General features: G+C 57.2%; 48 protein-coding genes, 2 tRNA genes and 1 pseudogene (2 of these 51 only partly in view). 11 read left to right on the top strand and 40 right to left on the bottom strand.

The genetic code is table 11. From position 1 onward, the window contains the following. Both RBR41_RS04225 and RBR41_RS04220 read right to left on the bottom strand, forming a co-directional pair. On the bottom strand, positions 1-137 hold the 5' portion of the coding sequence (locus RBR41_RS04225) for a hypothetical protein (RefSeq protein ID WP_320351340.1). It extends 319 nt beyond the left edge of the window; 137 of the gene's 456 nt are visible here — the first part of the coding sequence; the start codon lies at positions 135-137; the stop codon falls past the left edge of the window. Between the two features lie 332 nt (positions 138-469). After that, complete coding sequence (locus RBR41_RS04220) at positions 470-1,759, bottom strand: O-acetylhomoserine aminocarboxypropyltransferase/cysteine synthase family protein (protein ID WP_320351338.1); 1,290 nt, start codon at positions 1,757-1,759, stop codon at positions 470-472. Positions 1,760-2,158: 399 nt separating this feature from the next. Here RBR41_RS04220 and RBR41_RS04215 point away from each other — a divergent pair, with 399 nt between their 5' ends. Then, positions 2,159-3,430 carry a competence/damage-inducible protein A gene (locus RBR41_RS04215; protein WP_320351336.1) on the top strand — a complete coding sequence of 424 codons (1,272 nt, stop codon included), beginning with the start codon at positions 2,159-2,161 and terminating at the stop codon, positions 3,428-3,430. Positions 3,431-3,770: 340 nt separating this feature from the next. On the opposite strand, the gene RBR41_RS04210 is transcribed toward RBR41_RS04215, so the two are convergent. The 7 genes from RBR41_RS04210 to RBR41_RS04180 form a co-directional block, all read right to left on the bottom strand. After that, positions 3,771-4,445 (bottom strand): P-II family nitrogen regulator, encoded by a 675-nt coding sequence (locus RBR41_RS04210; RefSeq protein ID WP_320351335.1) that lies wholly within the window; start codon positions 4,443-4,445, stop codon positions 3,771-3,773. A gap of 38 nt (positions 4,446-4,483) precedes the next feature. After that, a complete protein-coding gene (locus RBR41_RS04205; RefSeq protein WP_320351333.1) occupies positions 4,484-5,941 on the bottom strand; it encodes an SLC13 family permease in 1,458 nt (485 codons plus the stop codon). A 404-nt stretch (positions 5,942-6,345) separates the two neighbouring features. Further along, the gene (locus RBR41_RS04200; protein ID WP_320351331.1) at positions 6,346-7,041 is read right to left on the bottom strand and encodes a Crp/Fnr family transcriptional regulator; all 696 of its coding nucleotides are present in this window, start codon (positions 7,039-7,041) and stop codon (positions 6,346-6,348) included. Positions 7,042-7,209: 168 nt separating this feature from the next. After that, the gene (locus RBR41_RS04195; protein WP_320351330.1) at positions 7,210-7,539 is read right to left on the bottom strand and encodes a 4Fe-4S dicluster domain-containing protein; all 330 of its coding nucleotides are present in this window, start codon (positions 7,537-7,539) and stop codon (positions 7,210-7,212) included. A gap of 15 nt (positions 7,540-7,554) precedes the next feature. Next, positions 7,555-9,327 carry an adenylyl-sulfate reductase subunit alpha gene (locus RBR41_RS04190; protein ID WP_320351328.1) on the bottom strand — a complete coding sequence of 591 codons (1,773 nt, stop codon included), beginning with the start codon at positions 9,325-9,327 and terminating at the stop codon, positions 7,555-7,557. A 414-nt stretch (positions 9,328-9,741) separates the two neighbouring features. Continuing rightward, on the bottom strand, positions 9,742-11,289 hold the full coding sequence (locus RBR41_RS04185) for an SLC13 family permease (protein WP_320351325.1): 1,548 nt from the start codon (positions 11,287-11,289) through the stop codon (positions 9,742-9,744). A 491-nt stretch (positions 11,290-11,780) separates the two neighbouring features. Then, on the bottom strand, positions 11,781-12,815 hold the full coding sequence (locus RBR41_RS04180) for a methyltransferase (RefSeq protein ID WP_320351323.1): 1,035 nt from the start codon (positions 12,813-12,815) through the stop codon (positions 11,781-11,783). A 731-nt stretch (positions 12,816-13,546) separates the two neighbouring features. Here RBR41_RS04180 and RBR41_RS04175 point away from each other — a divergent pair. After that, complete coding sequence (locus tag RBR41_RS04175; protein WP_320351321.1) at positions 13,547-14,695, top strand: metallophosphoesterase; 1,149 nt, start codon at positions 13,547-13,549, stop codon at positions 14,693-14,695. A gap of 722 nt (positions 14,696-15,417) precedes the next feature. Then, positions 15,418-17,742, top strand: a complete 2,325-nt coding sequence (locus RBR41_RS04170) for a methyl-accepting chemotaxis protein (protein WP_320351318.1) — start codon at positions 15,418-15,420, stop codon at positions 17,740-17,742. Positions 17,743-18,229: 487 nt separating this feature from the next. Here RBR41_RS04170 and RBR41_RS04165 read toward each other — a convergent pair whose 3' ends face one another. The 31 genes and pseudogenes from RBR41_RS04165 to RBR41_RS04015 all read right to left on the bottom strand — a co-directional run bounded on the left by RBR41_RS04165 (position 18,230) and on the right by RBR41_RS04015 (position 48,994). Then, on the bottom strand, positions 18,230-19,654 hold the full coding sequence (locus RBR41_RS04165; protein ID WP_320351317.1) for an NADH-quinone oxidoreductase subunit N: 1,425 nt from the start codon (positions 19,652-19,654) through the stop codon (positions 18,230-18,232). A 27-nt stretch (positions 19,655-19,681) separates the two neighbouring features. Beyond that, positions 19,682-21,205 (bottom strand): NADH-quinone oxidoreductase subunit M, encoded by a 1,524-nt coding sequence (locus RBR41_RS04160; RefSeq protein WP_320351315.1) that lies wholly within the window; start codon positions 21,203-21,205, stop codon positions 19,682-19,684. Between the two features lie 23 nt (positions 21,206-21,228). Continuing rightward, a complete protein-coding gene (locus RBR41_RS04155; RefSeq protein WP_320351314.1) occupies positions 21,229-23,025 on the bottom strand; it encodes a Na(+)/H(+) antiporter subunit D in 1,797 nt (598 codons plus the stop codon). Further along, a complete protein-coding gene (locus RBR41_RS04150) occupies positions 23,015-23,266 on the bottom strand; it encodes a hypothetical protein (RefSeq protein WP_320351313.1) in 252 nt (83 codons plus the stop codon). Before RBR41_RS04150 ends, RBR41_RS04155 begins: the two co-directional genes overlap by 11 nt. Next, a complete protein-coding gene (locus RBR41_RS04145; protein WP_320351312.1) occupies positions 23,263-24,759 on the bottom strand; it encodes a monovalent cation/H+ antiporter subunit D family protein in 1,497 nt (498 codons plus the stop codon). Before RBR41_RS04145 ends, RBR41_RS04150 begins: the two co-directional genes overlap by 4 nt. Before the next feature lie 63 nt (positions 24,760-24,822). Then, the gene (gene nuoK / locus RBR41_RS04140) at positions 24,823-25,149 is read right to left on the bottom strand and encodes an NADH-quinone oxidoreductase subunit NuoK (RefSeq protein WP_320351310.1); all 327 of its coding nucleotides are present in this window, start codon (positions 25,147-25,149) and stop codon (positions 24,823-24,825) included. Continuing rightward, positions 25,146-25,673: an NADH-quinone oxidoreductase subunit J gene (locus RBR41_RS04135; protein ID WP_320351308.1), complete on the bottom strand. Its 528-nt coding sequence runs from the start codon at positions 25,671-25,673 to the stop codon at positions 25,146-25,148. Before RBR41_RS04135 ends, nuoK begins: the two co-directional genes overlap by 4 nt. Next, complete coding sequence (locus RBR41_RS04130) at positions 25,673-26,113, bottom strand: NADH-quinone oxidoreductase subunit I (protein ID WP_320351306.1); 441 nt, start codon at positions 26,111-26,113, stop codon at positions 25,673-25,675. The genes RBR41_RS04135 and RBR41_RS04130 overlap by 1 nt, the downstream gene beginning before the upstream one ends. 2 nt (positions 26,114-26,115) lie before the next feature. Further along, complete coding sequence (gene nuoH / locus RBR41_RS04125; protein ID WP_320351305.1) at positions 26,116-27,111, bottom strand: NADH-quinone oxidoreductase subunit NuoH; 996 nt, start codon at positions 27,109-27,111, stop codon at positions 26,116-26,118. A 7-nt stretch (positions 27,112-27,118) separates the two neighbouring features. Beyond that, a complete protein-coding gene (locus tag RBR41_RS04120) occupies positions 27,119-28,237 on the bottom strand; it encodes an NADH-quinone oxidoreductase subunit D (RefSeq protein WP_320351303.1) in 1,119 nt (372 codons plus the stop codon). Further along, entirely contained in the window at positions 28,234-28,893 is a 660-nt protein-coding gene (locus RBR41_RS04115) for an NADH-quinone oxidoreductase subunit C (RefSeq protein ID WP_320351302.1), read from the bottom strand. Before RBR41_RS04115 ends, RBR41_RS04120 begins: the two co-directional genes overlap by 4 nt. Before the next feature lie 161 nt (positions 28,894-29,054). After that, positions 29,055-29,555 (bottom strand): annotated as a pseudogene (locus tag RBR41_RS04110) (NADH-quinone oxidoreductase subunit B); the annotation flags it as partial. Then, positions 29,504-29,914 carry an NADH-quinone oxidoreductase subunit A gene (locus tag RBR41_RS04105; protein ID WP_197957526.1) on the bottom strand — a complete coding sequence of 137 codons (411 nt, stop codon included), beginning with the start codon at positions 29,912-29,914 and terminating at the stop codon, positions 29,504-29,506. The pseudogene RBR41_RS04110 and the gene RBR41_RS04105, both read right to left, overlap by 52 nt. A 1,461-nt stretch (positions 29,915-31,375) precedes the next feature. Continuing rightward, positions 31,376-32,293, bottom strand: coding sequence for a hypothetical protein (locus tag RBR41_RS04100; RefSeq protein ID WP_320351299.1), 918 nt, complete (start codon positions 32,291-32,293; stop codon positions 31,376-31,378). A 537-nt stretch (positions 32,294-32,830) separates the two neighbouring features. After that, positions 32,831-32,906, bottom strand: a tRNA-Val gene (locus RBR41_RS04095). Positions 32,907-33,482: 576 nt separating this feature from the next. Continuing rightward, a complete protein-coding gene (locus tag RBR41_RS04090; RefSeq protein WP_320351296.1) occupies positions 33,483-33,800 on the bottom strand; it encodes a c-type cytochrome in 318 nt (105 codons plus the stop codon). A 205-nt stretch (positions 33,801-34,005) separates the two neighbouring features. After that, positions 34,006-35,301: a transcription termination factor Rho gene (gene rho / locus RBR41_RS04085; protein ID WP_291303157.1), complete on the bottom strand. Its 1,296-nt coding sequence runs from the start codon at positions 35,299-35,301 to the stop codon at positions 34,006-34,008. A gap of 335 nt (positions 35,302-35,636) precedes the next feature. Beyond that, positions 35,637-36,155 carry a CarD family transcriptional regulator gene (locus RBR41_RS04080; protein ID WP_179979457.1) on the bottom strand — a complete coding sequence of 173 codons (519 nt, stop codon included), beginning with the start codon at positions 36,153-36,155 and terminating at the stop codon, positions 35,637-35,639. Positions 36,156-36,460: 305 nt separating this feature from the next. After that, positions 36,461-37,111 (bottom strand): aminoacyl-tRNA hydrolase, encoded by a 651-nt coding sequence (gene pth, locus RBR41_RS04075; RefSeq protein ID WP_320351289.1) that lies wholly within the window; start codon positions 37,109-37,111, stop codon positions 36,461-36,463. Next, a complete protein-coding gene (locus tag RBR41_RS04070) occupies positions 37,101-37,985 on the bottom strand; it encodes an alpha/beta hydrolase (protein ID WP_320351287.1) in 885 nt (294 codons plus the stop codon). Before RBR41_RS04070 ends, pth begins: the two co-directional genes overlap by 11 nt. Before the next feature lie 247 nt (positions 37,986-38,232). Further along, positions 38,233-38,829: a 50S ribosomal protein L25/general stress protein Ctc gene (locus RBR41_RS04065; RefSeq protein ID WP_320351285.1), complete on the bottom strand. Its 597-nt coding sequence runs from the start codon at positions 38,827-38,829 to the stop codon at positions 38,233-38,235. Between the two features lie 124 nt (positions 38,830-38,953). Continuing rightward, positions 38,954-39,901 (bottom strand): ribose-phosphate pyrophosphokinase, encoded by a 948-nt coding sequence (locus tag RBR41_RS04060; protein WP_320351283.1) that lies wholly within the window; start codon positions 39,899-39,901, stop codon positions 38,954-38,956. A gap of 193 nt (positions 39,902-40,094) precedes the next feature. Then, a tRNA-Gln gene (locus RBR41_RS04055) sits at positions 40,095-40,169 on the bottom strand. Between the two features lie 6 nt (positions 40,170-40,175). After that, entirely contained in the window at positions 40,176-41,063 is an 888-nt protein-coding gene (ispE, locus tag RBR41_RS04050; RefSeq protein WP_320351281.1) for a 4-(cytidine 5'-diphospho)-2-C-methyl-D-erythritol kinase, read from the bottom strand. A gap of 3 nt (positions 41,064-41,066) precedes the next feature. Then, positions 41,067-41,627, bottom strand: coding sequence for an ATP-dependent protease subunit HslV (gene hslV, locus RBR41_RS04045; protein WP_320351460.1), 561 nt, complete (start codon positions 41,625-41,627; stop codon positions 41,067-41,069). Further along, on the bottom strand, positions 41,627-43,036 hold the full coding sequence (locus RBR41_RS04040; RefSeq protein WP_320351279.1) for a M48 family metalloprotease: 1,410 nt from the start codon (positions 43,034-43,036) through the stop codon (positions 41,627-41,629). Before RBR41_RS04040 ends, hslV begins: the two co-directional genes overlap by 1 nt. Before the next feature lie 27 nt (positions 43,037-43,063). After that, positions 43,064-44,515, bottom strand: a complete 1,452-nt coding sequence (gene cysS / locus RBR41_RS04035; RefSeq protein ID WP_320351277.1) for a cysteine--tRNA ligase — start codon at positions 44,513-44,515, stop codon at positions 43,064-43,066. A gap of 10 nt (positions 44,516-44,525) precedes the next feature. Continuing rightward, positions 44,526-44,960, bottom strand: coding sequence for a ribose 5-phosphate isomerase B (gene rpiB, locus RBR41_RS04030; protein ID WP_320351275.1), 435 nt, complete (start codon positions 44,958-44,960; stop codon positions 44,526-44,528). A gap of 417 nt (positions 44,961-45,377) precedes the next feature. After that, complete coding sequence (locus RBR41_RS04025) at positions 45,378-46,172, bottom strand: hypothetical protein (RefSeq protein ID WP_320351273.1); 795 nt, start codon at positions 46,170-46,172, stop codon at positions 45,378-45,380. Further along, entirely contained in the window at positions 46,169-47,920 is a 1,752-nt protein-coding gene (locus RBR41_RS04020; RefSeq protein ID WP_320351271.1) for a tetratricopeptide repeat protein, read from the bottom strand. Before RBR41_RS04020 ends, RBR41_RS04025 begins: the two co-directional genes overlap by 4 nt. A 21-nt stretch (positions 47,921-47,941) precedes the next feature. Next, positions 47,942-48,994: an RNA polymerase factor sigma-32 gene (locus RBR41_RS04015; RefSeq protein ID WP_413785129.1), complete on the bottom strand. Its 1,053-nt coding sequence runs from the start codon at positions 48,992-48,994 to the stop codon at positions 47,942-47,944. 633 nt (positions 48,995-49,627) lie between these two features. On the opposite strand from RBR41_RS04015, the gene RBR41_RS04010 reads away from it, so the two are divergent. From RBR41_RS04010 to clpA, 8 genes are all read left to right on the top strand, one after another. Continuing rightward, complete coding sequence (locus RBR41_RS04010; protein WP_320351267.1) at positions 49,628-52,036, top strand: homocysteine S-methyltransferase family protein; 2,409 nt, start codon at positions 49,628-49,630, stop codon at positions 52,034-52,036. A 106-nt stretch (positions 52,037-52,142) separates the two neighbouring features. Next, positions 52,143-52,634: a TlpA disulfide reductase family protein gene (locus tag RBR41_RS04005; RefSeq protein ID WP_320351265.1), complete on the top strand. Its 492-nt coding sequence runs from the start codon at positions 52,143-52,145 to the stop codon at positions 52,632-52,634. Between the two features lie 225 nt (positions 52,635-52,859). Continuing rightward, the gene (gene hpt, locus RBR41_RS04000) at positions 52,860-53,411 is read left to right on the top strand and encodes a hypoxanthine phosphoribosyltransferase (protein WP_320351263.1); all 552 of its coding nucleotides are present in this window, start codon (positions 52,860-52,862) and stop codon (positions 53,409-53,411) included. Between the two features lie 46 nt (positions 53,412-53,457). Then, positions 53,458-54,171: a DUF3426 domain-containing protein gene (locus tag RBR41_RS03995; RefSeq protein WP_320351261.1), complete on the top strand. Its 714-nt coding sequence runs from the start codon at positions 53,458-53,460 to the stop codon at positions 54,169-54,171. Between the two features lie 226 nt (positions 54,172-54,397). Further along, positions 54,398-55,774: a DNA repair protein RadA gene (radA, locus tag RBR41_RS03990; protein WP_320351259.1), complete on the top strand. Its 1,377-nt coding sequence runs from the start codon at positions 54,398-54,400 to the stop codon at positions 55,772-55,774. Positions 55,775-55,776: 2 nt separating this feature from the next. Continuing rightward, on the top strand, positions 55,777-56,421 hold the full coding sequence (locus tag RBR41_RS03985; RefSeq protein ID WP_320351257.1) for a class IV adenylate cyclase: 645 nt from the start codon (positions 55,777-55,779) through the stop codon (positions 56,419-56,421). Between the two features lie 24 nt (positions 56,422-56,445). After that, entirely contained in the window at positions 56,446-56,766 is a 321-nt protein-coding gene (clpS, locus tag RBR41_RS03980) for an ATP-dependent Clp protease adapter ClpS (protein ID WP_320351255.1), read from the top strand. A gap of 7 nt (positions 56,767-56,773) precedes the next feature. Beyond that, on the top strand, positions 56,774-57,671 hold the 5' end (the start) of the coding sequence (gene clpA / locus RBR41_RS03975) for an ATP-dependent Clp protease ATP-binding subunit ClpA (RefSeq protein ID WP_320351253.1). It continues 1,733 nt past the right edge of the window; 898 of the gene's 2,631 nt are visible here — the first part of the coding sequence; its start codon is at positions 56,774-56,776; its stop codon lies off the right edge, out of view.

Below are 57,671 nucleotides of genomic sequence, written 5' to 3'. Positions count from 1 at the left end.
TGCTTTTCGGCGGGAGGCATGACGGTCTTCCATCCTTCGGGAACAGAGACAGTAAAATATTTGGTGTTCAGCTCTTCCGCCAGAGCTGGCATGGCCAGAAGCATGACAAACACAAAGGCCACAAACTTTTTCAACATGAAAATTCTCCTCAGAGGGGTGCGCAGTATACGCTGCGGCGCGCCGCGTCTGCGGGAAAACATTTTGCCCGCGCGGACGTGACGCCGCCTCAGGCACTCTATGCAATGCCCTTGTAAAATACAATGGATTTTGCCGTGGCCCGCACGAGGTGGCGATTTTTTTACGTAAAACCGATATATGGCAGCAATAAAAGTTCGCTTGCGGCTCAGCGCGGCAGAAAAATCCATGCGGCGCGGCAGAGGAGCAGGCCAGAACGCCAGGGATAGCGCAAACGTAAAAAGCCCCCACACGCGTGGCATGGGAGCTTTTGGGAGGAGGCTTTGTGCAGTGATTACAGGGAGGCCAATGCCTGATCCAGGTCAGCCAGGATGTCGTCAATGTGTTCGATGCCTATGGAGAGGCGCACGGTATTGGGCCAGATTCCCGTAAGCGCCAGTTCGTCTTCGGTCATTTGCGAGTGCGTGGTGGACGCAGGGTGGATTACCAGCGATTTGGCGTCAGCCACGTTGGCCAGCAGCGAGAATATGCGCAGTTTGTCAATAAAGGCTCTGGCTTCGGCCGCGCCGCCCTTGACCTCAATGGTAAAGATGCTGCCGCCCCCGTTGGGGAAATAGCGCTTGTACAGGGCGTGGCTGGGGCTGTGGGGCAGGCTTGGGTGATTGACGGTCTGCACCTTGGGGTGGTTGTCCAGATGGCGCACCACGGCCAGGGCGTTCTGCACGTGGCGCTCCACGCGCAGCGACAGTGTTTCAAGCCCCTGGAGGATCAAAAATGCGTGCAGGGGGGCCATTGTTGCGCCAAGATCGCGCAACAGGATGGCCCGTGCCCGCACTATATAGGCCGCCGCCCCGACGGCCTTGGTGAAGCTCAGGCCGTGATAACTCGGATCTGGCTCACTCAGGTGGGAAAATTTGCCGGACGCGGCCCAGTCAAAGCGGCCGCTGTCCACGATGATGCCGCCAAGGGCGGCGCCGTGTCCGCCCATGAATTTTGTGGCGGAATGCACGACGATGTCCGCGCCGTATTCAATGGGGCGCATAAGCCAGGGAGTGGCAAAGGTGTTGTCCACCACCAGGGGGACGCCGTGGCGGTGAGCCAGGTCTGCCAGCGCTTCCATATCCACAATATTGCTGTGGGGATTGCCCATGCTCTCCACAAAGATGGCGCGTGTTCTGGGCGTGATGGCCTGTTCAAAGGAATCCATCTGGGCGGGGTCCACAAAGGTCGTCTCAATGCCCCAGGTTTTGAGCGTATGGGCAAGTAAATTGTAGGTGCCGCCGTACAGGGTTTTGGCGGCAACTATGTGGTCCCCGGCGCTGGCGAGATTTTGCAGGGCGTAGCTTACGGCAGCCGCGCCGCTGGCCGTGGCAAGAGCCCCCACGCCGCCTTCAAGGGCCGCCACCCTTTGTTCCAGCGCGTCCTGCGTGGGATTGGTCAAACGGCTGTAAATGTTGCCGGGGTCGGTCAGGTTGAACCGGGCCTCGGCATGGGCACAGTCGTCAAACACGTAGGAGGTCGTCTGGTAAATGGGCACGGCCCTGGAACCGCTGGCTGCGTCCGGCTTCTCCTGCCCGGCATGCACTTGCAGGGTTTCAAACCGCAAGCCTTTTTCATGATTCATTGTGATTCCCCTTTGCGGCGGGCCGCTTTATTACTTGCATTATAACGGTTTTCTGTGCCGTGCGATCATTACTTATTGATTTGCTAGGTAATACCATGTCGCAAGCGATTCCCTTTGTCAACATCTGGCTATGGCCAGTACAGGCCCTCCGGCTCTTTGTCAAAAAGTGACCGTGCCTATGGCTTTGGGCAGGCGTGAGGCAAGGTCGCGCGTCGGGCTGCAGGGCGTAGCCAGGACGCATCCTGACTGACGCGCCGTCGCGTGGCATGCTGGCAAATTTGTGGCTTGAGCACCGCCTGCCATGGCGCAAACCCTGTTGCATGGCATGCGGGCAAGCGCTACCATGATCTTCCTGCCGACTTCCGGGGCGGCAAGATTGTAAGGATGCAAGGAGGCCGCATGAGGGCGGAAATCATTTCAGTGGGTACGGAACTTCTGCTGGGGCATACTGTCAACACCGACGCCGCCCACGTGTCCAGAGCGCTTTCTGCGCTGGGTTTGGATCTTTTGCAGGTGCACACGGTGGGGGATAATGGCGGACGGCTGGAATCCGCCCTGCGCGAGGCCCTCGGGCGCGCGCAGATCATCATTACCACCGGCGGCCTTGGCCCCACGGATGACGATATGACCAAGGAAACCGTGGCGCAGGTCACGGGTTGCCCCCTTGAAGAAGATGCGGACAGCCTGCGCCGTTTGCGTGACTATTTTGGCGACCGCCCCATATCGGCCAATCAGCTCAAGCAGGCATACCTGCCGCGCGGTTCGGTGGTCTTTCCCAATGACGCGGGCACTGCCCCCGGCTGCGCCGTGCCGGCGGCCTGCGGGCAATGGGTCATCCTGCTGCCGGGGCCTCCGTCCGAACTTCTGCCCATGCTCGAAAACAGCGTTGTGCCCTTTTTGCAGAACATGACGGATTCGGTCATAGCGTCCTTCATGGTGCGCACCTTTGGTATTGGCGAGGGGACGGCGGCCTTGCGCATCGCTGACCTGACCGAAGGCGTCAACCCCACGGCCGCCCCCTATGCCGGCGACGCGGAAATGTTCGTGCGGGTGACGGCCAAGGCGGCGAGCGCCGAGGCTGCCGAAGCCCTGGCCATGCCAGTGGTGAATGAGGTGCGCGCGCGCCTGGGCGACGTGGTCTATGGCGTCAATGTGACGGGCCTGGAGGCCGTGGTGGTGGAGGGGCTGCGCTTGCGCGGGCAGAGTCTGGCCACGGCGGAATCCTGCACCGGAGGGCTGCTGGCCAAGCGTATTACCGATCAGCCCGGTTCTTCGGAAGTCTTCGGCTACGGCCTGATCACCTATGCCAATGAAGCCAAGACCAGGCTTTTGGGCGTGCCCGAAGAACTGCTGGCGCGCCACGGGGCCGTAAGCCCGGAAGTGGCCCGCAGCATGGCCGCAGGGGTGCGCGAGCGCTACGGGGCGGATTACGGCCTTGGCATTACCGGCGTGGCCGGGCCCGGCGGCGGCACCGAAAGCAAACCCGTGGGTCTGGTATATGTGGCGCTGAGCCATGGCAAGGATGTCTGGCTGCGTGAACTGCGTCCGCATGGGCGCTACCTTGGGCGGGAATGGACACGGCGTCTGGCTTCAAGCCATGCGCTGGACATGCTGCGCAGGCATATGGCGGGCCTGGATGTGGAAGCCCTTTGGACGGTTGCAGCCCTTTAGAGCAATTTAACTTTTAAATTGCTCTTGACGGCTGCGTGAGCAGACGTTCGCTACGGAGGCGTAAGCGCAGTTTATCTGCGCGGTTAAACGCCGAAGTGAGCGTGCCTTAAACTTTGAGAATGTATATTCTCAAAGTTAATCTGCTCTAGGGCAATTTCACTTTGAAATTGCCCTGGCAGGATGCGGAGCCGGTTTTTCAAAGGCCGGAGCGGCTATGTCGCTCCGGCCCTTGTATTTTTAGCCAACACACGGTTTTACAAGGCTTTTTGCACAGCGCTCCATCGGTCAATGGCGCACCCACAGGGCTCTCGTGCTCAAGGGCGCAGAGACGTTGGCGGCATCAGGCATTGAGGGATATGTAGCGCTCAATGCTGGTGGTAAAGACAATGCCGCCCCCCGGCTCGCTGAAGACCGGCTGGCTGCCCAGCGCCTGTAAAATGGCGTCTGTTGCGGCGTTTTCGCTTATGATAAGCAGAAATTCCTTTTCAGGCGTCAGGCTGATGCCGAAGAATTTCACGTCTTCTTCAGTACCTGTTCCTCTGGCCCCCAGTATGGTGCCGCCGCGCGCTCCGGCCTGTCGGGCCACCACCATGAGCTCCTCGGCCTGTCCGTGATTGATGATGCTGCATATCATGGTGTAGCCGGATTTCATGTCTTCTCCCTCGATGGTATGTAAGAAAGGCTCGTTGCTGGCTGTCTGGCTGGCGCGCAGCATGGCCTTGGGCACGTCCAGCACCATGGCTGCGCTCGCACGGCATTTGGGGTTTTTCAAAGCCCCTTCCACAACGGCTGTAATAACGCTTTCAGCCTCATCCTGCATGAGGATGAGGATAATATCCTGATCAACGCAACCGGGGCACGAGCCGCAGCCGCAACCGTCTTCGTCCAGACAGCGGCCATGAAGCCTCGTGCCGCCGCGTGCGCCTCCTTCCTTGGAGGCGTCAACGATGGCCATGCCGCAGCCGCATTCGCCAAAGACCACAAGCAGCTTGGCGGGCGTAAACTGTATATTCATCGGTATGTTCTCCACATATATGGGCCAGGATCGGGCGGCTACAGGAAAAAGTAGATGCAAATGGCTCCGGTGGCCGTCATGGTCACGGTATAGGGAAAGGCCAGCTTGACCATCCGCATGTACGAGAGCTTGATGAGCGGCGCCAGCGAAGACGTGAGCAAAAAGAGAAAAGCCGCCTGCCCGTTGGGCGTCGCCACAGCGGGAATATTGGTGCCCATATTCACCACCACGGCGATTTTTTCGTACCAGTCGCTGGAGAACAGGCCAGCCGTATGGGCTTTGTCCATTTCGGTAATAAAAACAGAGGCGATGAAGACGTTGTCGCTCACAAACGACAGCGTGCCGTTGACCAGATACAGCGCCAGCAACTGGGGTTTGCCCTGGAACTGGAACACCCATTCCACCAGCGGCGTCACCAGATGCTGGTCGTGCACCACCGAAAGAATGGCAAAAAAGACGATGATAAGGCAGACAAAGGGCATGGCGTTGTTGAAAGCTTCAGAAAAGTCGTGTTCCTTGGTTTTGCCTGTCATGGCCGAAAGCAGGATGATCAGCGTAAGGCCAAGCAGGCCGATTTCGGCCACGTGCAGGGCCAGGGCCAAAATCAGCAGTATGCCCACCACGCATTGGGTGATGTAAAGAAAGCGCGTCTGGTCTGAAAGCTGGCGCGCTTTTTTGGCGGCGTCCTTGACAATAAGCTCGCGGATGGCCTCCGGCAGCTGGTATCCGAAACCGGGAAAGCGAAAAATTTCAAGCAGGGGGCAGAGGGTAAAGCCCACAATGGCCACAGGCACGGCAATAACGGCGTTGTGCATAAAAAATTCCGCAAATGACCAATTCATCATGGTGCCGATCATGAGGTTCTGCGGTTCCCCCACAATGGTCATGGTGCCGCCAAGGGCTGTTCCCAGAGCGCCGTGCATGATGATGTTGCGCAAAAAGCCGCAAAATTCTTCAACTTCCGGGGCTTCTTTGCCGTTGGTCGGGGTAAAGGCCCCGGCCACTTTGCGAAAAATGGCGTAAAAATTGAAGCAGACGGCAATAATGATGGCCATGAGGGTCAGGGCGTCCAGAAAGGCGGAAAGCGTGGCGCTGGCAATACAGAATGCCAGCGACAGCCAGTGTTTTTTGCGAATGGCGATAAACAGTCGGGTAAAAACGACAAAAACCACATCTTTCAGATAGTAGATGCCCGCCACCATAAAGATGAGCAAAAGCACTGTGGGCAGGTTGGTGACCACTTCCTGGTACACGGCGTCGGGCGTGGTCATGCCGATGATGATGGCCTCCAGGGCCAGCAGACCGCCTGCGGGAATGGGGTAGCACTTCAGCGCCAGCGAAAGAATAAAGATAAACTGGAGCAGCAGCAGCCAGCCCGTTATAAATGGGCCGACCATAATATTGAGAACAGGGTTGGCCACCAGAAAGGCCAGCACCGTATATTTATACCAGAGTGGCGATTTGCCTAGAAAGCTGCTGAAAAAAATATGCTGCATAGTCGTCTCCCTGTACCGCTCAGAATTTAGTGGAAAGAAAATCGCGAGATACTGGCTGTGTAGCAGGAAATGCAGCCTTGGCGCAACCTCTGGCAGTGCTGCGAACTGATTTTAAGCGATGAGGGATAGCTGCCGTCAGGCGACAAAAATGAAAGGAGGCTGGATGGGTTTGAAGAGGTAAGGGGACAGGGTTTATGGATTATAATTACTTGAATCAGCTTGCCTCTGAAATGCTTCACATTTCAATTCGTCATTTTTCCGAAGTTGCAATTGGGGCAGAACCCGCACCATGTCGCGCGACGCTGTGCTTGTGTGCAACGATAGAGCATCTGACTTAAGTAAAAGGCAATGCACTAGAGTACTTTGAAAAATGGGTGGAGCGGCGCGAGAAGATTGGTTGAAGATCAAAGAAGATTGTGGTCAAGCCTGTAGATCATCTCAATAGGGTTGAGCAGCACAATCTTTCTGCCGTTGCCGACAATAAGACCGTCCATGCGAAAGCGCTGCAAGGTGGCGCTCACCGTGGGCTGAGTCGAACCTACCATAGAGGCCATCTGTTCCTGAGGAATGTTCAGTGGGATTTCACAGGGCTTGTCCCAGTCTTCGGTGGTGCGCAGCGTGTCGTAGGCCAGTGAAATAAGCAGGCTTGCCAGGCGGTTGGCCACGTCATCATTTTGCCTGCGCACCATATCGCCCATATAGCGCAACCTGCGGCCCAGAAGAGTGATGACGCGACGTGCCAGCGGATAATGATCACGCAGCAGGGTTTCAAAGCTTTGCTGGCCGATGGAATACAGCACTGAAGGGCTTGCGGTCTGCGCGCCTGCCTTGCGCGGCGAACTGTTCAGCACTTCAGAAAGACCAAAAAACTCCCCCCGCATGCGCAAGGAAAACGTCATCTCTTTGCCGAAACCAGCCGTGCCGAAAATGCGAACCAGGCCGGATTCAATATAAAAACAAGTATCTCCGGCATCGCCTTCCAAAAAAACAGTTTCATTCTTGGGCAATTCCTGGCGATGGGCGTTTTCCATAAAAATGCTTTTTACATCATCAATCCCTCTGAAAAAATCTTCTTTTTCGAGGTGCCAGAATGTGTTCATACCCATATCCTTGCTGCAAACACTTTTGTTTCAGCCTGGGCCGCAAGGTCGAAAATCCTGTGGCCCAAGGCCCTTCCCTCTCCACCGCGAAGCATGGAGTTCGCGGTGGAAAGAGGTTACGCCCGCTGCTCGGCAGACGCGGCGGGCGTAATTTGATGTAATGTCGTTTTAGGCCTTGTCCAGCCGGTTCACATAACGGTAGGTCTGCTCCTGCCCGTAAATATCGCGGCATTTCCAGATAATGAAGTTGGACCCCATTATGGGTTTCAGCGAAGCTTTGAAGTAGCCGAGCTGATAGGGCATCTTGATTTCAAGCGCGCCGGAAGGGCATGCCTTGATGCAGGACATGCAGTCCCAGCAGTCGCGGGGGTTGCGCAGAAAAGCCTTGCCGACGGCCTGATCTAGGGCCATGAGGTTGCCGGGGCACGCCTCTTCGCAGTGGGTTTCTTCGCGCCCTTTACAGCCATTGCATTTATGTACGTCAATTTTTGGCGGCATTTTCGTTCTCCTGCATTAGGGCTTGTACCTGTCGCCAGGGAGCAACTGCTCGTAGGGACGGGTAAATGTGACTATTTCTCCGGTGGCTGCATCCCGGCGTGATTCCACAAAGCAGTCGAAGTTGGCGTCGTCGCGTTCCGGATAGTCCGATCGTGTCTGCCAGCCCGCCCAGCGGGTTTCCTTGCGGGCCTTGAGGTGATGCACCACGGCTTCGGCCACATCCACACGGTCCATGGTTTCGTTGGCCTGCATCAGTTCGTGCAGATCCTGCGCGCGCAGGTGGCAGAACTGGCTTTGCAGCATCTTGATATGCCTGAGGGCGTAGTCCAGTTGCTGCTCATTGGTGCGATAAAACTGGCTGGAGCCGCCAGCGTATTCGTCCATGAGCCTTTGCAGGCGTTCTTTCATTTCTACCGGACGAATGCCTTCGGCTTCACGAGTCAGCAGCGGGGCATAGACCCGTTCTTTTTCACGCTCAATCTGCGCTGCGTCAGGGGCAGGCGTGCCCACGGCAGCCATGAAGGCAAGCGCTCCGCGCGCGGCCAGTTTGCCTTCGGCGCAGCAGCCGCCCACAAACTTGTTGGGGTTGCCGCCTGCGGTTTCACCCGCCGCAAACAGGCCGGGCAGGGTGGTCATGCGCTCCATATCCACCCAATAGCCGCCCCCGGTGTGACCACCAAGGATGTAGGGATCGGAACCGAAAATTTCGATGGGTTCCTTGCTGGGGTCCTGCCCCCGACTGGCGAGAAAGAGCACGAATGAGGGGCGTTCGTTCAGGTAGTCTTCCATCATGGCCTTGGTCTTTTCAGGCGTCATGTGGGTGGTGTCGCAGTAGCAGGGGCCGCGTCCGGCAAGCCATTCTTCCATGGGCGCGTTGGCGCGGATGTACCGGGGGGCCGCGTCGCCGCCAAGACTTGCATAGCGGCTCATGACGCGCTCGCCGTGCGAGTTGATGATGGGCGCGCCATAGCCCACGGAAATGGTGTCCACGGGGCCGCAAAAATCCTTGGTGCGGGTGGCGACCCAGCGTTGCTCAAGGCTCGTGAGTTCTGCGCCCTGCCTGAAACCTATGGCATAACCTGATCCCACACAGTAGGGGCACATCCATATCTGCGAACCACTGTCCGTGGAGTCTGCGGTGTACGACTTGTAAAGCGTACCTGCGCCGCCCGTGCTGACAACCGTAGCCCTGGCGCGGAAAACATAAAACTTGCCGTCGCGCACGCCAAAACCCGTTGCGCCCACGCAGCGCCCGTCCTGCATCAGCAGGCTTGTGGCCGCTACCCGGTTGTAGACGTCCGCGCCGCTTTCAAGAGCCTTTTCAGCCATGATGGGCTTCAGCTGTTCGCCGTGGATGGAGATGTCCCACTTGCCGCGATAGCGAATCTTTCCGTCTTCGTCCCGCAGGATGGGCAGGCCCCAACGTTCAAGATCATCCACGCATTCATTGAGCTCTTCGGCATTGGAGAGCGCCAGATCTTCACGCAAGGGGCCGCCGCCCACCTGCGAGCGACTCCAGCGAACGAGATCCTCGGGCGTCTTGCCTTCGGGGATGTAGGTGTTGATGGCGTCCATCCCTGCGGAGCAGGCTCCGGAGCGCATAATATCCGCTTTTTCCACAATGACGGTTTTTATCTGCGGGTTGAGCCGTGCGGCTTCGGTGGCCACAAAGCACCCGGCGTTGCCGCCGCCTATGATCAGAAGGTCGGCTGTGACCTCGACGGTTTCAATGTCGGCCAGGCTTGCGGGCCGAAAATCAACCGTATGGCCTGTTTTCATGCGTGCCATGGTTTCCTCTCAGAAGAAGGGTTATGAATTCCTGAAATCCATATGTTCTGGATGGGAGTTTGTTTTAGAGCTTTTTAACTTTGAAAAAGTGTAAATGCTCTAACGCTGCACGGAAGTGCAGCGCGCCACAACGTGGCGTGGATTCAGCCGAGCTTTAGCCGTTGCGACGAAGGAAGCTACGGATGCTTAAAGCGTTGTGACGCAGGAAGCTACGGATAAAGACAGCATGAGTAACTATACATTTTGTTCCATGCAATCGCTGTCGCCATTCGTAAGGCTCGTAGACTCGCCAACGACTGCCGCAAAGACAGCAATTGGTTAATAGAACGTGCAGCCTGCTGATGGCCGTCGCAAATCGCATTTTTCGGCTGAATGAAAACTTTGAAATGTGAAGCATTTCATAGTTAATCTGCTCTAGAAAGGCCAGGGCGCGGAAGGGTTCCACACCGGAAGCCCCAGAAGCGCATACCAGGGGGCCATGACGCAAACGCCGTAAGCAATGGCGATGAGCACGGCGACCCAACCGGCCTTGGCATAGTCCGCGGTAGAAAATGTTTCGGTGCTGTGAGCTATGACGGCCGCGGTGATCTGGGTCGGCAGCAGGTATGCGAAGGTGTCGGTATCGCAAACCAGCATGGTGAAGGCCACGGGGTGCAGCCCCAGTTTGGGCGCCATGGCAAAAACCACCGGGGCCAGCATGGCCACTGCCGCCACGTTGGACAACATGCCAAGCCGGATGACGTGTGTTCCGGCCATCATGACCAGCAGGGTCTGCCACCAGTTCAGGCCAACAACCATGGCATGGATATGGTCGGCTAGCCATTGCGCCACACCCGCCTGGGTCATGGCTGTGGTCATGGTCATTGCGCCGCCCAGCAGAAGAAATGTGCCCCAGATGGTTTTTTGCTGCACTGCCCGCCACGAGCAGGGCATAATGCCGGGAGCAAAGAGCAGCAGCATGCCCAACAGGCCAATAACGCCCAGCGGCTGCCTGTGCAGTTCGCAGATAAAGCTGCCCTTGCCCGTAACAAACATGAAGCCCACCAGAAGGAAGATGCCAAGAAGCACCTTTTCAGGAGCGGTCATGGGGCCGAGGTCACGATAGCTTTTTTCAAGCGTGGCTGCGCCGCCCGCAATGGACACCTTTGCGGTTTTGAAATGGTACTTGATCCAGAAGCTGGTAAGCGCAAACATGCCAAGATAGGGAAATTGGAGCAGCATCCAGTTCAGAAAGTTCAGGTCCTGGTAGCCATTTTTTTCAAAAATGCCCACCAGAATCATGTTCGGCAGGTGGGCCGTCATGATGAACATGCCGCAGATCATCGAACCATAGACCAGCGACTGAATCACGATGGCCTTTTTGGCAGCCCGGTCTTCGGGCGTATCGCCCAGCAGATTGCATATGCCCTGCACCACGGGCAGCAGGGTGGCGGCGCGGGCGTTGGCCGCAGGAACAAGAAAGCCAAGGATGATGTTGACGAAAAACATGCCCCAGATGACCCGACCAACGGATGACGCCTTGAAGCGCGCCAGAATGCCCAGCGCAATACGGCGGTCCAGCCCGATAAGCTGCATGACGGCGGCGACCATAAAGGCGAACAGACACAGCCAGATGACGTGGTTTGTAAAGCCGGCAAAGATGACGGCCATGGGCGGTTTGCCGTTGGCCCAGGGCAGAGCCTTGGTGATCAGCAGCATGGTGGGAATGGAAATGCCGGTTATGCCTGCGGGCATGGCCTCGCTGACCCACATGATGCTGGCCCAGACGACAATGCCGAGAACGGCCATTCCGTCAGGCGTGAGGCCAGAAAACGGTTCAAGCACTCCCCAGAAAAGTACGAACGCCAACCACGCTATGCCAAAGCCTGCAAAGGCCCTGCAGGGGGTGTTGCCAGATTTACGAACATTTTCACAAAGGTAGGTAAATACCGGCAGTCGTGATGCACAAAAATCCTGATTCATAGCTCACCCTTTCTTGTACGTGCGCAAAATACGTTTGATTGCGCATGCTAGGCGGGGTGAAGTTTTGATTCCATCATCTGGATGATAATTTGAGAAAAAAATCATTTTTATTCTGGCTGCTCACCATGCCGCTGATTTCGGGTGGGCAGGCATAAAGAACGCAAATAAAACAGGCCCGGAGCATACTTCTCCGGGCCTTGGTGTTACTAACACAGTGTTTATAAAGATTTTTGCACAGCAAATCCGGTTTTACCGCGCATGCCGCAGCCGTGCAGACAGACTGTCCAGATGCGCCTGCACGGCGGGCGTCTGCTCGTAGCCGTCAGAGCATTTCAAAATCGAAATGCTCTGGCACTATGCCAACAGCCAACAAAGATTTCAGGGGATGGGCGTGGGGAAGGAGACCCTTTTACAAAAGGGTTCCTCCCCCACAAAGCAGCTCAACGGCATTTGGCGTCCCTCCCCCACAAGGCAGCTCAACGTAATAAACCCTAACCGGGTTTTTTTGCGGTCACCACAGCGGACATGCTGGGTACGTCAACGGCGTGGACAACCTGGGTGAAGCCTGCCAGTTCGAGGTCTTCCCTGATTTCTTCATAGGTGTAGACCCTGCCGTCCCGGGTGTTCACAAGCATGTTGATGCCAAAAAGGGCGCCGTCAACAGGGCAGGTGCGGTCCTCACGCATGACGTAGTCCCGAACGCCCACACTGCCGCCAGGTTTCAGCGCATCCAGGGCCTTGGCGTAGAGCATGCGGCTTGTTTCCCGGTTCATCTGGTGAATTATGGCGCTTATCCAGGCAAAATCAAAACCAGAGGGCAGGGCGTCCTTTGTAAAGTCGCACTCAATCAGGCTGACGCGCGACTCAAGGCTCGTGCCCGTAAAACGGTTTTTGGCCTGCGCAATGGCCACAGGCAGGTCGATGATGGTGGCGGTGCTTTTCGGCAGATTCTTGAGAAAGGCTTCAGTATAGGTGCCCGATGCGCCGCCGATGTCCAGAATACGCAGGCCCATGCTTGCAACAGACAGAACCCCGGCACTGAACAGCGATGCTACGGCCTTGTCCACCAGCCTGACGGCGATGGAATTCATGGCCATGATGAACGATACCCTGTCCTGTTCTGCGCCGAGAATACTGGGGATTTTATCCTGCGGCTTGCCGTCGCGCACGGCCCAGGCAAGGCGCGCCCACGAGCGCTGCAAGCCTGCCATGTGCCGCATCATTGGAATTAATGTTGACGGGTGGCGGCTGTCCAGAGAGCTTTTGTATTCTTCTGCCACGGAATACCGGGCTGCGGCCCCTGTTCCTGTTTTGGCGAAATAGCCCAGGGCGGCAAGCGCGTCCAGCAGGGCCTCGGCTCCCCGTTCATCGTATGCACACAGCCGGGCAAGCTCGGCAGCGCCGAGGCTGTTGCCGTTCTGGAGGATAGTTGTGCCAAGATCAAGTTCGGCCAGGGCCCCAAGAACGCTGGAGCGCATGAAGCATGTCATTTCTTGGCTGAGATGGTCAAAAGGCGCTGTGCCCATAACGGTTCTCCTGAAAGGTGTTGAGATTGCCGTCATGCCGCCTGGGGCGGCACCAGGAGTGATTGCTGAGTGCAAGCGCTCTGTTCTCTGTGGGAGCAGAGGGGGCAGGCCCCGCAAACAAAGCAGACATTTCAGGGCATCATACCCGTACCAGACCATGGTGCCAACCATGCTTTTGCCATACGCGCAGAGGCCGGTGACGGAAGTGCCCGTTGTTTTTGCAACAGCTACCCATCTGATTTTTTTGTACGAACATCCATATGCGATGATGCAGGAATGGCAGTAACAGGCAGGTGCCCGTGGCTGCCTCTGTTGCCCACTGCCGCCGGGTCGCCGCCGGCCGGCAACAGTGGCGGCAGCAGGCGCAGCGACGGCCTTTGACGAAAAAATGTGGTGATGGACATAAGAAAAATCATGAATATTCTTCTCTGACATCGGCTGGCTTTGTGTCTGTGCGCAGGGCCTTTGCGGATGCTTTGCCGTCCGCCGTCGGCTTGTCTTATGGGATAATCAGCGGCATGCTGTGTTGCCGCCGCCAAGGCGGTACAAGCATGCCGGTGTGAACAAGAAATACATTTCTGGTTAAAGTGATTCCGCAGCCGGGGTAAAGTTGTGTAAAACCGGCCAGGCAAAAGTCGTGCGCGGTGTTTTGGCCACGCGCAGGTGCTGCTCTGCCTGAAACTCCTGCTTTTTCAAAAGCGGTTTTTATTTGAAAGTACAGGAAACCAAGCATGTTCATACATTTGATGGGCGGGGTCGTCTTCATATATCTGGCGGCCCGGCTTGTGCTGCCCTTGCGGGCAGGCTGGAAAACAAAAGCCGGGCTGGCCGCGTTGCTGCTTTTCATCACACAGCAGCACTTTATCAACCGCATGGCTTTCGGGGGGCTGGCGTCTCCTGAAATTCCCCCCTTTCTGCTGCTGGCGCAGGGCTGGTGCTTTCTCTTGCTGGTACTGCTGCTGGTGTTCACGCTTTTGCGTGATCTGGTCTGCATCATTGGCTGGGTCGGCCGAAAAATTCGTGGCAGCGCAAAGCCCGTCGCTCCACAGCCCGCCTTTTCATCTGGCAGACGGCAGGCCATAATGGTGGCTCTTGCCGCAGGCACGGCCTTTTGGGGCCTGCGTGAAGCCGTTGGCGTGCCAGAGGTGAGGAATGTTGAGGTGCTTGTGCCAAGGCTCCCCAACGCTCTGGACGGGCTGAGCATCGTGCAGATCAGCGATATGCACGCAAGCCCGCTTTTGCAGAGTGTATGGGTGAACGCGCTGGTGGATCGCGTCAATGCCCTGAAGCCGGATCTGATTCTGTTCACAGGGGATATGGTGGATGGCAGCCCCGCGGCCAGGGCTGCGGATGTGGCTCCCTTGCGGCGGTTGCGGGCGAATTACGGCATTTGGGGCTCTGTGGGCAACCATGAGTATTACAGCAACTTTTCCGGCTGGATGAAGGCATTTCCCGCCCTGGGCATACCCATGCTGCTGAACCAGCACACGGTGCTGCGCATACAGGAGCATCCGCTGGTTCTCGCTGGTGTTACGGATGTGGCTGCGCAGCGCTTTGGTCTGCCTGGGCCGGATCTGGCTGCGGCGCTTCAGGGCGCGCCCGAAGACGCGGTGCGCATCCTTATGGAGCACAGGCCCGCCAACGCGCCTGCAAACGCCCGATGCGGCATTGATGTACAGCTTTCGGGCCATACCCACGGGGGGCAGATACTGGGCATGAACGCCGTGGTGGCGCAGTTCAACGGCGGTTATCTGTACGGGCGGTATGCGGTTGACGCGCTGAACATGTACGTTACCTCCGGGGCGGGGGTGTGGAACGGATTTCCCGTGCGACTTGGCGTGCCGTCGGAGATTCCCAGGATAATTTTGCGCAGCGCCTGATGCCCGGCAGCAGGGTACTGTGGCAACGCGGCATGGGCGTTTGCAACGCGGTACGGCGTATGCGACGCGGCATGGCGTATGCGATGCTGCACAGCGTATGCGATGCGGCATGGGCGTGTGGCAACGTGGCATGGCCTGCACGTCACATTCTGTGTTTTTTCAACGCAGGCTGAGGCCATAAAAATGCTGTAAAAATTTATAGTTAGTTGATTTAAATACCTACCTGTGCAGGGGCGGCGTCAAAAACTGGCGCTGCCCTATTCTTTTTTTTCATAAAACCGAAAATACGTTATAGATTATTAGTTGCAATAAAGGGAGATTTTGATAATAAGAAGCTAGGGATAATGGCAGCACAGCAACGCCAGCCTTACCCCTTACACCCTTGCTTACTTTGTCCGCCCTCATCACAAGAGGCAACAAGGCGGACGTAATTCCTGCCACTATCGCGGTTTGAAACAGGCAATCATCCACGTATACGCATACGTCCTTCATATAGATTAATGAATATACCTTGTCATGGCCAAGATATACTGACGGCCAGCATTGCGGAAAAACGGCACGATTGTAGCCAGCCAAGGTTATGTATCAGCACCGCAGGCGAATGCATCTTCAACCTCTCTATGGATGCCAGCATGACAACCAAGTACAGAATAATTATCGGATTCGCATTTATGGTATTGTTGCTTGTTTCTATGGCATTCTTCGGCCATAGAAACATCAGCATGTCTACAGCGAATTTTGAGGAATACCAAAAAATTGCGCAGTTGAGTGTACTCTGCAGCGAGGCTTCCAGCGCACTCAATGCAATAACGTCCGATGTTTTTCGGTTTCAGCACGATACAAGGAACAAGAACGCCATCAAGGTGGCGCATGATTCCGTGAACGCTCTGATCTCGCAGGTCAAGCGTTCTGAGGTGCTGGTCAAGAGCGCCGAGCGCACTGGACTTCTCAAAAAAATGCTCGTGGCCGCGCAAAATCTTGGTGAGCAGATCAACGTGGTTACAAATAGTCTGACAGGAGCCAGCGATCTGTTTGACAAAGATGTACAGCCCGCCATGAGAGCCATGGTTGAAGACATGCGCGTACTGGGGCAAAGGCTGCACGATGCTGGCACTGCGGAAGCCCTTGCGGTTCTGGCCCAGGCCTGGCCCTATCTGGCCTCGGCCCAGGGAAGCTTTGAGCGTTTTGCAGATTCGCGTGATATGGAAGAAGGAAAAAAGGCCCGTGGCTATCTGGAATCTCTGAAGGGGAGCATGGAAATGATGGCGCCATACCTTTTCACGCAGGAGGGCCGCGACCTCTATGCCCATCTTGTGAAAAGCAGGGACGCCATAAGCGTAAACCTTGCCAAGCTTGAAAAGATGTTTGAGCAGGGCAATACCGGCATGTCCAGCCTGTTTGCAGAAATAGCCAAGGGACGCGAGGCCCTTGGGGCGCTCAATGACAGCGTCACTACGGAACTGACAACGCTTGGGCCACTGATACTGGATGAAAATCGGGACGCCCAGCAGTACATGCAGATCACAAGCCTTGCTGGCATCTTTTTGGGCGCAGTGCTTGCGGCAGGCATCGTTATTGGCTTTGTGCGCCTGCTTGCCGATCTTTCAGGCTACGCAAGCGCACTGGCACACGGCGATTTCTCCCGCCAGCTGAAAACGCGCGAAAAAGGCGAAATCGGAAGAATGGTTGGAGCCATGAAGATGGTTCCCACGGCCCTCAACAGAATTCTTGAGGAATACAAGTGGCTGGAACGAAAGGTCGAAGAGGGCTATCTGAGTTCAGAAGGCGACGAGGGCAAGTTTGAGGGCGAATTTGGGGTGCTTGTTCATGGCACAAACAATATTCTCAGACGTTTTCATACGGTTCTGGAAAATATCCCCTCGCCCGTCATTGTGCTGAACAAGGATCTCAAGGCATCGTATATCAATGAAATCGCCCGTAAACTGGTTGGAGATAATTGGCAGGGCATGACCTGCTACGAAATGTTCCACCGTGATGATTACGGCACCGAGCGCTGCGGTCTCACCACATCCGTGAATACCAAGGCTCCGGCCAGCGGCGAAACCAGGGCCCATCCGCAGGGCCATACCATGGATGTGGCGTATACCGCCATTCCCATGCTTGACGAGCAGGGCAACATCACTTCCGTCATGCAGCTTTTGACCGACCTTACCGAAATCAAAACCCAGCAGCGAACCATGCTTGAAGTTGCCAATCATGCCTCAAACATCTCCGACCGGCTTGCGGCTGCTTCTGAAGAGCTTTCAACCCAGGTGGGTGAAATTTCACGCGGAGCCGAAATTCAGCGCACGCGCGTTGAGTCCACGGCCAGCGCCATGGCGGAAATGAACTCCACCGTTCTGGAGGTAGCGCGAAACGCGGCTCAGGCCGCCGACCAGAGCCAGAACTCGCGACACAAGGCCGAGGACGGTTCCGGCCTGGTCAACAGGGTTGTCCAGTCCATCAATGCCGTGAACAACGTGGCGCACAACCTGCAAGGCAATATGAGCGAACTGGGAGGCCAGGCGGAAAATATCGGCAGCATCATGGGCGTTATTTCCGATATCGCCGATCAGACCAACCTGCTGGCGCTCAATGCAGCCATTGAGGCCGCCCGTGCTGGCGATGCGGGCAGGGGATTTGCCGTGGTTGCCGACGAGGTGCGCAAGCTGGCGGAAAAAACCATGAGCGCTACTCTGGAAGTCAGCGCCGCCATCACCGCCATTCAGGCTTCGGCCCGTACCAATATCGACGAGGTGCACAGCGCAGTGCAAAGCGTGACAGAAGCAACAGGGCTGGCCAACGCTTCTGGCGCCGCCCTGGATGAAATCGTGACGCTGGCCTCGGACAACTCCACTGTGGTCAGTTCCATTGCCGCGGCGGCGGAAGAGCAAAGCGCCGCGTCAGAGGAAATCAGCCGGGCCATTGAAGAAATCAACCGCATTGTCGGCGAAACCTCCGAAGGCATCGTACAGTCTTCTGTGGCCTTGCAGGAACTGTCGCAAATGGCTCAGGAACTGCGAACCACCATGGAAGAACTGCGGTAACAGGTAGTTACGGGGAAGAAATGCTTTGTGGGAGAAGAACGTTTTGTGGGAGAAGAAACGTTTTGTGGGAGAAGAAACGTTTTGTGGGAGAAGAAACGTTTTGTGGGGGAGGGACCCTTTTGCAAAAGGGTCTCCTCCCCCACGCCCCCACCCCCTAAAACTCTTGTTGTATTCTGTGATAGTGCAAAGGTTTTTTTGATCTGAAGCGAGGTCAAAAAACAACACCTTCAAAACAACACCCTGTCTCAAAGTCTGCCTGCTGTTATTGGGCATATATTGCATAGGCAATCTGCCCAAAAATGAAAGACCGGGGCCCTGCAGCGTTGGAACGTCTGCAAGGCCCCGGTCTTTCATATGAGCCACGCATGGAAAGTCTGGTCGCTAGTGAATACGGGAATGTCCGATGTTTCGTTTAAAAAGCGCCTGTGTAAACCCGCTGAAACGTCAGCACACTCGTTTGAAGCGCCTGTAGCGCGTGCCCGCGATCTTACCAGGCGGCCTGCATGGCCTTGACCGCCATGTCCACCACAGTTTCAGGCATAATGCCCAGCGCGAGCGTTATGGCCACAAGACAGACGCCAGCAACGCGGGTTCCGGCCGTTGTCACGGGAACGTCCGCCGTTTCGTTTTCGTCCTCGGCGTACACGGCGCGAACCACCTGCAGGTAATAATAGATGCCAATGGCCGTATTGATGGCCGCAATGACCACCAGCAGCACATAGCCGGACTTGAATGCGCTTGTGAGCAGCATGAACTTGCCCATAAAGCCCGCGAAAGGCGGAATGCCCGCCAGAGCGAACATGCTCACGGTCATGATGAAGGCCAGCAGGGGCGAACGGCGGGAAAGCCCGTTGAGATTCTTGACGTTTACATTCGCTCCATTGGGGGCCACGGTGTACAGAACCAGAAAGGCCGCCAGCATCATGAAGAGATAGCCGATGCCGTAGTACAGGGCAGTGGCGAAGCCCCCGGCTTTGAGGGTGACCATGCCCAGCAGGATGTACCCCGCATGGGCTATACCCGAAAAACCGAGCATGCGTTTGACGTCTTTTTGTACAAGGGCCGTCAGGTTGCCATAAAACATCGAGCAGACGGAAAGCACGGTAAGCAGGGTTGGCAAGGCTATGGAATCCGGGGCCGCCAGCGCGCAGAACCGCGCCAGAACAGCCACAGCCGCCACCTTGGGCAGGGCGGAAATAAAGGCAGTGGTTTCATTGGACGCGCCCTGGTAAACATCGGGCGTCCAGAAGTGGAAAGGAAATACCGCCAGCTTGAAGAACATGCCGCACAGCAGCATGACCAGCGCCATGACGCCCACGGGCTGGGATGAAACCGTATGCAGCACGGGCAGTATGCCGGACATGTAGGTGGTTCCGGTCAGGCCGAAGATCCAGCTTATGCCAAACAGCATGATGCCCGAACTGGCAACGCCGAAGAACAGGTATTTGACGGCCGCCTCCACGTGCCATGTCTGCCCGTCAGGCGCGGAGCGCATGGGTACGAGAAGATAGAGGGAGTACGAGGACAGCTCCAGCGCGAGAAACAGGGTCACAATCTCGACGCTGCTGACAAGCAGGGTCAGCCCCAGCAGTGCCGTCAGCAAAAAGAGGTAGTATTCGGCCTTCACGTCGCCATCAATGCCCTTGACCTCACCCCCGAAGAACAGCATGAGGCAAAAGCCGAGGCCCATGGCGCATTTTACCATCTGGGAAAACAGATCCACACGGTATGCGTCGTAAAAAAGGCTGCCCTTGAGCGGCAACGTCCATATGGCGGCCAGGGTGTAGACCAGTGCGGCGCAGAGTATTGAAACGCGCATGGCGTTTTTTCCAGCCTTGCCGATGGTCATGCAGAAAGCCGCAAGGCAGCCTGCCAGAAGGGCCAACTCAGGAAGAAAAAGGTGTATGTTCATGCGTGCGCCTTGTCTCGAAGTTTCGTGTCAGCGGGCGAAAAATTCCGCCAGAGCCTGCGTTTGGGGGGCGTGGTAGCCCGTCTGTACCAGAAGGTGGGTAAGGCTCGGGCGCATGACGCGCAGAAAAGGCTCGGGAGCCAGGCCAATCCAGAAAACAAAGACCATCAGGGGTGCCAGGGTCACGGTTTCACGCCAGCCCAGATCCCACAGTTTTGACTGGTCGGGATTATGGGTGCCGCCCCATATGACCCTTTGCAGCATGCGCAGCATGTAGGCTGCGGCAAGCACCGCGCCGGGTATGGCGCAGGCGGCCACAATCTTGTTGTTGAAGAAGGCCCCGGCCAGAATCAGGAATTCGCCCACAAAGCTGTTGGTGCCGGGGAAGGCCAGTGAAGAAAGTGAAAAAATCGTCAGATAGGTCACGTAGATGGGCATAAACCGACCAAGCCCGGCCGCTGCTGAAAGCTCGCGGCTGTGGTTGCGCTCATAGATCATGCCCACGCACAAGAACAAGGCCCCAGTGGTGATGCCGTGATTGATCATCTGCAATAACGCCCCTTCCAGCCCACGCGCGTCAAGGGCGAAGATTCCCAGCGTCACAAAGCCCATATGGCCCACACTGGAATAGGCAATGAGCTTTTTCATGTCCTGCTGGGCCAGGGCGGTAAAACCGCCGTAGAGGATGCCCGCGATGGAAAGCCATTGCAGGGCGGGCATCAGGCTTACCGTGGCGGCGGGGGTGATGGGCAGGCAAAAGCGCATAAAGCCGTAGGTGCCCATTTTAAGCAGGACAGAGGCCAGAATGACGGAGCCTGCCGTGGGTGCTTCCACGTGGGCTGCCGGCAGCCAGGTGTGAAAGGGGAACATGGGCACCTTGATGGCAAAGGCCACAAAGAATGCCAGAAAAATCAGCAACTGGAAGTTGGCTGCGTATTGCTGCCCCATAAGGGTGGGAATGCTGAAGGTTCCCTCGTGTATGTACAGGGCCACAATGGCCACCAGCAGAAAAACCGAACCCGCAAGGGTGTAGAGAAAGAACTTGATGGAGGCGTAGGTCTTGCGCGGCCCTCCCCATACGGCGATGAGCAGGAACATGGGGATGAGCATGGCTTCCCAGAAAATATAGAAGAGCACAAGGTCAAGGGCCATGAACACGCCCAGCATGGACGTCTCCATAATCAGCAGGCAGATCATGAACTCCTTGACCCGGCTCTGGATATACTTCCACGAACCCAGAACGCACAGGGGCATGATGAGCGTGGTCATGAGCACCAGCAGCAGGGATATGCCGTCCACCCCAAGCGTGTAGTTGATGTTGAAAGACGCGATCCACGAATGGTGTTCGGCGAACTGATACTGCGCCGACGCCAGGGAAAAGTCGCAAAACAGCGGGAGCGACAGCGCGCCGTTGACCAAGGTAATCAACAAGGTCCATATTTTCGCCTGTTTTTCACTGCCGAGCAAAGGCACAATGGCGGCCCCTGCCAAAGGCAGGAAAATCAGCACGGAAAGAATGGGAAAACCTGAAGTGTTCATGCTCAAAAATTGCATGGCTGCCATCTCCTCTGGTGGGCTCAGGCCAAGGCCAGGAACGCGAGTGCAAAGGCCATCAGGACGGCCATATAGGTGATGCTGATCTGCAACCTGCCGCGCTGCACGAGCCGCAGTTTGCCGCCCAGCGCCCGCACGCCGCGGGCAGTGCCGTCAACCACGGTATCAATGACGTGCCAGTCAAACCATGACCAGAAGCGGGCCGTACGCATGAGCGGCACAATGCCTTCCTTGTTCCAGGCTTCGCCCACTGCCGTGTCGGCCGTTTGTACGGGCTTGCGCGCAAGCCAGTAAAAAAGCCTGCCGCCCTTGCGGTAAAACCAGTCCAGATCCAGGCTGATGGTGGGTTCCGGCGAAAGCTTTTTGAGCAGCAAAAAGAAGCCCAGAGCCGTAAACAGCAGGATCTGAAGCGTTTCCGCCACATGGTAGGCAGTGTAGGGGTGATATGCGGCCGCAGCCTGCGGGAAGGGCAGCATGTCATAGAGATACGGGGTGTAGCAGCCCACAAAGATACACAGGGCAGCAGCCATGAACATGGCCAGCTGCATGTTCTTGGGCGGATCGCCCGCGCGCTGCCACGTCTTTTTTGAGCAGTTGTTTTTGCCGAACCAGATAAAGTAGGGAACCTTGAGTCCGGTGTGCAGGAACGTACCTGCAGAGGCCAGCGTGAGCAGGAACGCGGCCCAGTAATTGTGCACTTCGTACCCGGCGGCCACGATCATGGCCTTGCTCACAAAACCGCTGAACAGGGGGAAGGCGGAGATGGAAAGGCCGCCAACAAGGGTATAGAGGAAGGTTTTGGGCATTTTTTTGTACAGCCCGCCAAGCTCCGTGAACTTGCTGGTTCCGGTCATCTGCAGCACTGCGCCGCAGCCCATGAAGAGCAGGCCCTTGTAGAGAATATGGGCAAAGGCGTGAGCGCATGCGCCATTGATGGCCAGTTGCGTGCCTATGCCCACACCGGCCACCATGTAACCGACCTGGCTGATGATGTGGTAGGCCAGCAGCCGCCGTGCGTCGTTTTCAAGCACGGCGTAGACCACGCCGTACAGAGCCATGATGACGCCGAGCGGCACCAGAATTTCCATGCCCGCAAAGCCTCTTGCCAGGGCGTACACGGCTGTTTTGGTGGTAAAGGCGCACATGAACACCGCGCCGGCCACTGTGGCTTCGCCATAGGCGTCAGGCAGCCATGCGTGCAGCGGCGGCACAGCCGCGTTGAGCAGAAATCCGGCCAGGATGAGCCAGGTGTAAAGCTGCGGTGAATCCACGCCAATGGGGCCGAAGGACATGTCGCCGCCAGTGGCCTTGTAGCGCAGCACAATGCCCGCCAGCAGCATGAGGCCGCCAGCCGTATGCACCAGCAGGTATCTGTAGCCTGTGGCCAGCGATTCCTTGCGGCGGCGGAACCAGACCAGAAATACCGACGAAAAGGCCATGATCTCCCAGAAAAGGAAGAGCGTCAGGTAGTCGCCGCAGAAGATGACCCCCAGCGATCCCGCCACATAAACCCAGGCAGCGGACTGCTCCAACGGGTTTTCCACATGCAGCCCGTAGACCGTGCCAATAATGCACATGAGCGACATGATGTAGGCAAAGACCATGCTCAGGGCGTCCACCCTGCCGAATATCATGGTGGCGTCCATAAAGCGCAGGCTTCCGAACACGCCATTGTGACCCTGCATGCTCACCACGTCCGCAAAGGCCAGCAGGGGCACCATAACCAGGAAGATCTTGCGCCACGCCTTGGGCAGACAGGGCAGAATGACGGCTCCAGCCAGCAGGATGGCCGAGGGATGAATCCAGGTATCAATCATCATAGTAGTCCTCGCGGGTCATGATGCCCAGATGGCCGAACCATTTGGAGACAATGATGATGAGCACGCAGGCCAGAAAGCCGAATCCGGCCCAGAATCCGGGTATCCGCTCCACCAGCGTGTGCGCGTCACTCTTGTCGACCAGCAGGGCGTCCCACAGCACCAGCAGTACCAGCACGGCAAGGCACGCCGTGATAGTGGCAGCGAGCCTGTCACGTAAGAAATCAATGAGTTTTACGATCATCCTGTCACCGCCTTCACAAAAACCATGATGATGTCGGGATAGATGCCCAGAATTACGGATATGGCCGCCGCGACGAGGATGGGAATAACCATGGCCATCGGGGCTTCGCGCATGCCGGTTTCAGGCTCTCCCTCCGGGCGCTTGCCGAAAAAGGCCTTGAAGGTCACGGGCGCGAAGTAGGCCACGTTGAGCAGGGTACTGGCCAGCAGTACGAGCAGAATGCCCATGGCGTGCGTGGGCATTTCCATTGCCCCGGTCAGCAGCTTCCACTTGGTGACAAAGCCCGCTACCGGCGGCGCGCCAATCATTGAAAGCGAGGCCACGGCAAACGCGGCGAAGGTGATGGGCATGGAACGGCCAAGGCCGCTCATCTCGGAAATGCACTTTTTGTGGGTGGCCACATATACAGCGCCAGCACAGAAGAAGAGCGTGATCTTGGCGAAAGCGTGGTTGGCCATGTGCACCACGCCGCCCTGTATGCCGTCCACGGTGAGCAGAGCCACACCAAGTATGATGTAGGAAAGCTGGCTCACTGTGGAATAGGCCAGACGGGCTTTGAGGTTGTCCTTGCTCAGGGCAATGATTGAAGCCATCAGAATGGTAAAGGAAACAAAGTAGGCCGTGGGCACGCCCAGGTTGAGCCTGGTCATGAGGTCGGTGCCAAAGACATAGAGCATGACCCGCGTGGTGCAGAACACGCCCACGGTAACAACTGCCACGGCGTGCAGCAGGGCGGAAACCGGTGTGGGGGCCACCATTGCGCCCGGCAGCCAGTTGTGGAAGGGCATGATGCCGTTTTTGGCAAAGCCCAGCAGGCAGCAGACGTAAAGAATGGTCACGAGCGTCGTGTTTATCTCAGGGGTAAGAACGCTCAAATGGCTGTTGTGGGTGAAGTCCAGCGTGCCGGTGAGCACGTAGATGAGTATCATGGCAGGAAGCACAAGGCCCTTGGCCGTGGTGGTCAGGTACACGATGTACTTGCGCCCGCCGCTGTAGCTTTCCTCATCCTGATGGTGGGCCACCAGGGGGTAGGTGCAGATGCTCACCACCTCGTAGAACAGGTAGAGCGTAAAAAGGTTGTCCGCAAAGGCCACGCCCATGGCCCCGAAAAGGGTCAGGGCAAAACAGGCGTTAAAGCGCGTCTGGGCGTGTTCTTCCAGGCTGCGCATGTAGCCTGCCGAATAGAAGATGGTGATGACCCACAGGAATGAACCCACCAGGGCAAAGACCATTGAAAAGGCGTCGGCGCGAAAACTCACCGAAAGGCCGGGGAGTATGGGAAAGAGCGTCTGGTGCAGCGTAAGGCCGCGCCCCACGGGCTGCGGGGCCACATCCGGCACCATTGAAAGGATAATGCCGAACATGACCAGCGCCGCTACCAGCGACCAGGACTCACGCACGTTGGGGGACCGTCTGGAAAGCATGACCATGCAGGCCCCTATCAGGGCCGAAAGCACGGCTGCCAGCGGTTTTACGGATGCAACAATCTCCATCTGTTCCTCTCCTGTTCGTCGGAGCGCGGGATTGCGGTACGGAACCGAAAATTCCGTTCAGCCCTACCCTTTGAGTTCCTTCGGGGCGTCAGCGTCCACCGTGCGGTAATTGCGGTAAACAACCATGATGATGGAAAGCGCCACCACAGCCTCTGCCGCGGCGATGGCCATGACAAAAAGGGTGGCTATCTGCCCGGTGGTCTGGTCTTGGGCCACAAATCGGCCAAAAGCCATGAAGTTCACGGAGGCCCCGCTCAGGATAAGCTCGGAGGCGATGAGCATGCCGATGAAGGTACGCCTGAAAGCCATGCCCATAAGCCCCATGCAGAACAGCACTGCGCCGATGAACAAATATGTTTCAAGGTACTGGCTCAGATTGAGAATATTCACTGTCTGTCCCTCCCTTCGCGGGCCAGCACAAGCGCGCCGACCATGGCTACCAGCAGCACCACGGAAATGAGTTCAAAACTCATGGAGTAGGTGGAAAGCAGGGATTGCCCGATGCGCTCAAGCGAACCGTCAGCCTGTTTCAGCGGAATGTCGCTCCAGCGGGCAGTCATGGACGTGGCCAGCAGGGTAGCCGTAAACACGCTGCCGCCCAGAGTGCCCAGAGCCAGGACCAGCGGCCCTTTTTTCACCTCTTGCGCACGGTATGACCGCTCAGCCAGCATGATGGCGAAAACAAGGGTTACACAGACGGCCCCGACGTAGATGAGTATCTGCATGAAGGCCAGAAAGGGGCTGGACAGGAAGTAGTAGAGGCCCGCCACACCCATGAGGCACAGGGCCAGACCCGCCACGCTGCGTATGAGCCGGCGCGTGGTCACGGCTACCGCAGCCCCGAAAAAGGTCGCCGCCACAAAGACCAGAAAGATGATCTCGGCGATGGTCTGCATCAAATCGGAAGTGGGCATCACGGGCGCTCCTTGAGTCTTTTGACAAGATCGAAGCGGTATTCATCAGCGTCAAAGCCAGCCAGGTTGTAATCCCTCGAAAAAGCCAGGGCATCCGTGGGGCAGGATTCAACGCACAGTCCGCAAAGGCTGCACTTGGTGAAATCCAGTTGATAGGTGGTGAGCTTTTTCTGTTTGGCGCCCTCGGGTTTCTCGCCAGCAAGGGAAATGCAGCCCGAAGGGCAGGCCTTTTGGCAGGAGCCGCAGACAATGCATTTGTCCGAACCGGTTTTTTCGTCGTACACAAGGTCGATGTGCCCGCGATAGCGTGGTGGAATGGGCAGTACCTCATAGGGGTACTGCTTGGTCACCACGGGCTTGAAGAAATAGCGCAGGGTGATGGACAGCCCCACTACCAGGCTCCATGCGCCGCCCAGAATGTCTTTGAAATAGGCAGTCATGATTACAGCACCTTGAGCAGCGCGCTCGTAAGAATGAGGTTTGCAAGGGCTATGGGAATAAGCACCTTCCATGAAAGGTTGAGCAGACCGTAAAATGTGGTGCGCGGAAAGGTCCAGCGTATCCAGATGACCGTGAAGATGACGGCGTAAAGCTTGATAAGAAACCAGTGGACGCCGGGCCACAGACCCAGGGGGCAGCCCCAGCCCCCGAGGAAAAGAATGGTGAGAACGCTGCTGCCCACCACCATGTTGGCGTATTCACCCATAAAGAACACGCCAAATCCCATGCCGCCGTATTCGGTAAAGGCTCCGGCAATAAGTTCGCTTTCGGCTTCGGCCATGTCAAAGGGGGCGCGGTTGGTTTCAGCCAGCATACAGATAAAGAAGATGACAAAGGCCACGGGCATGAGCGGGCTGGCCGAAAGCCGCAGTATGTTCCAGTTCCAGAAGCCGCCCGCCTGGGTCATGACAATGTCGTGCAGGTTCAGGGAACCGGTCACCATCACGAGGCTCACCACCACCAGCAGCATGGGTATTTCATAGGCCACGTTTTGCGAAACAACGCGGGCGGCCGATATGATGGCGTATTTATTGCGCGAGCCCCACGCGCCCAGCAGCAGCCCCAGCACGTTGATGGAGGCAAAGGAGAATATGGCCAGCAGGCCCACGTTCAGGTTTCGCGCGCCCAGGTTCTCTGCATAAGGAATGGTGACAAAACTCATGAACGCCGGGGTCATGACCAGCACCGGCCCCACAAGGTACAGCACCCGGTCGGCCCCCTGGGGGATGAACACCTGCTTGCTCATGAGCTTGAGCGCGTCGGCCAGAGGCTGAAGCAGGCCGAACGGGCCAACTTCTTTGGGGCCTATGCGCCGTTGTATATGCCCGGCTTCCTTGCGTTCAAGCCAGACAAGATAGGCGGCGTTAAGACCCACAAAGGCGAAAAAACCCACCAGATAGGCAATAAGGCGCAATACTTCGGGATCAGGCAGCTGCATGATGTCCTCACCTGTCGATGTCGGGAATAACCAGATCCAAACTGCCAAGCATGGCAAGGGCGTCAGGCAGCAGCATGCCCCGGCTGGCCTCGCCAAAAACCAGCAGGTTGGCAAAGCAGGGGGTGCGCAGCTTGAGCCGCCAGGGGGTAGTGCTTCCATCACTCACCGCGCGCATGCCAAGGAGGCCCCGCGCCGTTTCAACAGCATGATAGTAGTCGCCCTTGGGCGGCTTGATGTTTTTGGGAACCTTGGGCGCCATGACGGGGCCGTCGGGCAGTTGATCCAGAGCCTGCTCAATGATGCGCAGGCTCTGCTCGATCTCGTCCATGCGCACCATGTAGCGGGCCATGGAGTCCGCCTCGGTGTAGACCGGCACGTCAAAGGTAAAGCGATCGTAGACGGAATAGGGCTCATGGCGGCGCACGTCGTACTCAATGCCCGCGCCTCTGGCCACCGGGCCTGTGGCGCCGTATTTGCGGCACATCTCTGCCGGAACAAAGCCGATGTCCTTCAGACGCTTCATGATAATGATGTTCTTGGTGACAAGGTCATGGTATTTGATGAGACGCCTGCGCATGCGCTTGATGAAGGCGCGCGTGCCCGTGATGAAAGCGTCGTCGATGTCGTTGGCGACGCCGCCGAAGCGGAAATAGCAGTAAGTCAGGCGCGAGCCTGTGACTGATTCGAGAAGGTCAAGGATGTGTTCGCGGTCGTCAAAGGCGTACAGCAGGGGCGAAAATCCCCCGAGGTCCAGCACAAAGGCCCCGAACCAGAGCAAGTGGCTGGATATGCGGTTCAGCTCCGCCGTGATGACGCGGATATATTCGGCGCGTTCCGGTACCTCGATGGAGGCGGCGCGTTCCACAACACAGGCGTAGCCGTGGTTGTAGGCCAGGGCGTGCAGGTAGTCCATGCGGCCCGTATTGGGAAAGAACTGCGCCCAGGTGCGGTTTTCAGCCATTTTTTCGTGCATGCGGTGGATGTAGCCCAGCACCGGCTCCGCTTCGAACACATACTCGCCGTCCATGACCAGCTTGATGCGCAGCACGCCGTGGGTGGCAGGATGCTGCGGCCCAAGGTTCAGGACGAAATATTCGTCAATGGGGCATTGTGGCAGAACGTTCATGCGCCGTAATCCTTGAGCAGAGGGTGAAAGTCCGCATCTTCGGGCAACAGCAGGGGGACAAGGTAGTTGTGTCCGGTAAAGACGATGCCGAAAAAGTCGTGGGCCTCGCGCTCGTGCCAATGGGCAATGGGGTAGATGGTCTGAATTGTGGGAACCTGCGGCTGGCTGCGCGGCGTGCGTACACGCAAAACGACCCTGTGGCGCGACTGGAAGTGGTTGAAGTCGTACACCACTTCTATTTCGTCCTCGGGCAGCGGGGGCTTGTCTGCGGGTGCCGTTTGCTCGGCGGGCGGCGCGGCACTGGCAGGGGCAGGGGCGACGGGCGCGGTTTCTGCGCCTGAGGCTTCCGTGGCTTCCGCTGCTGCTTCGGCCTGTTTTGCCAGCGCTTCTTCACGCTTTTTGGCCTCGGCTGCTTCAGCCGCTTCAGCCGCCTTGCGCAGCTCTGCCTGCTCGCCAAACCAGTCAACGCCGGTGATGGTTTCAAGAAAATATCCGGCAGCATCCAGAACATTGACAGCTGGAACAAGCGCTTCCGGGGTCAGGCTCACATCGAGGTCATAGCCTTTGGCCGCACGCTCTGTGGGGCGCACAAGGGCTCCCGGCAGGGCGGCAAGACTTGTGGCAAGGGCCTCAGGCCGCGTGTTTTGCTGGCTCATGGCTTGACCTCCGCAGCAGGGGCTGTTTCGGGGGAGGGTTCGGCGGAAGCCTCGCCAGACGGCGCGTCCGGCGTGTGCAAAGCCTGCGGCTCGCTGGATGCAGAAGCCGCCGCCCTGGCTTTGGCCGCAGCGGGGCCGGGCAGAGGGATCGGGTCCACGCGGGGCCAGCGGCGTTTGCCCGTGAGCTTTTCTTCAAGCTTGAGAATGCCCTCTATGAGGGCTTCAGGGCGCGGCGGACAGCCAGGAACAAAAACATCCACGGGAAAGAGCTTGTCCACACCCTCAACAATGCCGTACTGCCCCTCGTACGCGAAAGGCCCGCCCGAAATGGCGCAGTTGCCCATGGCGATAACCCACTTGGGTTCGGGCATCTGGTCGTACAGCGTCTGCACGGCGGGAGCTATTTTTTTATTGATGGTGCCCGAAACGATCATTACGTCGCTTTGACGCGGAGACGGGCGAAAAACCTCAGCCCCGAAGCGCGCCAGGTCAAAGCGCGAAGCGCCGGTGGCCATCATTTCAATGGCACAGCAGGCCAGGCCAAAGGTCATGGGCCAGAGCGAATTGGCCCGGCACAGGTCCAGAAGCTGATCCAGCTTTGAGAACTGGACTATTGATCCGAGTACGTCTTGCGTTGCCACTGGAACACTCCCTTTTTCCATGCGTAGACAATGACCAGGGACAGAATGCCCACAAATATGAGTATCTCCACAAATGCCTGCAAATCGCCCACAGGGCCGGGGCGGTTGTATACAAGCGCCACAGGCATAAGAAAGAGAATGTCAACGGCAAAGGCCACAAACATCAGTGCATAGAGATAGTAGACAGCGCTGAATTTGATCCAGGCGTCACCAATGGGCGGCATGCCGCATTCCACCACCTGAAGCGTTTTGCCAACGGTGTTTCTGGTGGATCGCGGCTGGAGGAAGTACACTAGAATAAAGGGACCAACGGCAAAAGCAATGCCGCCCATGCAGAACACAATAATATAAACGAGGTCAATCAACTCTTGAGAGGTCACGTTTGACGCCTCCTGGCATAAAAAGACCAGTACATGTACCCGGAAGTATGCAAATGCCCTTGTCGAGCAATCCGGATTCAATCCAATGTATATTGTGCAGCAGAAGTAAAAGCTGTGTCAGAATGATTTTCTTTATGGCTATGCCATTGGAACTATTATGTCAATACCCTCTAGAAAAAAGGATCAGGTGGATGTGCATATACTCACAATACAAGAAAAGGTGTGAATTTTTTTTCTTATAAAAATTACATATTGATATGTGTAATATGAAGTAATGAAGAGATAAAAACAGCGCAGAGCCTTCCAAAAAGCCTGATGATAAAGATTTATTTCACATTTTTTCCAATAATTCGTAGTGGATCCCTGTTGTTTCATTTAAAATGGTCGCGGTACTGTCCGCCGCAGTACGTCCTGGCCTTCGTTTTGGCGAAGGGCTGGGCATTCGCGTGTTTGCCGTTCACAGACGCCAGGTTTTCCGGCGCGCGTGGCACGGCTTACGCTGCCCATCGACGGACGCATCGAAGGGATCCAACCGGCTGGCTGATTGCCGGGCCGGTTCATATGGGCAAGAAAAAATTTATGTAATACGATTATAATATTGAATAAACATTAAAAAGTGAAATTGTTCACAAATGGTTTTGCTGTGGTTTTGTCAACGCCAGTGAAAACAGGCATGCGCAGTGTTTACAGGCTTGGCCGCCTGGATGGGCCTCATTATTCGCCCGCCGTGTTGCAATCAATTATATGCTTCACAATTTATAGCTGTTTCCTTGTCTCCCTGATCGCGAAGTGGGTTCGGGAGACGGGATCACGAGCTATGGTGGACGTACGAAGCCAAGGGAGGTTTTTTATGTCCACATCGAGAAGGAAGTTCGCCGCCAAATTCAAGACGCGCGTCGCCCCGGATGGATGGATAGCGTGATAGACGAACGTCTCTGGTGCTTTCTGAAGTATCAATGCCAGTATTTGCGGGTGATGGAGACAGGAAGCGAGCTTCGTCGCATCCTGGTCTGATGGTTTGACTTCTACAATAACCCGCACCCGCATAAGGCCTTTGACGGCCGAAAGCCGATAGAGAGATATTAGCAGTGCAAGCCAGAGGGGGCTCTAACCAGCCCCAGAAAGGTGGCGTAGTCCATGAAACTGTCCGCCTTAGTTTGGTCGTTGATTGGTTCGAAGTAGTGAATTCACTTCTGAATTTGAAAAATTTTAGTACGTCAGAGTATGCTACAAACAAACGATGCACCATTTGTAACAATTGAATCTTGTTATTTGTGTTCGCAGGGTTGGGCTGACAAAATGTAATCTAACTGTTTCTTGTAATTTGTGTAGTTAAACTTACTCACGTGTTCATTTGAAGAGATGTAAAACTACAAAAATCAGCAATTAAGCCAGAACTAGTTACTGTTGCGTAAGACATGTGCCCCTTTCCATTGTGGGAAGGGGCACATGTCTTACGCATTAAAACTGTTCTTTTCTGCTGCTTGCGGCGGCAGCATCTTGCTGGCGCTGTAAGCGGGTGGCGTTTGCAGTATCAGTCAGAGTTTTTTTGGCTTCGTTATAAGCTTTAAGGTAAGCGCCGGCATCGATCAAAATTTGTGTAAAACCTTGCGCTATCAGAGGGTTATCAGGAGTGCTCTTAACGATCAGCTGAAGCGTAATGGGCTCATTTGAAGATATTACACGGGGCATAAGTGAGGAAAGGCTGAGCCAGCTTAAATCCTGTGCAGAAGGTGTATGTGAATACACTCGTTCAAACTGAGGTCTGAATGAAGAGACAATGAGCCCTTCGGACCATGCAGTAAAACTTCCCCAATCTGGTTGGCTGTTTTGATTTATTGACTGTAACGCAACTCCTTTGTTGTTAAAGCACCACATTATGTACTTTGTTATATGTTTATTTCCAAAATTTTCATTTTTGCTTACAGTTGGTTGTACTCCAATTTTTTCTGAAAGTCCTTTTACTATTTGTCCAACTTGTGGAAAATCAGAGAGATACGTTTTCCAACGAAGTACGGCAACGACTTTTTCATTGTTACTGTCTTGTTCCTTTAAAGGTGAAAAATATGTCCACACTTCTTCGTAACCGTCTTCTGTCTTTATCAGTGCTTCCAGCCCACAAAGAAGTCCTGGGGGTGTAATGTCAGTGGCTATTTTTGATTCTATTGCAAAGACACCCTGCAGTGGAGACCCCTGAAATTTTTTAGTTATCTTAAAACCTGAATTAAATTTTGCTAAAGCCTCCTCAGCTTGTGTTGGAGACATTCCCAATTTAACCCCAGCTACATCAAGATCTAAGGGGCCGCTTATGGAACTATTGCTGCTAATCAATTGGAGAAAAAACATAGCTACCACTAAAAAAAGGATTCTTTTCAGCATCTGGTTAACTCCTTAATAACTAATGATTTTAAGTTTAACATAAAAGAATCACTTTCTTGCCACCATAATTATAATCTTTATGTTCATTGCCATATTTGTAAGGGCATGCCAAGTGCGGTTGTAATTGAGGAGATTGGCGTTCTACATTCCTTTTTGTTCCTGCCACTTCGCCATAAACATGCGCATTAAAACGCTCGTGTCCCTTGTATCGAAGCGCACGGATGAAACATCGCAGATCCATCAACGAGTAGTCCATTGAGGCAAGACAACGTTGGAGTGAGAAATGGGCCCACTTCTGCCCTACAAGCCCCGATCTATATGGGGTGGCACAGAATGACTGTTTCGGCATTGATTTTCACCTCCTTAAGGCAGAGGAACCAAGAATCATACTACGTTCTTGGAGTAGCACCCATTTGGACAGGGCACCTTTCTAACAAAGGAAGAGGGCAATTGTACTGTTATTTAGCAGAGGTGTTGAAAGTGGTGTTTGGAAAAAGAAAGAGGGGTTGCAGCAAAAGCTGTAACCCCTCGATGTATTGGTGGGCAGTACAGGACTTGAACCTGTGGCCCCCGCCTTGTAAGGGCGGTGCTCAACCAACTGAGCTAACTGCCCGAAATCTTCAACCAAGAAAAGCCTTATAGGCTATTTTGATGCTGTTGTCATCATCAAATTGCGCGCCTCTTTTGCTGGAAAGCTGGCTGGTTGTGGCGCTTTGGCCAAAACGCGGCAGCGCAGGTGCGGGCATGCGGCAAATAGACGATGAACCTGTTGTCGCCAGTACCGGTGTGTCTGGCCTGCACAGCAGAATCTGGCGGGAAACGCAAGACCACGGCAGCCAAGGGTGAGAAGCCGATTGCGCTCAGGAGACACAAGACTACGGCAACCTTGACTGTAGCCAATTGTGTTCGGGAGTCGCAAAATCACGGCGACCTCGTTACGGTTGCATTGCGTTCGGGAGTCGCAAGCCATGTCAGCTAGGGTGCGGAAGCCCATTCCGTCCTGCAGGATTTCCCGTTTGTGTGGCTCCGTGGTTCCGGCGGCGTGCCCCCACGATGCCACGCTGCCACGATGGCATGGACCATGCCTGCGGGCCTGAGGCGGCGCGTCACGGCCTATGGCTGGGCGATGTTGTGCCACGAGTAGAAGCGCCGGGCCCCCAAGGTGTTCCCAAGGGGGCCCATGGGTCATTTATGGCTTAAGCTGATTGATGTAAACGGCGATGTCCTTTATCTGCTCCGCGTTCAATGTCTTCAGGTTCTGTTGCATCTTCAGCAGCGGGCCTGAGGGCGAGCTCATATTTTTGACTTTATCCATACCAGCTGTCAGGGCTTCCACAGGTTTGCCCATCATCTTTGCAGGGGTAGGGGTGTGACAGGACTCGCACAAACTGGCGTACAGTTCCGCGCCTTTTTTCTGCGCGGCGTCCTGGGCCACAACCGTTTGCACGCCAGCCACAAGCAGGATTGCCGCCAGCATGAGAATTCCGTGTCGCAAATATCTGGTCATGGTTTTCTCCTTGTTTATACGTGGTTCGCCCGCGTGGGGCGAAACAGGGGCTGAAGCCGCCTGTGGCTCCATGCTAGCACAGAGAAGAAAGACATACAGCAGATTTATGCACGAGCCAAAACACGATGAGCCTGCGCAAAAAAGAAAAGGCCCCGGCTTTTGCCAGGGCCTGCAATGGGCGTAGTCTGTATGGTGAACGCGGCGGCTATTTGCCCATGGCGTTCATGAAATCCTTGTTGGATTTGGTGCCGCGCATCTTGTCCAGCAAGAACTCCATGCTGTCGATGGACGACATGGGAGCCAGAATCTTGCGCAAAATCCAGACGCGGTTGAGTACATCTTCGGGCAGGAGGAGGTCTTCCTTGCGTGTGCCGGTGCGGTTGATGTCGATGGCAGGGAACACGCGCTTTTCCGAAAGGTGACGATCCAGATAAATTTCCATATTGCCGGTGCCCTTGAATTCTTCAAAGATCACTTCGTCCATGCGGGAGCCGGTGTCGATGAGGGCCGTCGCAATGATGGTCAGGCTGCCGCCTTCTTCAATGTTGCGGGCCGCGCCAAAGAAGCGCTTGGGGCGTTGCAGGGCATTGGCGTCCAGACCGCCGGAAAGCACGCGGCCGGATGACGGGGTCACGGCGTTGTACGCGCGGCCCAGGCGGGTGATGGAGTCCAGCAGAATGACCACATCCCGCTTGCGTTCCACAAGGCGCTTTGCTTTTTCAAGCACCATTTCGCAGACCTGCACATGGCGCTGCGGCGGCTCGTCAAAGGTGGAGCTGATGACTTCGGCCATTTTGACCGTGCGCTCCATATCGGTAACTTCTTCGGGCCGTTCGTCAATGAGCAGCACGATAAGGTATACTTCGGGATTATTGGCGTTGATGGCGTTGGCCAGCGATTGCAGCAGAATGGTCTTGCCTGTGCGCGGCGGAGCCACGATGAGGCCGCGTTGCCCGCGCCCGATGGGGGCCATGATGTCGATAACGCGGTTGGAGAGATTTTTTTCGCCATTTTCCATGACGAGCTGGTGGTCAGGATAAATGGGAGTGAGGTTGTCGAAGAGGACGAGATTCTTGGCGTGTTCCGGGGGTTCAAAACCTATCTCTGTCACCTTGAGCAGCGCGAAATACCGTTCACCCTCCTTGGGGGGGCGTATCTGCCCTGAAACGATATCGCCCTTGCGCAGAGAAAACCGGCGTATCTGCGAGGGCGACACATAAATATCGTCAGGCCCCGGCATATAGCTGCACAAGGGGGAGCGCAGAAAGCCAAATCCGTCTGGCAGGATTTCCAGCACGCCATCGCCGTAAATGGCTCCGTTCTGGGAAGCACAGGTGGAAAGCAGAGCGAAAATAAGCTCTTGTTTCCGCATGGAACTGGCATTTTCAATTTCATACTGCTCGGCCAGATCCATGAGTTCCTGCATGCTGCGGGTCTTCAGATCCGTGAGACTCAAGGCGCTGTCTGTCAACAGTGTGGGAGTAGCTTTCTTTTTACGCATAACTGTCCGATCTTTTGAAGAAGACAAACCAAAACTATACAGTATCAAAGAACACTGTATTGCAGATGAGCGGATGTAAGGAGACTAAATAGGTGTGCGAGATTGCGATTAGCTTATCTTTTGCATTATGGCAAGGGAAAAATGACGTTCACACCATAAAAAAATACGTCATCTGGTAGTTCGAGCCATGCGCGGGGCTGGCAGACCGTGTGCCACACGGCACATCTCACAGTATGTATGTGGAGGTTATAAAAGGCATTCGGCAGTTATTTAAAGCGGTTGCAGCTTTAGTGCTTCTGCCGGGCATAAAGGGGCAATCTCGCGCCAGCAAAAAACTATTCTTTGGCGGCTGCTTCCGGCTGCGGCGGAGGCGCGTACAGCTTGAGCAGTTCGTCCCGCAGGCTGTCTTCCTCAACTTGCAGCACTTCGGCCAGTTCGCCGGTAACAAGGCCCATGGCCTGTTCCTGCAGGCGGCGTTCGCCGAAAGAAAGATCCTTTGTGCGGCTGATCAGCAGCAGTTCGCGCAGAACTTCTGTAACAACGGCCAGGTCGGAGCTTTTGAGCCGTTCGGAATATTCACGAAAACGCCGATTCCAGTTCTGCCCCGTGTGTACGATTTTTCCGGTGCTGTTGCGCAGACCTTCGAGAATGCGCCCGGCTTCTTCATGAGGGGTGAGCGTGCGCAGTCCCACGTGGGCCGCATTGTTGACGGGAACCATCAGCGTGACATTATTGGCCTGAATGCGGACAATATAGAAATCGCATGCGATACCGCCAATGGTCTGGCTGTCAATGCGTTCTATCTTACCCACCCCCTGGGCCGGATATACCACAAGATCGTTCGGCGTGAACATGCTGTCACCACACGCCCCAAAGGAGCGCCACTGTACGAGACCTGGAGCGAAAATAGCTGGAAGTCACGAAATTTTTTTGAAAAATAGATGAGTGGGAAACTTACTCTTCAAACATAGTAGTCCAAATGTGTTGAAGAGTCCAGCCGAAAAAGCAAAAATGCACAGTGTCCCGAAAGGGACAAAGATGCTCTTTTTCGCGTGCCTCTTCACCCGTCACAGTCGATCGGGCATGCACCATACTCTGAACCGCCCCCGGTTCATTTCTGTTCACGCCCGTCTGCTGTCACCAGTGCAGGGCAAAATTGTCACTCGGCCCGATCTGGAACCTGCGCGGCTTCAGGGGCGGGTTTTTTGCGTGGCTGCGCCGTTTTTTTTGCCGCGCGCAACGCGCCGTCCAGGCCCTTGTCGGCAAAGGCAAACAGGGTATCCAGGGCCGCGGGCACAGCCTGCAGCATCTGTTCGGCATCGTCGCCCTGCGCGCGCCCCAGCACCCAGTTGGTCACGTCACCCTTGTGCGGAGGGCGGCCAATGCCCAAGCGCAGGCGGTAAAAATCCGGCGTGCCCAGTAGTTCGGTAATGGATTTCAGCCCGTTGTGCCCGGCGTTGCCCCCGCCAAGCTTGAAGCGCATCTCTCCTGCCGGGATGTCCAGTTCATCGTGGGCCACCACAAGATCAGAGGGACGCAGTTTGTGCCAGGCCAGAAGGGGCTGGACGCTTTGCCCACTGAGATTCATGAAGGTTTGCGGCTTGGCGGCCAGCCAGACCCCGCCCAGCTCTTTAAGGCGTATACGCCACAGCTCGCAGGAGAACTTGCCGCCATTGAGCGATTCCGCCGCGCCATGGCGCTGTGCAAAATCCACCAGCGCGTCAACAACGGCAAAGCCGTAATTGTGCCTGGTGCCCTCATACCGCGAGCCGGGATTGCCCAGGCCCACCAGAACGCCGTTATAGTCCATAGTCTGCGCCTCCTCGCGCCGCACTGGCTTCCATCTGCAAGGGCAAACCCTGCCCCGCGCACACGGCCGCCGCATGACGCGCGATAAACCGGCAGAGCGGGGGATTCATGGCAGCCAGATGCCCGCCGCCGGGCAGCCAGAGAAGTTTCTTGACGGGCGCGCGCAGCATTTCAAAGGTGGCCTCGGTGTTGACCGGTGTAAACAGGGCGTCGTTGACGGCGCTGAACAAATAGAGCGGGCAGTGCATTTCTTCTGACACGTTGGCCGAAAACAGACTGGCCAGATACGCCAGCGGATAGGTCAGCCGCGCACCTTTTCTGTCATAGACTATGCGCCGCGCACCGGACGTTATACGCCGTACGGACAAATAGGCCAGCAGGGGCAGGGGAAGACGCGGCAGCCAGGCCGCAGCCGCGTTGATGTGTGCAAGAAATTCGTGTCGCCTGTTTTTCCAGCGCCTGAACCGTGTGAGGTCCACTGCATCATTGTTTTGCGGCAGCGTACCGGTAATGGGGAACGCCGCCGTAAGCCCCTGCGACGCGGCAGCGTGAGCCATGGTCAAAATGCCCCCCTGGCTGTGTCCACTCACGGCTATGGCATTGAATCCCTCTTGCCGCAACCAGCGCTCCGCAGCAAGGCCGTCCCGCAGCAGATCTGCAAAGGTGAATCCCGTCCAGTGGCTATTGCGGCCATGCCCGGTGAGGTGCAGGGCCGCCACGGCAAAGCCCGCCTCGTGCAGCGCCGCAAGAAGAGGGCGGTACTGCCGGGGGGAGAGCATGGTTCCCGGATAAAACAGCATGACCCCGGCATTCCGCTTGGGCCAGAATTCCAGGCTTGCCTTGCTGCCCAGGGAGCGCAAGGAATGGTAGGTCACGGTTGGCTGCCACATGTCCGGTACGGGGTGCGGTGAGAGGTTTTCGGGCTGGCGTTTTCAGTCATGCCAGATCCGGCTTTATCATTGCAATAGCGTGCGGCCGGGGAAATCTGCAAGGGCAGGCGCAGGGCGCAGCCTCGCTGGAAAAACCGCTCTAAAAAGGAGGCCGGTCCCCTGCGGAACCGGCCATATATAAGGCAGAATGGCCGTAACCGGGCTCGCCCGGTCATGCAGGCCGCGAACAGTCTTAGGCGTTTTCGCCTTCGCCCTCTTCGTCCTTGCTCTTGGAGATAACGCTGACCAGAGCGTAGTTCTGATCAAACACGGCGCGGACATTTTCGGGCAGCTTGAGATCAGACACGGTGACGGTGTCGTTGATGCCCATGTCGGTCACGTCAACGGTGATCTTCTGGGGCATGGTCAGCGGCTTGCTGCACAGGCGCACGAATTCGCGGTACGTTTCAAGGCGGCCGCCCAGCTTCACGCCGCGCGAGGTACCCACGAATTCCACGGGCACATCAACGGTAACTTCCTTGTCCAGATCGACGCCGTAGAAGTCGATGTGGGTGAAGGCGCGTTTGTAGGGGTGGAACTGCACCTGCCAGATGAGCACGGGGTGCAGGGTCTTTTTGCCGTTGTCTTCAATTTCAAGATTGAACACAGTGGTGTGGCCCATTTCACCGTAGATCTTTTCAAGGGGCAGCACGGGGGCCTGCACGGAAATGTTTTCACCGCTGGCGGTGTAGAACACGCCGGGAATCAGTTTCTCGGCACGCAGGCGACCGCTGGGGCCCTTGCCGCAACCTTCGCGCTTCTGCACGCTCAAAGTCTTTTCAATATTCATGGTCCACTCCTTGGCTTACCGCCGCCTGATACGTGCGGAAAAGTTCTTTACTGTAAACTTGCCATTCCCTTGCGGGAGTTATGCCGTGCGGTCATGCGCGAAGGCTTTGATCCGACGGTTTTTGCTAAACAAACAACACGCTGACCGACGAGCCGGTATGGATGTTGTGGATGGTTTTGCCCAAGATGGCGGCCACAGAAATGACCTTCAGCTTGGGGCAGCGTTCCAGCTTGTCGCCCAGCGGGATAGTGTCGGTAACAAAGACCTGCGAAAGTGCCTCGGTGCTATTGATGCGGTCAATGGCAGGGCCGGACAGCACGGGGTGCGTGGCGCAGGCCACAATTCTTCTGGCCCCGTTTTTCAGCAGAACTTCAGCTCCGGCGCACAGGGTGCCCGCAGTGTCTATCATGTCGTCAACCATAATGGCCAGGCGGTCTTCCACGTCGCCGATGACGTGCATGGCCTGGGCCTGATTGGGCTTGTCGCGTCTTTTGTCCACGATGGCCAGCGGGGCGTTGAGGCGCTTGGCATACGCCCTGGCTCTTTCCACACCGCCGGCATCAGGTGAAACAATGACCATCTTTTCGTCGTCGAGCTTGCGCAGGGCGTCCAGCATGACGGGCACGGCAAAAAGATTGTCCACAGGGCAGTCAAAATAGCCCTGAATCTGGCCCGCGTGCAAATCTATGGTAACCACGCGCTCCGCCCCGGCCACGCTGATGAAGTCGGCCACCATCTTGGCGCTTATGGGCGCACGGGGGCTGACCTTGCGATCCTGACGGGCATAGCCGTAGTAGGGGATCACGGCTGTGATGCGCCCGGCGCTGGCCCTCTTGAGGGCGTCCAGCATAAGGCAGAGCTGCACCAGGTTACGGTTGACGTTTGGCGGGCACGTGGGCTGCACCACAAAAACATCATCGCCACGGACATTGTCACCGATTTCAATACGCAACTCCCCGTCGCTGAATGTCGTAGACAACGTCGGGGTGAGCTGACAGCCCAAATGGTCGCAGATTGCCTTGGCCAATTCCGGATTGGAAGAACCGGTGACGATCTTTAGATCGCTGAACATGAACCGCCCTGCCTTGTGCGCGTCAAAGAGCAATTTGGGTTATAAACCTTTGCCCGCCAGCCAGCGGTGCTGACAATCAGACAGCCGCCGTTGCGGCGCCGGATGCGGACAGTGCCCGCACGGCAATGGAAGCGCCCGGATACTTTCCGGTCACGTCCTCCCGGCAATCAAAGCGCGGCCCGGCAATATGCTGTGGCTGGGATGGAAGGGTTCGAACCTTCGAATGACGGAGCCAAAACCCGTTGCCTTACCACTTGGCTACATCCCAGTGCTGTTACAGCACATGCGCGTAGACGCGCCTGTTCTCTCCCTGAAGCATGGCCGTGGCCGCCTGTGTTTCCACAATGGCCTCGCACCCAAAAAGCCCCAGTATGCTGGAACCGCTGCCGCTCATTGAGGCCGCCGTGGCGCCGCAGCGCAGCAGGGTGGCCTTGATGTCGGCAAGTTCGGGGTGACGTGCAAAGACAACAGTTTCGAGGTCATTGTCCAGGTCAGCATCAAACCGCCCTCGGGAGAGAAAAGTTCCATTAGCCTTGCTTTGGTCTCTTGTCAAGTTGTTTTGGCTTTCGCGGCCTCCCACGGAAGCCATGTGGGCATCGTAATCGGCAAAGGCGCGCGGCGTGCTCACAGAGATGTCGGGGCATACCAGCACAAGGCGCAGGCCGGACAAATCGGGCCGGACAGGCTCGACGATTTCGCCTATGCCGCGAACACGGCAGGGGCCTTCATGAAGAAAAAAGGGCACGTCGGCGCCCACGGACAGCGCCACCGCTGCCAGCGCCTGCGCGTCCAGCGGCGTGGCCGCCCTGCTGTTGAGCCAGCGCAAAAGGGCTGCCGCGTCGCTGCTGCCGCCGCCAAGCCCTGCCCCGGAAGGGATGCCTTTGCGCAGGCGTACTTCAAGGCCGGGCGTGGGGCTGGCAACAGCCGCAGCAAAGGCCGCGTAAGCCCTGGTAAGGGTATTGTCGCTTTCATCCAGCGTTGCGCTGGCTGGCCCCTCGCAGCGCACCACAATGCCGGGGGCTTCCGTAACGCGCAACTTCAGCTGATCGCAGGGGCGCGCCAGAGGATAGAAGAGTGAATCTATTTCGTGATAACCGTCCGGGCGCACGCCGGTGATGCGCAAGCCAAGATTCACCTTGCAGCCTGCAATGACAACACTCATGGCTTATCCTTGTTTTTCAGCCGTTGGGGCCTGCAGGGTTTCAAGCGTCACGTGGTCGTTGGTGTACACGCAAATCTCGGCGGCAATGCGCATGGATTCGCGCGCTATGGTTTCAGCGTCAAGGTCGCTGTGGCGCGACAGCGCCCGCGCCGCCGCAAGAGCATAGGGGCCGCCGCTGCCGATGGCGGCCACATTGTCGTCCGGCTCAATGACGTCGCCCGTGCCCGTAAGCACGAGTATGTGCTCGGTGTCGGCCAGAAGCAGCATGGCTTCAAGTTTGCGCAGGTATTTGTCCTTGCGCCAGTCCTTGGTCATTTCCACGGCGGCGCGCACCATATTGCCGCGCACTTCCTTGAGTTTGGCCTCAAAAAGTTCAAACAGGGTAAAGGCGTCGGCCGTGGCCCCGGCAAAGCCAGCCAGAATTTTGCCGTCATGCAGGCGGCGCACTTTTTGCGCCGCGTGCTTCATGATCATGTTCTGTCCCATGGTCACCTGGCCGTCGCCGGCCAGGGCCACCAGGCCGTTTTTGCGAACGGCGAGAATAGTAGTGGCATGCGTTTCCATCAATTTTTATCCCAGATTTCCTTGCGTTCTTTATAGACGGTTTCAAGGCGCTTGAAGGCGGTTTTGTCCGTGGTGCGGGCCGACATGCTCTTGGCCTCGTTAAAATAGCGCTCGGCAAGTTTTTTGTTGTGTGAGTAGATGGCGCTGTAAGCCATGTGAATGTAGGCGTCGGGCGTGTTGCCCGTCTTGCCCAGCGAGCGGGCGTAGGCTTCGTGCACCTCGGCATCCTCGGGCACGTAGCGCAGCACCTGTTTGTAGTAACTGACCGCTTGCGCCTGCCTGTTTGTTTCGTCCAGCATGCGGGCATAGAAAAAGGCGGCCATGTAGTCCTTGGGATCAATGCGCATGGCCTTGGACAGCAGTCCGTCAGCCCGGCCCATGTCGCCCTTGCGGTAGTGGAAGGCCCCTGCCTCGCGCAGCACCAAAGGATCGTCCGGGGCGGCCTTGAGGGCCTGGTCAAAGGCCGTGCTGGCCTCGTTTATGCGGTTTTGCCTCGCGAGCACAATGCCCCGGCCCATGCTTGAAAGGCCGTCGCTGCCCGAAAAACGCTGCAGGGCCGCCTGATCGTCGCCGTACCTGGCCCAAAGCAGGGTCTTTACGCGGGTGAAGCGCTTGTTGTCCTGGCTGCGGTTCTGGACGGACTTGCCCATGGTCTGGATGCGGGCCTGGAGCCCGTTGATGCGGTCGCCCAGGGCGGGGTGGGTGGAGAGATAGGTGGGCACGCTGATGCCGCTCATCCAGCTTTTCTGGCGCAGCACCTTGAAGCCCGCCACCATGCCCTCGGGCGGGTAGCCTGCGGCAATAAGGTATTGCAGGCCGATTTGGTCAGCCTCATTTTCATCCAGGCGGCTGTAGTTGAGCATGGCCGATTGTCCGGCCCCCAGAGCGCCCATGGCCAGAGCCCCGCCGCCCGCGCCGCCCGCCGCCACGCCCGCCACGGCCAGCAGCAGTGAACCGAGGGTGACGAACTGGGCCTTTTGCAGGCGCGAGGCCACGTGGCGCTGGGTGACGTGGGCCAGTTCGTGGGCCAGCACGCCCGCCAGTTCCTCTTCCTTGTCCAGATTCATGATAAGCCCGGTGAATACATATACGTACCCGCCGGGAACGGCAAAGGCGTTGAGAGAATTGTGCAGAATGGTGGTGGCCTTGAAGGTGAAGGGCTGGGGCGGTATGGCCTTTACCAGCCGGGCCAGCATATAGTCCACATACTGCTTGACCTCAGGGTCTTCGATGATGGGCAGGTTGGAGCGCACCATGACATCGAATTTTTCTCCCATCTCCTTTTCGTCTTTAATGGTCACACCGCCGAAAAAGAAGGCCTGAGCGGGCGCGGGGCATATCTGCGGCAGCAGAAAGGCCAGCAGCACGATCAGGGCCGTCCATCGGCGGGGAGCACAGTAATGCAGCATAGGTTCTCCTGAGTGCCCGCGCTGGGTCTACTCGAGATCCCAGTCCTGCCCTTCAGGGGTGTCGCGCACGCTTACGCCGAGATCAAGCAAAGCCTGGCGCAGGGCGTCGGAGGTGGCAAAATCCTTGTTGGCGCGGGCAGCCTGCCGTTCTTGCAGCAGGGCTTCCACACGGGGCATGTCAATGTTCTTGCGGCTGGCGCGCATGCCCCGCAAGGCGGTCAAAAACGCGTCGGGTTGCTGGCCAAAAAGGCCCAGCCGCGCGTTCCACTGCTGCGCACGGGCGAAAAACTCCCGCAGAAGGTCACGCCCGGCTTCGCTGGCGCGCAGGTTTTTGTCTTCAAGCAGGCGGTTCACGATACGCACCTGGGTGAAGATGTGTCCCAGAGCCTGCGCGGTATTGAGGTCATCGTCCATGGCCTCGTCCAGCGCCTTGGGCTGCGCGGCCCATTCGTCGGCTGTCTCCTGGGGCAGGGGGATTTTTTTCCACTTTTCGCGCTGGAGGGCCTTTTCCGCTTCGCGCAGGGCGGTGTACACCCGGTGCTGGGCTTTTTCGGCCTCATCCATGCTGTCGGCGGTAAAATCTATGGGGCTGCGGTAGTGCTTGCCCAGCAAGAAGAAACGCAGGGTTTCCGGCAAATAGCTTTCAAGAATGTCGCGGATGGTCTTGAAGTTGCCAAGGGACTTGGACATCTTTTCCGCGTTGACCTGCACAAAGCCGTTATGCACCCAGTAGCGGGCCAGATGGCAATGGCAGACGGCCTCGGTCTGGGCGATTTCGTTTTCGTGGTGCGGGAAGACAAGATCCTGCCCGCCGCCGTGAATGTCCAGGGGCAGATAGGATTCGCTCATGGCCGAGCACTCGATGTGCCAGCCGGGTCTGCCCTGGCCCCAGGGGCTTTCCCACGAGGGTTCGCCGGGCTTGGCGGCCTTCCACAGGGCAAAGTCCAGCGGATCTTCCTTTTCTTCGCCAGGGGCCACGCGCGCGCCGGAAAGCAGTTCGTCCAGGCTGCGGCCGGAGAGCTTGCCGTAAGGCGCATAGGAGCGCACCCTGAAGTACACGTCGCCCGAAGGGGTGGCATAGGCCTTGCCGCCAGCGATGAGCTTTGCGCAGAGATCCTGGATTTCCTTGATATAATTCGTGGCGCGCGGCTCTACATCCGCACGCAGCACGCCCAGTCTGTCCATGTCTTCGTGAAAGGCGTCAATATAGGTCTGGGCCACTTCACGCCAGTCGCGGTTTTCCTTGTTGGCGCGGTTGATGATCTTGTCGTCCACGTCCGTAAAATTGCGCACAAAGGTCACGTCCAGCCCAAGATGGCGCAACTGGCGCACGAGCACGTCGAACACCAGCGCCGAGCGGGCGTGGCCTATGTGGCAGTAGTCGTATGCAGTGATGCCGCAGACATACATGTTCACCTTGCCGGGGTGGACCGGCACAAATGTTTCTTTCTGGCGGCCAAGAGTATTGTAGAGCTGCATGATCTTCCTTTTATGCTGGGAGGTTGAGCATATCCAGACGGCGCTGGTGGCGGCCGCCCTCAAAGGTGTTTTCCATAAAAGCGTCTACAATGGCTTTCGCCAGTTCCACGCCGGTTATGCGCGCGCCAAGGCAGAGAACATTGGCGTTATTGTGCTGACGCGCCATGCGTGCGTGCAGTTCTGTGGTGCAGAGGGCGGCGCGGATATCGGGATGACGGTTGGCGGCAATGGAAACGCCCAGGCCCGTGCCGCAGATGAGGATGCCCGGTTCGCCCGAAGCTTCCACGGCGGCGCAAAGCTTGTGCGCCAGCACGGGATAGTCGCAACTGTCAGAAGAGTCTGTGCCGTGATTGATAACAGTGAAACCCTTTTTACCCAAATGCTCGGCCAGGGTGGTTTTAAGGTCAACGCCGGTGTGGTCCGAAGCGATATGGATGGATTGCATAACAACTCCTTCAAGGGTGAGGGCAGGCTGACCGGTTGCGCCGGTCAGCCTGCCAGAGCTTTTTCGCGTCATGAATGCGCGTTTTCAGTAAGCTGTAGAGCCGCCGTCACCCGCTGCTCCGTCGCGCCTGTCAGTGCCGTGGCAAGACAGGTCGGCGGGTGGCCAGAGAAGCGCGCTGTTCATGCGAAATCGGCTCGCCGCCAATGCGGAAAAGCGAAACTTCAGGCGGCCTGAACCGACGAAAGCAGACGCCGGTGTGGCCCAGGGAAGCACTGATTAAAGAGCCTCCTGGAAACGCGCAGTTATTTCGTTTGGCAAGGCGCGATCTTTTTTTTGAAGCAGGAGTGGACTCTTCCGTCCTCGACTGTTTCAAAAAAAGTGAAGCAACGCCGCCAAACGAGATAAATCAGCGTTTCCCTAGCGCTGCTGGTATTTGGACAGCGGCAGCAGGGGAACGCCCTCTGGTATGGATAAGGTCATCTGCTGGTCTGTAAAGGGCGCAGCGGGCTTTTCCCTTTCCTTTATAAGCACGATGGCGCGCTTGCCGTTGTCATGAGCCAGGTTCAGGCGCTGGGGCAGGGGGGACGCCGCATCGTCAAAGGCCACTTCCATCTTCCAGCCCTTGCCCTTGTCGCCTTTTTCAGCCCAGGCCACGGGCAGGCCAGATGCGTCGAGGGTCAGCTCGCCGCCGAGTTTGCCGGACAGCGTGTACTGGGCAAGGTCGCCTGACACAAATCTGGCGGAGGCGAAATCTTTGCCGAAAACCTGGCTGTAGCGGCCGTTGAGCAGGTCAGCCAGATGTTCCAGATTGAAGGGCACGGGCACGCCCACCTGGAGCAGAGGTTTGGAAGCGCCCTGGTAGAAATACGCCTTGTTGTCTGTGGGGCTGTAGACAAGAAAATGCTGGCCGTCTTCAAGGATTTTGGCAACGGTGGCGCCGACTCCGGCCATGACGTCCATGCGCAGCCTGCGCTGGCTGTTGCCCCAGAAAAGGGCGGTAACGCGACGGGTATCGCCTTCAGTACCGAAGCGCAGGCTCATTTGCAGGCGGTAGGGGGCCATGGCGGCGTCCTGTCCTCTTGCCGCGAACTTCTGCCAGCGTTCCTCAAGCCTGGCCTGGGCTTCAGGCGTCATTTCCAGGGAGGGCTGCTTGGCGCAGGCGGTCAGCAGAACAAGGCTGCAAAGGCAGCAAAGAGCAAGAAATTTTTTCATAACTGTGAAAGCCTCTGCCGTAATGCATCCGCATTGGCGGGTTTGAGATCCAGCGCCTTCTGATAGGCGGTGCGGGCCTCGTCTTTGAGCCCCATTTTAAGGGCTATGTCGCCATAGTGCTCCCAGATGGAAGCGTCTACGTGCTCATCGAGTTTGACGGCACGGCGTATGGCCGTGAGGGCCTCTTCATTTCTGCCCAGCCTGTAAAGAGCCCAGGCCAGGGAATCCACAATATAGGACTGATCGGGGGAAAGCTCGTCAGCCCTGATGAGCAGACTCAGGGCTTTTTCAAGATCGCGGTTTTCTTGCGCCAGCGTATAGCCCACGTAGTTGAGGGCCTGATAATTTTCCGGATGCAGGGTGATTATGTGTTCCATAACCTTGAAGGCTTCATTCTTGTCGCCGGTTTCGTCCAGCAGGGAGCCCAGAAGAAAGGCCATCTCCGCACTGTCAGGCCACTTTTTGGCGGCCTTGCGCGCCACCTCAAGGGCCTGGGGCAGTTGCTTCTGACGCGCCAACAGGCGGATTTCCAGTTCCCAGAACTGGGGCGCGTCCTCAAACTGTTTTTGGGCCTGCCGTGTCACGGTCAGGGCTTCCTGCTCCTTGCCCGCTTCGCCAAGCAGTTCTATGCGCAGCGCCGCCGCTCTGGGCGCGGCCTTGCTGTTGGGCGGGATTTTGTCCAGCCATGAAAGGGCCATGGGCAGATCGCGGCGCTGTTCATAGTTCAGATCAGCCAGCAAAAGATATACGTCATCAGGGGCGTTGTCCTTGGCGGCAATCTGCTTGAGCAGCGTTTCGCCCTGAAGGTAGTGGCGCGAGCCGATGAACAGGCCCGCCACAGTAGACTTGAAGGGTATGGTGTCCGGCCCCTGGCGCATGTATTTCAGGGCTTTTTCGGGCTGGTTCATGCGCAGCGAAAGGCTGATGAGCCGCAGCAGCACGTCCTGGGGAGAAAAATTGAGCTTGAGCAGTTTTTCGTACAGGGCGCGCGCGGGCTTGAATTCTGAGCGCTGTTCGTGGATGAAGGCCAGTTCGGCCATGGCCTCCACAAAGTCCGGCATTTCTTTGATGGCCTTCTGGAGGAAGGGTATGGCGTCAGCCTGACGGCCCATGCCGATGAGGGCGCGGGCGTGGTAGTAGTCCACCAGCGGCGTGCGCTCTTTGGAACCCACACTGTTGAGCAGGGTTTCGGCTTCGGGGTATTCCTTGCTTTTCACCAGCAGCAGGGCCAGTTCCAGGCGGGCGTCCAGAGAGCCCGGATGCTTTTTCAGATAGGCCCGCATGAGTTCCACGCCGCGCTCCGGCGTGCCCTGTTCCATAAGCGCTTCGGCGTGGAGCAGGTTGAGGGACATGTCGTCGGGCGCAACGGAAAGCCCCTGCTCCAGATAGGGAATGGCCCCTTCGGACTTGCGGCTTACCAGCCAGACGCCGCCCTCAAGCCAGATGGTGGGCGGCAGTTTTGCGGCAGCCATGAGTGGCGCGGCCTGCAAAAGGGCGGCTTCGTCCTCGGCGTTGAGCGCCTGTGAATAGAGCAGAAAAGCATAGGTGCTTCTGGCATCAGGCGAAAGGTGCTCTTCTGGCTGGCGCACTTCGACATTGCGCAGTGCTGTTGGGCAGGCGTCGCCCACGGCAGCGTTTTTTTCGGCGGCAGCCTTGGTGCCAGCACAGCCCCCGCAGCCAAGAAGGGAAAAGGAGGTAGCGGCGGCCAGAGTCAAGGCGCAAAAGAGCGCTAGGTGCTTACGTTTCATTGCGGACTGTATCCGTGATGCTTAGGATTGAATCCAGTGATCGGAGAAGTCTTCTATATCATTCTTCATGTGCTGGCCGATTTTTTCCACCAGTCGTGCCTCAAGCTGGCGCACTCTCTCTCTTGTTATATTATACCGTTCGCCTATCTCGCGCAAGGTAATCGGCTCATCTGTCAGCAACCTGTTGTGCAGGATGTACAGCTCTTTTTCATTGAGCTTGGGTATGATGGTTTTGAGTTTTGACCGCACAAGCCCCGCGATTTCGTCAGAGGCCAGGCTGTCTTCAATGCCAGGGCCGAGAGCAGGCAGAAAGTCCATGCGGGTGGCCCCGCCAGACTCCTCACCCACTTGCGCGTTCAGCGACATGTCGGATGAAGCCAGCCGCTGATCCATCTCGTTGATCTGGTCTTCGGTCACGCCAAGGCGCTCCGACAGCATGGCCGCGTCAGGGTCAAAACCCTGCATGACAAGCTTCTGGCGTTCGCGGTTCAGATTGTAGAACAGTTTGCGCTGCACCTGGGTGGTGCCGATTTTGACCATGCGCCAGTTGTCCATGATGAACTTGAGAATGTAGGCCTTGATCCAGAACGAGGCGTAGTAGGAAAACTTGATGCCCTTGTCCGGGTCAAACTTGTTGACCGCGCGCATGAGGCCCACGTTGCCTTCCTGCACAAGATCAAGCACGTTCTGCATCCAGCGGCGCTGAAAATCCATGGCAATGCGCACCACCAGCCGCAGATGTGACGACACAAGGCGAAAGGCCGCGTCCGCGTCGTTATGGTCGCGCACGCGCAAGGCAAGCTCGTGCTCTTCATCGGGCTTGAGCATGGGAAATTTGCTCATTTCCCGCAGGTACAGGTGCAGACTGTCGCGTGTGCCTACCGCAGGCAGACGGGTGGACGCGGGCGCAGGGACGCCGCCTTCCGGGCCTTCTTCAAGGGGCAGGGGGGGCTCGTCCATGTCCACGTCCAGAGCGGTATCAAGGATATCATCCTGATCGTCGTGGGACTCAAGTTCAAGTTCATCGTCGTCGTCGTGTTCGTCGGCGGGTTCCAGTTCGTCCACGTCAAGCACCGGGCCGTCATGGAGGCTTTCGTCATCAGGCGCAATGGGCGCGAGCTTTTTTTTCCTGTTGCCTTGATGGGGGGCGGCGTCCGGGCTGGAAGCCGTTTTTTCCGAAGCCCTGGCGGAGGGCCGGGCGCTGGAACCGCTCCGGGCCGAACCTTTGGAAGCCTTGGGTTTTTTGGGCACATCAAGAATTTCTACAACCCCAACCTGGGGCGTATTTTTTTCGCCCTTCACCGTCTTTGGGGCGGCCTTGGCCGTGTTGAAGGCTATCTTGCTATTTTTTTTCATTTTATCCATACTCAGTCATTGGCGCTCTAAAAAGGCGCTGCAATGTCTGTATGCTATAGTTTTGGTTTGTTCTTTTCAATATTATTCAGTACTGAAAGGCCAACCATATCCCCTCTGGGTGTGCGACCATGTCAAGGGATCTGTCCGGCACGCCGTCTCAGATCCTTCTGGATGTTGTGCGGTTTCCGGAGGTCACGAAGGCTTTTGTCTGTCCGGAACGGTCTGGAGCCTTGGGGACATGTTTACAGCATACAGGCATTATGTCCGGAAAGCAAAGACGGGCTTTGCACGGAAACAGGGGCTGACGCCCCTCAAGTTTTTTTACATATGACGGCCAAGGTGGCGGCATCCATGACATTCAGACAAGCGCTCTGCGCGAAACGTCCTCTTTTTCTGGACGGGGCCATGGGCACCATGCTCCAGGCTTCGGGTCTTCCCGCAGGCACAAGCCCCGAAGAATTCTGTATGGAAAACCCAGATATCCTGCGGGGGATCCATGCTTCCTACCTCAAGGCCGGGGTTGATATTCTGACCTCCTGCACCTTTGGCGGGAATTCCTACAAGCTTCCGAAAGGAATGGATGTTTTTGCATTCAACAAGCGCATGGCCACTGTTGCGCGGGCTGCCGCCGCAGACGTGCCCCGTCCGGGGGATCGCCCGGTTTTTGTGGCTGGCAATGTGGGCCCCACCGGGCACTTCATAAAGCCCCTCGGCCCTGTGGAACCCCGTGAGCTTATTGAGGCATTTGCCCAACAGATCCGGGGCCTTGTGGCAGGCGGGGTGGATCTCATCTTTATTGAAACCCAGTTCGATCTGGCCGAGGCCAGAGCGGCGGTGGTGGCCGCCCGGCAGGAATGCGACTTGCCGGTAATGGTTTCAATGACGTTTGAGCAGGGCGTCAGCCTTACAGGCTCCACGCCCACCATCTTCGCCGAGACCATGCAGAATATGGGTGTGGATGTGGTGGGAACCAACTGCAGCCTCGGGCCGGTACAGATGGAACCCGTGGTGGCGGAACTTCTGGGCGTCTGCGCCTGCCCCGTCATGGCCGAACCCAATGCCGGGCTGCCCGAACTGCGCGGCGCGCAAACGGTATTTCCTCTGGGGCCGGATGGCTTTGCCCAAAAAACAGCCCCCTTTGCCCACATGGGCGCGCAGGTGCTCGGCGGCTGCTGCGGCACCACCCCCGACCATCTGGCGGCGCTGACGCAAGCCCTGCAGGGCCTGGGCGAAATCCGCGCGCCCAAGGTCGAGCGCAAGGGCATCAGCCTCACGAGCCGCTCGCAACTGGTGCGCATCGGCACGGGGCAGCCTCTGGCCATCATTGGCGAGCGCATCAACCCCACTGGCAAAAAGCAGCTTACCTTGGAATTGCAGGAAGGCCGCTTTGACACGGCCATGCAGTTTGCCGATGCCCAGCTTGAGGCTGGCGCAAGCGTGCTGGACGTCAACGTGGGCGCGCCCCTGGTGGATGAAACAACCCTGCTGCCGGAACTGGTTCAAAGGCTCGTGGGGCGGCTTACCGTGCCGCTTTCTGTGGACTCGCCCAATGCGCAGGCCATTGCCAATGCCCTTCCGTACTGTCCCGGTTCCTTTCTGGTGAACTCCATCAGCGGCGAAGCCGACCGTATGGAACGGCTGGGGCCGCTGTGCCGCGACTATGGCGCGCCCTTCATCCTGTTGCCCATTGAAGGGGCGACCCTGCCCGAAAAGGCCGCCGACCGCATTCGCACTGTGGAAAGCCTGATCCGGCGCGCCGAACTGCTGGGCATACCGCGTCGCCTCATGATGGTAGACATTCTTGCCCTGGCGGTTTCATCCAGCCCGGACGGCGCGCGCCAGTGCCTTGAAATGACGCGCTGGTGCTCCAGTGAGGGGCTGCCCACCACCCTGGGCCTTTCCAACCTTTCTTTCGGCCTGCCCGCGCGCGATCTGCTCAATGCCACATTTCTGGCGTATGCGGCCGGGGCCGGGCTTTCCTCCTGCATTGCCAATCCTTCGGCGCAGCGCCTGCGTGAGGCGGCTGACGCGCTCAAGGTTCTGGGTGAGCATGACCCGCACGCGGCTTCCTTTATTTCAGGATATGCCGGTTGGAAACCGGGCGAGGGCAGTGTGCTGCAACGCCAGGGCGGCGGGGGAGCGGCCAAAAGCCTGGGGGAGGCCGTACTTAACGGCGACAGGGAAAATGTGCTGCCCCTGCTTGAGGCCGAACTCAAGAGCGGTGCGGAACCTTTCAGCCTTGTGCAGAATGTGCTTATCCCGGCCATCACAGAGGTGGGCGCGCGCTATGAAAGGCGCGAATATTTTTTGCCCCAGCTTATCCGCGCAGCGGAGACCATGCAGACGGCCTTCGCCCACCTGAAACCCCTGCTCGAAGCCGGGCGCGGGCCGGAAGAAAGGCCTGTTGTCGTTATGGCCACGGTGGAGGGCGACATTCATGATATTGGCAAAAATATTGTGTCCCTGCTGCTGGGCAACCACGGTTTTGACGTCGTCGACGCGGGCAAGGACGTGCCTGCGGAGACCATCGTTGCTTGCGCCCTGGAGCATAAGGCGAGTATTATCGGGTTGTCGGCCTTGATGACCACCACCATGGTACGTATGGAAGACACCATACAGATCGTGAAGGAAAAAGGACTGCCGATCAAGGTCATGGTGGGCGGCGCGGCCGTTACCCAGGCTTTTGCCGATTCCATCGGGGCGGACGCATACTGCGCCGACGCGGTTGGGGCTGTGCGGGCTGCCAAAAATTTTATGTAGACTGACTTGATGCGTGGGCGTAGTCATGCCGGGCGTCCGCAGGCAGTCATGGGCGGCATGTAACTGTTGACGGTATATATGGGTTCAAAACTCATCAAGGTATCATATGAAAAAAATTATCCTTCCCCTCTTGCTTTGCCTGATGTTGCCCTGCGCAGCCTTTGCGGCGGCGCAGGTCACTTCATCTGCTCCTTCTTCATCTGTGCCTTCCCTTAACCTTGCCGGATTGATGGATCTTCTGGCCAAGAACAAGGGCAAGGTCGTTATGCTCAACTTTTTTGCCACATGGTGCCCCCCCTGCCGGGTGGAAGTGCCCGATCTTGTGGCCGTGAACAAAAAATACGCAGACAAGGGCGTGGTCATCATCAGTCTTTCAGTGGACGAAGACTCCAAGGTGGTTGCTCCCTTCATGAAAACAATGAATATGGATTATCCTGTGTATATGGCTGGGCGCGACATCACCAAGGCATTCCAGGTCAGCAGCATCCCGCACAATGTTTTTTACGCCAAAAGCGGCCAGAGGGTCATATCCGAACCCGGCATAGCCGATACCGAGATGCTGGAAATGGTATTTAATAAGCTGCTTGAGCAAAAATAGGAAAATTCGGGAACGGTTTTCATGTTCACGATGGTGAAGGGTTGCGCCGTCTGCGTTGCCCATTTTGAGGCCAGGGCGTAATGGCACTTTTACAAGGAATGGCAGAAGCGCATTGCGTCTGCTGTTCCGGCCGCGCGAAACGACGCGGATATTTTGCACTGGAGCCGGCAAACGCCACGGCCCCTGAAAACGGGGTCGCCAGCGCGGCCCGTGCCGGAGGATCAGATGTCGAAGGGTGGGCATGAGATCAAAGTCAAAGAATTGAAAATCGTATACAGCGCGGAACTGATAGCCCAAAGAGTAAAAGAACTGGCAGCTGAAATTGACGCCCATTATGGCCAGGAACCCTTGGTGGCCGTATGTGTTCTCAAGGGCGGCTTTGTCTTCTTCAGCGATCTGGTACGCGCTTTGCACAATAAGAATCTGGAGCTGGATTTTGTGCGCCTGTCCAGCTACGGCAAGTCAGCGTCCTCCACCAAGCATGTCATTTTCAACAAGGATGTAGAGATTGACATTTGCGACAAGCATGTGCTGATAGTGGAAGACATAGTGGACAGCGGGTACAGCATGCGCTTTCTGCTCGGGCAGTTTGCCGCCCGCAAGGCCCGCAGCCTGCGTTTGGCTGCCCTGGTCGACAAGAATGAAAGGCGCGAAATTGACGTACACGTTGACTTTGCCGGCTTCAAGCTGACAGAGGGTTTCATTGTTGGTTATGGCCTCGATTATGCAGAACACTATCGTAATCTGCCCGGTATTTTCGAGATCATACCTGAATAAAATCCTGTTGTTATGACTGCCGGATACGGTTTTGGGGAGTAACGGCATGGAAGTAAGATGTCCCAATTGCTCAAGCCGCTTTAACCTGCCGGAGCAGTTTGCCAAAGCGGGTACAAAGCTGCGCTGCACGGTGTGCAAAACTGTTTTTGCTTTTGACCCGGCGGAACAGCTTGCGACTCAGGGCCCGTTGCCGGACATGCCGGTCAAGGGGCGGGGTCGGCTTGGAAAAATCTTGGGAGCGCTGCTGCTGGTTCTGGTATGCGCTGGCGGCGGCTATGGGTATTTCAAGTATTTTGCCGCCGCCCCGGCTAGCCCGCCCACAGAGCAGGAACTGGCCAAAAAGGTGGAATTGCTCACCATGCGCAATGTGCGCCAGTACTATGTGGATAATGAAAAAGTCGGCAAGGTCTTTGTCATTGAAGGCAAGGTCGTTAACGAATTTCCTGATCCCAAGGAACTGGTGTCTGTTGAGGCGGCCATTTACGACAAGGATAAAAAACCGCTGGCCACCAAGAAGCAGCTGGGCGGCGTACAGCTTTCACTTTTCCAGTTGCAGGTGTTGAGCGAAAAGGAAATGGAATCCTTCCTCAACAACAAGGTGGAGATTCTGACCAACAATACCAATGTGCCGCGTGGCGGCGAGGTTCCCTTTATGGTGCTGTTTTATGCGCCGCCGGAGGGCATCGCCGAGTTTGGCGTGCGGATTGTTGACGTCAAGGATGTGCCTGCGCAGGATAAGGAGGCGGCGAAAGCCCAGTAGACGTCTGACAAGCCCGGCAGCTTGAGGGCTGCGGGTGGCTTGCAGGCCGTATTCTTTTTGCGCGGCCCGGATGTAGCATCCGGGCCGCGCTTTTTTTACGCTTTAGCCATTTTGAGCGGGCCCGTGCGCGAAACAGGAAGCTACCCGCTATGTGGGTGGGGATAAAGGGTATGTGGCGGCATGCCGCCAGCTTGCGCCACCTGGACTTTTTCCGTAGTCTTGAATCATGGCGAAACTACGTGAAATATATGTATGCTCCTCATGCGGAGCACAGACCATGCAATGGCGGGGGCAGTGCCCCGGCTGCCATGAGTGGAACACTTTGCAAGCGTCCGTACAGGCGCGCTCCGTAGGCAAGGCGCGCGCGTCTGTATCTGCAGGTGGCGAGCCCGCTGCCGGGCGCCCCGTATCCCTGCGCGACGTGGAGGATTCCGGCTACGAACCCTACGGCAGCGGCCTGCAGGCACTGGACAGGGTGCTTGGCAACGGGCTTGTGCCCGGAGCGGCCATCCTTGTGGGCGGCGAACCCGGCATAGGAAAATCCACGCTCTTATTGCAGGTGGCAGGGCTTGTGGCCGCAGAGATGGCCGGCAGAGACCGTCCCGTGCTCTACGCCAGTGGCGAAGAGTCCTTGCCGCAGATCAAGGGCCGGGCGGAGCGCCTTGGCATGCTTGACGCAAACCTGCTGGCGCTGGCCACGTCCCGTGTGGAAGACGTGGTGGAGGCCGCCAACGCGCAGAATCCGGCCCTGCTTGTGGTGGACTCGGTGCAGACCCTCACCAGCCTTGAGGCCGAGGGCCTGCCGGGCAACGTCAGTCAGGTGCGCGCTGTGGCTACCTCCCTGCTGGAAGTCTGCCGACGCCTCGGCTGCACACTCATTCTGGTGGGGCACGTGACCAAGGACGGCGTGCTCGCCGGGCCGCGCCTGCTGGAACATATGGTGGACACGGTCATTTCGCTTGAAGGCGACCGCCGTCAGATGTTCCGTCTGCTGCGCGTGTTCAAGAACCGCTTTGGCCCCAACGAGGAACTGCTGGTTTTCCGCATGGGGCAGCAGGGCATGCAGATCGTTGACGATCCTTCCACATTCTTTCTGGGCCAGCGCGACGCCTCGCTTTCCGGCACAGCCGTGGTCATGGCCGTGGATGGCCAGCGCCCGCTTGCCGTCGAAGTGCAGGCCCTTGTATCCCGAACCTTTTTGAGCATTCCGCGCCGGGCGGCCCTCGGTTTTGACGTGGGACGGCTGCACCTGCTGCTGGCTGTTCTGGAAAAACGTCTTAAACTCAATTTCGGGCAGGTGGATATTTATGCCAAGGTGGGCGGCGGCATGAAACTCAACGAGCCAGGGCTGGACCTTGCGCTGGTGGCCGCCGTGCTTTCGTCATATTATGACGTGCCCCTGCCGGAAAAGTGCGTGTTGTGGGGCGAGGTGGACCTCAACGGTCAGATACGCCCTGTGGCCGCGCAGGAATTGCGCCTCACCCAGGCCCGGCGGCTGGGGTTTGACCCAATTGTGCACCCTGGCGACGACAAGGGCGGCATTGCCACCATTGCAGCCCTGCAGCAGCGTCTTTTTCACCGACGCCAGAGGCCGGAGGAATAGTCATGGCTCTGGAAGTGGAACGTAAATTTCTGGATGTTGATCTGGACGATCTGCGCAATCGGCTTCGGGAACAGGGCGCGCGCTGTCTTGGCGCGCATTTTGAGAGCAATACGGTTTTCGACACGCCGGAGGGCGATCTTTTTTCCAGCGGGCGGCTGCTGCGCCTGCGCAGCCAGGAGTGGCCCGACAAGACCTGCTGCGTACTGACCCTCAAGCTGCCCGTTGCGGCCCCCACCGGGGCGGAACACTGCAAGGTGCGCGATGAGCGCGAGGTTGGGGTGGCCGATGCCACAGTCATGCGCCATATCCTTGAAGGCCTTGGCTACAGCCCTGCCGCGCGTTATGAGAAGGTCCGCGAGCCCTGGCGGTTGCAGGGCGTGGAAGTGGAACTGGATATTCTGTCCTTCATGCAGGGGGCGGAACTGGAAGGCCCGGCAGAGGCCATCAATGCCGTTCAAAAAAGCCTGGGCCTTGACAAGGTGGCGATCAGTACCAAGAATTATCATCAGCTGCATCAGGATTGGCTGCACCGCAACAACCTGCCATCCAGTCGATCCTTTGTGTTTGACGAAACGCAAAGGCGGGCATGGCGGCGGCAGCTGGGGCTGCCGGATGGAGACTGCCCCTTGATCCCTGAACAGTGCTGAATACTTGTGCCGTGGAGCAATTGCATGCCCGTTTCTAACGAGAACCAGAATGGCGGCGAAAGCCAGGTCATTGTGGAAAAAAAATTGAAGGAGCCCGACCGCTATCGGGTGCTCCTGCACAACGATGATTACACCAGTATGGACTTTGTGGTGGCTGTGTTATGCAGCATCTTTTGTAAGTCCACGGAAGAGGCCACCGTCATCATGCTGAAGATACACCAGCAAGGCGTGGGACAGTGTGGTGTATACACCCATGAAGTAGCTGAGACCAAGGTGAAAAGGGTTCATCAGGCAGCCAAAGCTGCGGGATTCCCCCTCAAATGCACCATGGAAAAAATTTATTGAGATGCCTATGTTGAGCAAGAGTGTTCAAAGCGTCATTCGTGACGCCCTTATGGAAGCGCACCGGCGTCGCCACGACCTGCTGACCGTGGAGCATGTTCTTTTTGCTCTCACCAACAGCATGCGCGGGCGTATTCTGCTTGAGGGCAGCGGGGCCAGTGTGGCCGTGCTGCGCGAGCAGCTTGAAGAATTTTTTAACCGCGAAATGGAAGTCGTGCCTCTGGCCGGCAACTACGAGGTGGCCCAGACAGAAGGCGTACAGCGCGTGCTTGAACGCGCCTTGAACCATATCCGTTCCGCCGGTCGCGACACCGTGGAACTGGGCGATCTGCTCATTTCCATCATGGACGAAGAAGAAAGCTATGCCCACTACTATCTGCGCAAGCAGGGTGTGGAGCGCCTGGATGTGCTGACGTTCGTGTCGCACGGCATGGACGAAGGCGGCGGCTCCACGGGCGCTGGCCAGGGCGGCGACGCTGATGACAAGGAAGGCAAGGCCGATCCTTTGGCCCAGTATGCCGTTGACCTTACCGCCCGCGCCCGCGAGGGCAAGATAGACCCCCTGGTGGGCCGCGTGAACGAGCTTGACCGCGCGGTGGAAGTGCTGTGCCGTCGCCGCAAAAACAATCCGCTTTTTGTGGGCGATCCCGGCGTGGGCAAGACTGCCCTGGCCGAGGGGCTCGCTTTGCGCATTGTTGAGGGCAACGTGCCGGAAATGTTCGCCAAGGCCCAGCTGTTCGCCCTGGACATGGGGCTTTTGCTGGCGGGCACCCGCTACAGGGGCGACTTTGAAAGCCGCCTCAAGGCTGTGGTGCAGCGTTTGATGGAAATCCCGGACGCCATTTTGTTTATTGACGAAATTCACACCATTGTGGGGGCAGGCTCCACATCAGGCGGCTCCATGGACG

Source organism: Desulfovibrio sp. (assembly GCF_034006445.1).
In the GTDB taxonomy this organism is placed as follows: domain Bacteria; phylum Desulfobacterota; class Desulfovibrionia; order Desulfovibrionales; family Desulfovibrionaceae; genus Desulfovibrio.
The sequence above is the reverse complement of the archived record's forward strand: the minus strand, read 5'-3'. Positions and strand labels throughout refer to the sequence as shown.

Excerpts from the sequence above, each read along its gene's own strand:
- RBR41_RS04185 (WP_320351325.1), bottom strand. The coding sequence starts at position 11,289 with ATGAATCAGGATTTTTGTGCATCACGACTGCCGGTATTTACCTACCTT.
- RBR41_RS04220 (WP_320351338.1), bottom strand. The coding sequence starts at position 1,759 with ATGAATCATGAAAAAGGCTTGCGGTTTGAAACCCTGCAAGTGCATGCC.
- RBR41_RS04195 (WP_320351330.1), bottom strand. The coding sequence starts at position 7,539 with ATGCCGCCAAAAATTGACGTACATAAATGCAATGGCTGTAAAGGGCGC.
- rpiB (WP_320351275.1), bottom strand. The coding sequence starts at position 44,960 with ATGCAATCCATCCATATCGCTTCGGACCACACCGGCGTTGACCTTAAA.
- RBR41_RS04080 (WP_179979457.1), bottom strand. The coding sequence starts at position 36,155 with ATGTTCACGCCGAACGATCTTGTGGTATATCCGGCCCAGGGGGTGGGT.
- RBR41_RS04175 (WP_320351321.1), top strand. The coding sequence starts at position 13,547 with ATGTTCATACATTTGATGGGCGGGGTCGTCTTCATATATCTGGCGGCC.
- RBR41_RS04130 (WP_320351306.1), bottom strand. The coding sequence starts at position 26,113 with ATGACTGCCTATTTCAAAGACATTCTGGGCGGCGCATGGAGCCTGGTA.
- hpt (WP_320351263.1), top strand. The coding sequence starts at position 52,860 with ATGTCGAAGGGTGGGCATGAGATCAAAGTCAAAGAATTGAAAATCGTA.
- RBR41_RS04215 (WP_320351336.1), top strand. The coding sequence starts at position 2,159 with ATGAGGGCGGAAATCATTTCAGTGGGTACGGAACTTCTGCTGGGGCAT.
- RBR41_RS04210 (WP_320351335.1), bottom strand. The coding sequence starts at position 4,445 with ATGAATATACAGTTTACGCCCGCCAAGCTGCTTGTGGTCTTTGGCGAA.
- RBR41_RS03985 (WP_320351257.1), top strand. The coding sequence starts at position 55,777 with ATGGCTCTGGAAGTGGAACGTAAATTTCTGGATGTTGATCTGGACGAT.
- RBR41_RS04060 (WP_320351283.1), bottom strand. The coding sequence starts at position 39,901 with ATGTTCAGCGATCTAAAGATCGTCACCGGTTCTTCCAATCCGGAATTG.
- RBR41_RS04180 (WP_320351323.1), bottom strand. The coding sequence starts at position 12,815 with ATGGGCACAGCGCCTTTTGACCATCTCAGCCAAGAAATGACATGCTTC.
- nuoH (WP_320351305.1), bottom strand. The coding sequence starts at position 27,111 with ATGCAGCTGCCTGATCCCGAAGTATTGCGCCTTATTGCCTATCTGGTG.
- RBR41_RS04090 (WP_320351296.1), bottom strand. The coding sequence starts at position 33,800 with ATGACCAGATATTTGCGACACGGAATTCTCATGCTGGCGGCAATCCTG.
- RBR41_RS04145 (WP_320351312.1), bottom strand. The coding sequence starts at position 24,759 with ATGGAGATTGTTGCATCCGTAAAACCGCTGGCAGCCGTGCTTTCGGCC.
- RBR41_RS04160 (WP_320351315.1), bottom strand. The coding sequence starts at position 21,205 with ATGCAATTTTTGAGCATGAACACTTCAGGTTTTCCCATTCTTTCCGTG.
- RBR41_RS04200 (WP_320351331.1), bottom strand. The coding sequence starts at position 7,041 with ATGAACACATTCTGGCACCTCGAAAAAGAAGATTTTTTCAGAGGGATT.
- RBR41_RS04020 (WP_320351271.1), bottom strand. The coding sequence starts at position 47,920 with ATGAAACGTAAGCACCTAGCGCTCTTTTGCGCCTTGACTCTGGCCGCC.
- cysS (WP_320351277.1), bottom strand. The coding sequence starts at position 44,515 with ATGCAGCTCTACAATACTCTTGGCCGCCAGAAAGAAACATTTGTGCCG.
- clpS (WP_320351255.1), top strand. The coding sequence starts at position 56,446 with ATGCCCGTTTCTAACGAGAACCAGAATGGCGGCGAAAGCCAGGTCATT.
- RBR41_RS04005 (WP_320351265.1), top strand. The coding sequence starts at position 52,143 with ATGAAAAAAATTATCCTTCCCCTCTTGCTTTGCCTGATGTTGCCCTGC.
- rho (WP_291303157.1), bottom strand. The coding sequence starts at position 35,301 with ATGCGTAAAAAGAAAGCTACTCCCACACTGTTGACAGACAGCGCCTTG.
- RBR41_RS04040 (WP_320351279.1), bottom strand. The coding sequence starts at position 43,036 with ATGCTGCATTACTGTGCTCCCCGCCGATGGACGGCCCTGATCGTGCTG.
- RBR41_RS04065 (WP_320351285.1), bottom strand. The coding sequence starts at position 38,829 with ATGAATATTGAAAAGACTTTGAGCGTGCAGAAGCGCGAAGGTTGCGGC.
- RBR41_RS04150 (WP_320351313.1), bottom strand. The coding sequence starts at position 23,266 with ATGATCGTAAAACTCATTGATTTCTTACGTGACAGGCTCGCTGCCACT.
- RBR41_RS04120 (WP_320351303.1), bottom strand. The coding sequence starts at position 28,237 with ATGAACGTTCTGCCACAATGCCCCATTGACGAATATTTCGTCCTGAAC.
- hslV (WP_320351460.1), bottom strand. The coding sequence starts at position 41,627 with ATGGAAACGCATGCCACTACTATTCTCGCCGTTCGCAAAAACGGCCTG.
- RBR41_RS04165 (WP_320351317.1), bottom strand. The coding sequence starts at position 19,654 with ATGAACATACACCTTTTTCTTCCTGAGTTGGCCCTTCTGGCAGGCTGC.
- RBR41_RS04155 (WP_320351314.1), bottom strand. The coding sequence starts at position 23,025 with ATGATGATTGATACCTGGATTCATCCCTCGGCCATCCTGCTGGCTGGA.
- radA (WP_320351259.1), top strand. The coding sequence starts at position 54,398 with ATGGCGAAACTACGTGAAATATATGTATGCTCCTCATGCGGAGCACAG.
- RBR41_RS04010 (WP_320351267.1), top strand. The coding sequence starts at position 49,628 with ATGACATTCAGACAAGCGCTCTGCGCGAAACGTCCTCTTTTTCTGGAC.
- pth (WP_320351289.1), bottom strand. The coding sequence starts at position 37,111 with ATGGACTATAACGGCGTTCTGGTGGGCCTGGGCAATCCCGGCTCGCGG.
- RBR41_RS04025 (WP_320351273.1), bottom strand. The coding sequence starts at position 46,172 with ATGAAAAAATTTCTTGCTCTTTGCTGCCTTTGCAGCCTTGTTCTGCTG.
- RBR41_RS04100 (WP_320351299.1), bottom strand. The coding sequence starts at position 32,293 with ATGCTGAAAAGAATCCTTTTTTTAGTGGTAGCTATGTTTTTTCTCCAA.
- RBR41_RS03995 (WP_320351261.1), top strand. The coding sequence starts at position 53,458 with ATGGAAGTAAGATGTCCCAATTGCTCAAGCCGCTTTAACCTGCCGGAG.
- RBR41_RS04170 (WP_320351318.1), top strand. The coding sequence starts at position 15,418 with ATGTCTACAGCGAATTTTGAGGAATACCAAAAAATTGCGCAGTTGAGT.
- ispE (WP_320351281.1), bottom strand. The coding sequence starts at position 41,063 with ATGAGTGTTGTCATTGCAGGCTGCAAGGTGAATCTTGGCTTGCGCATC.
- RBR41_RS04190 (WP_320351328.1), bottom strand. The coding sequence starts at position 9,327 with ATGGCACGCATGAAAACAGGCCATACGGTTGATTTTCGGCCCGCAAGC.
- RBR41_RS04205 (WP_320351333.1), bottom strand. The coding sequence starts at position 5,941 with ATGCAGCATATTTTTTTCAGCAGCTTTCTAGGCAAATCGCCACTCTGG.
- RBR41_RS04115 (WP_320351302.1), bottom strand. The coding sequence starts at position 28,893 with ATGAGCCAGCAAAACACGCGGCCTGAGGCCCTTGCCACAAGTCTTGCC.
- RBR41_RS04135 (WP_320351308.1), bottom strand. The coding sequence starts at position 25,673 with ATGCCCACTTCCGATTTGATGCAGACCATCGCCGAGATCATCTTTCTG.